Consider the following 55,520-nt stretch of genomic DNA (forward strand, 5'->3'; position numbering starts at 1 on the left):
TGCATCGGCCGCGCGGCGAACACGCCGTCGAGGGCGTGGCGCAGGATCGAACGTCCGTCGATGCCGACCAGGGCCTTCGGCCCGCCGGCGCGCAACCGCGTCCCCGATCCTGCGGCGACGACGATGACGGCGGTGTCGGGAACCGGGAGCAGAGTCATGCCCTCACGCTACCCGCGGTCGGTCCCGGACACGGAAAAGGCGGATGCCGAAGCATCCGCCTTTCCGGAATCCTGAATCAGGAGGCCAGCACCTCGTCGAGGAGCGACCCGGCCTTCTCCTCGTCGATCTTCTCGGCGAGCGCGAGCTCGGAGATGAGGATCTGACGGGCCTTGGCCAGCATGCGCTTCTCACCCGCGGAGAGTCCGCGGTCCTGGTCGCGGCGCCACAGGTCGCGGACGACCTCGCTGACCTTGATGACGTCACCGGAGGCGAGCTTCTCCAGGTTCGCCTTGTAGCGACGGGACCAGTTCGTGGGCTCCTCGGTGAAGGGGGCGCGCAGCACCTCGAACACGTGGTCGAGGCCCTCTTTGCCGATGACATCCCTGACCCCGACCAGGTCGACGTTCTCGGCCGGGACCTCGATGATCAGATCCCCCTGCGTGACGTTGAGCTTCAGATACTTCTTCGTCTCGCCCTTGATGATGCGGTCCTTGACCTCGATGATCGTCGCGGCCCCGTGGTGCGGATAGACGACCGTCTCGCCAACCTCAAAAAGCATAAAAGCGTGTCCTTTCGGCAAACTCCAGGATACCACAGGCGACATGCACTAAAGTTTGCCCCGCACTGTCCCGACGGGCCCTCCGGCGTACGCATAGAATGGACGTGCACTTCCCGCCGCATCTCAGGAGGACCCGTGAAATCGCGCCTTGCTGCGTCTGTCGTTCTCAGCGCTCTCGTGCTGACGGGTGCGACGGGGTGCACCTTCATCACCCCGCAGGCGAGCACCATCGCCTACTCCGCCTCGGACGGGGTGAACGTCTCCGACACCGCCGGCCCCGTCGTCGTGCGCAACGCCATGATCATCGCCGACGAGAACGGCGAGCTCGGCAACCTCGTCGCCGCGTTCGTGAACGGGTCGCAGGACGACGCCGTCGTCACCGTCGAGCTGCAGGGTCTGGAGCCCTTCGAGGTCGAGGTCGCCGCCGGCGAGACCGTCAGCCTCGGTGCGAACGAGGAGCCGCTGCTGCTGGACGCCGCGGCCTCCGGCGGGGAGCTGACCCTCGCCCCCGGTTCCACCGTCGAGGTGTACTTCCAGTCCGGTGACGGCACCGGGGCCGCCGCGAACGTCCCCGTCCTCGACGGCACGCTCCCCTACTACTCCGACCTCGTGCCGGAACCGGTCGAGGAGGTCATCATCATCGACGACGAGGTGGCCGTCCCGACGCAGACGCCGGTTCCCACCGACGCCCCCGACGCCGAGGAGTCCGAGGAGCACTGACCCTCGGACTCCTGACACGGAGAAGGCCGGTCGCCCCGCGGGGCGACCGGCCTTCTCCGTGCGGGCCTCAGCCTTCGAAGCGATAGCCCAGTCCCCGCACCGTGACGAGCATCGCGGGCTCGGACGGGTTCTCCTCGATGCGGGACCGGATGCGCTTGATGTGCACGTCGAGCGTCTTGGTGTCGCCGAAGTAGTCGCTGCCCCACACGCGATCGATCAGCTGGCCCCGGGTGAGCACGCGTCCGGCGTTGCGCATGAGGACCTCGAGCAGCTCGAACTCCTTCAGCGGCATGTTGATCTGCGACCCCGCCACCGTGACGGTGTGCCGGTCGATGTCCAGACTCACCCGTCCGCCGTCGAGCACCCGCTCGTCGAGCTCGCTCTCGGCCTGCACGACCCGACGCAGGACGGCCCGCATGCGGGCGAGCAGCTCGCGCGAGGAATAGGGCTTGGTGATGTAGTCGTCGGCGCCGAGCTCGAGCCCGACGACGATGTCCACCTCCGAGTCCTTCGCCGTCAGCATGATGATCGGCACGGCGGACGTGGAGCGGATCTGCCGGCACACCTCGGTTCCCGGCATGCCGGGCAGCATCAGGTCGAGCAGGACGATGTCGGCCCCCTGCTCGCGGAACGCGTTCAGCGCGCCGGGTCCGTCCTCGGCGATCTCGACCTCGTAGCCCTCCCGGCGCAGCAGGTAGGCCAGAGGGTCTGCGAGGTCCGGTTCGTCCTCGACGAGAAGGATGCGGGTCATACGCTCTCTCCGGTACGGGCGCGTGCCGCCTTGGCGGCCTTCTTCGCGCGCTTCTTCTTGGTCTTCTTCCCGGCGTCCTCGGGCGCAGGCGCCTCGATGCGCGGAAGGCGGATCGTGAACGTCGAGCCGCGTCCGGGACGCGACCAGACGCGCACTTCGCCGCCGTGGCGGTGCACGGCGTGCTTGACGATCGACAGGCCGAGCCCGGTCCCTCCGGTGCGCCGCGAGCGCGCCTCGTCGGCACGGTAGAAGCGCTCGAAGATGCGGTCCCGGTCGGCCTCGGAGATCCCGATGCCCTGATCGGAGACGGCGATCTCGACGACGTCGCCGTCCGCCTTCACTCCGACGCCCACGCGCGATCCGCGCGGCGAGTACACGATGGCGTTCGCGATGAGATTGCCGACCGCCTCGATGAGGATCTGCGCGTCTCCGCGCACCCAGATCTCGCGGTCGCCGCCGCGCGCGAGTTCGACTCCGGCGGAGTCGGCCTGGACGGAGTGCGCTTCGACCGAGGCCGCGATCACCTCGTCGATCGCGACGTTCGCGACATCCGACAGACCATCCGCGGCCTGCAGTCGGGACAGGCTCATGATGCGCCCCGTGAGCTGGCCGAGGCGCGCGGCCTCCGCCGAGATGCGGCTCGCGAACACGCGGACCTGCGCGGGGTCGTCCGCGGCGGACTCGATCGCCTCCGCGAGCAGGCTGACCGCGCCGACCGGGGTCTTCAGCTCGTGGCTGGTGTTCGCGACGAAGTCGCGCCGCACCTGGTCCAGACGCTCCTGCTCCGTGACGTCGCGGATCACCAGGAGCGTGAGCCGGGCTCCGACCGCGCTGGCGCGGGCGGAGACGAGCCGGGGATCCAGCGTCGTCCCCCCGCGGCTGATGCGCATGGTCTGGGTCTCGGACGCCCCCGTGGAGCGCACGGTGCGCACCAGCTGGCGCAGCTCCTGATTGTCGAGGATCGACCCGACGGTGATGCCGAACCGCTCGGCGGCGTGCGAAGTGGCGAGGACGAGACCGGACGCGTCGACGACGCACGCGGCATCCTCCATGCTCTCCAGGACGTCCGTCGTCCCGGCGGGGATCGCGGTGGAGGTCTCCGCCTCGGCCTGCGCCCTGGCGCGATAGGCGAGGTAGATGAGCCCGCAGATCCCGGCTCCGATCAGCACGCCGACAGCGAGGGCGAGCAGCGCGATCTGCGGCGTGGTCATACGACAAGCGTAGAGTGCGTTCACCGGCGCCTCGGCGGGTTTCCGCGCCAGAACGGGTGCCGGCGAACTACTATTCACGTTCTGGGCACCATTCGTTAACCTTCGACGAACACAATCGCCTCGGGCCCGCGCGCTGCGCTGCGCCCGCTGATCGGCCATCCGCGCCGCTGAGACCCGAAAGGTTGCGCCGCACATGCGCGAAGTCTTCCACCAGTCCCTTGAGGACCTGCAGTCCCGTCTCGTGGAGATCGCCGATCTCGTCACGGTCTCGATCGACAAGGCCACGCGCGCGTTCGCGACCAGCGACGTGGGCCTGGCCGAGGAGGTCATCAGCGACGACGCCAAGATCGACGAGCTCGCCGTCGCACTGGACGAGCAGGCGATCGAGATCCTCGCCCGCCAGCAGCCCGTCGCCCGCGACCTCCGGATCGTCGTGACCGCGCTGCGGGTGAGCGCGTCTCTCGAGCGCATGGGCGACATGAGCGAGCACATCGCGCAGCTCGCGCGGCTGCGCTTCCCCGAGCGCGCCATCCCGAAGGGCCTCAAGGGCACCTTCATCCGGATGGGCGAGCTGGACGTCGAGATCGCGCGGACCCTGGCCGAGCTGCTGCGCACACAGGACCTGCGCTTCGCGGATGCGATCCGCAATGCGGACGACGACGTCGACGAGCTGCACGCGAGCGTGTTCGAGAAGGTGCTCAGCGACAACTGGAAGGGCGAGGCCCACGCGACCGTCGACGCCACGCTCGCGAGTCGCTACCACGAGCGCTTCGCCGACCACGCCGTCGCCGTCGCGAAGAAGGTCGTCTACCTCTCCACCGGCGACTGGGCCGTGCAGGAGGAGGACATCGTGCTCGCCCTGGAGGCGCAGGAGGCTGAGCAGCAGGAGCTCGGACACGCCTGATCTCCGGCGCCACCCACGCGAGAGACCTCTCCCTGCCCGCCGGAGACCTCTCACCAGCAACGAGACCCCGTCGTATCCGCGTGGATACGACGGGGTCTCGTCACGGAGAAGAGGTCTCTCCGCTACTTCTTGCCCTGAGCAGCGACCGCGGCGGCACCGGCGGCGGCGGCCTCGGGGTCGAGGTAGCGGCCAGGACCGGTGGGCACGTTGTCCTCATCGAGCTCGTAGACCAGCGGGATGCCGGTCGGGATGTTGAGCTCGGCGATGTCCTCGTCGCTGATGCCGTCGAGGTGCTTGACCAGGCCGCGCAGCGAATTGCCGTGCGCCGTCACGAGGACCGTCTTGCCCGCCTCGAGGTCCGGGATGATCGCGCTCTCCCAGTAGGGCAGCAGTCGGTCGATCACGAGCTTGAGGGATTCGGTGCGCGGCACCTCGCCGTCGATGCCCGCGTAGCGCGGGTCATTCACCTGGCTGAACTCGCTGTCATCGTCCAGGGGCGGCGGCGGCACGTCGAACGACCGACGCCAGAGCTGGAACTGCTCGGGGCCGAACTTCTCGAGGGTCTCGGCCTTGTCCTTGCCCTGGAGCGCACCGTAGTGGCGCTCGTTCAGACGCCACGAGCGGGACACGGGGATCCACAGCCGGTCGGCGGCGTCGAGGGCGATGTCGGCGGTCTGGATGGCCCGGCTGAGCAGCGACGTGTGCAGCACGTCCGGCAGGATGCCCGCCTCGGCGAGCAGCTCGCCGCCACGACGGGCCTCGGCCTCGCCCTGCGCGTTCAGGCGGACGTCCACCCAGCCGGTGAAGAGGTTCAGTTCGTTCCACTCGCTCCGGCCATGGCGGAGCAGGATCAGGGTGCGCGTCATGGTTCCAGCTTATCGAGCGCCCTGCGAGGATTGACCCATGGCGTCATCTCCGCTCGGCAGGCCGACGCGCGGCACCACGGGCACGAATCGCCTCCGCCGCAACGACCGCTGGATCGCCGCGTCGGCGGCCTTCCGCCGGGCCGCTGACCCGCTCGTCGTCGACCTCGGCTACGGGGCGAGCGGGGTCACCGCCTTCGAGCTGGCGTCGCGGCTGACGCGCATACGCCCGGATGCCGAGGTCCTCGGCCTCGAGCTCGATCCGCAGCGCGTCGCCCAGGCACGTGCCCAGCTCGAGGAGCTCCGCGCCGGTCGGACGTCGTTCGATCCGGATCTGCGGGTCGCCTTCGACCGCGGCGGCTTCGAGGTCCCCGTCGCGAGCGGCCGCAGGCCCGCGGTCATCCGCGCCATGAACGTGCTGCGGCAGTACGACGAGGCGGATGTCGCCGAGGCGTGGCGCACGGTCGCGTCCCGGCTGGCTCCCGGCGGCCTGTTCGTCGAGGGGACGTGCGACGAGATCGGACGGATTGCGACCTGGGTGGACGTCACCGCGGATGCCGAGCCGGTGCGGTTCACGCTGTCGCTGCGGCTGACCGATCTCGCTCGGCCCGGCATCATCGCCGAACGGCTGCCGAAGGCGCTCATCCACCGCAACGTCCCCGGCGAGCGCGTGCACGACCTGCTCCGAGACCTCGACCGGGAGTGGGAACGCGCGGCACCGCTGTCGACCTTCGGCGCCACGCAGCGCTTCGTCGCCGCGGCATCCGCGCTCAAGGCCGCAGGATGGCCGGTGCTCGGGGGACGCAGCCGCTGGCGCCTCGGCGAGCTGACCGTCCCATGGGCGGCCGTCGCGCCCGCGCCGCCCTCGTCGGCTCGTTGAGCTGGCCTCCCACTTCCGCTCGTCGAGCGAGGAGCCTCCCCTCTCCCGCTCGTTGAGCGAGGAGCGCAGCGACGAGTCGAAACGCGGCGCCCACCCGCGCCGCTCGGTGAGGAAAGACGTCAGCGACGACGGGACAGCCGCGTCAGCCGGGGCACATCGACCGTCGCCCCGGCATCCGCCGGCACGATCACCTGCTGGGCCGCAGCGACGTCGATGCCGTCGGCGCGCACGACGAGGTCTCCGTCCGGAGCGCGGCGAGACAGGATCGCCAGCGCGATAGGCCCCTCCTCGTGGTGACGGGCGACCGACGTCACGTGCCCGACCTCGTTCTCGCCGGCGAACACGGGCGCTCCCGGTCCGGGCAGCACGTCCTCGCTGCCGTCCAGGTGCAGTGCCGCGAGGCGGCGCGGCGGATGCCCGAGGTTGTGCACCTTCGCGACCGTCTCCTGGCCGCGGTAGCACCCCTTGTTCAGGTGCACCGCACTGCGGATCCAGTCGGTCTCGTGCGGGAGGGAGCGCTCGTCGACCTCGGCGGCCCAGCGGGGACGCCACGCGGCGATCCGCAAGGCTTCGGCGGCCAGGAGCCCCGCGGCCTCGACGTGCCCGGCGAGGGCTGCTGCGGCATCCGCCTCGACGATCGCGACGCGCCACGCGTACCCGGCGGACGGATGCTCGGCCACGGTCGCGTACTGATGCCCGCCGCTCTGCACGTGCTCCCACGGATCCGCCCAGATCACGACTCGGGCGGGCAGCGCCTCCTCAGCGATCCCTCCGGCGAAGAACCCGAGCAGGGCGAGGTCGGGACGCAGCTCGACCGTCACCTGAGCGCGGAAGATCATGCGCTTCAGCCACGACACCAGCGCCTCGGCATCCTCCGCATCCGCGAGGAGCCAGGCCGAGGTCCCGTCGTCGACGATGCCCGCGGCGTGCTCGACGTGGCCCTGCGGGTCGAGGATCAGCAGTTCGCTGCTCTCCCCCGGTGCCATGCGGGTCGTGGCCTGCGAGGTGAACGAGTCCAGCCAGCTCAGCCGTTCCGGACCGGACACCTCGACGACGGCGCGATCCCCCAGCAGCGCGATCGCGTCGCCGGAGGCGAGCCGCCGCTGCTCCCGCATCGGCTCGCCGTAGTGGGCGATGACGCCGTCCTCCTGGACGGCACCGGGCAGATCCGCGAAACCGGTCATACCTTCGCCAGACGAGCGGATGCGTGCGACTTCAGCTCGGAGCCGAGCGCGGCGATGTCCCACGCCCACAGCAGATGCCCCTCGACGAGACCGTACATGCGGGTCGCGGCCGCATAGTCCTTGCCGCCGGCGCCGCGGACGATGGCGTCGGTGGCGATGTCGATCCGGGGGCCGGCGATCTCGCCCAGATACAACTCCAGCGCACCGTCCGAGTGCGCGATCGACACCTCCAGCGGGAACCCGCCGGAGGGCGCACGCAGCAGCTCGACGTCGTCGACCGTGCACGCGGGCGCATCCTCGAGAGGCGGAAGCAGTGCGGGTCCGGCATCTGCGGGACCCGCGGGGCGCGCGATGCGCCAGAACCCAGACTCCGCGACGAGTGGGACAGACGCTTCACCCTCGCCGCGCGGGACCCACCCGGTCGCGGCGTAGTTCAGGAACGGCCCGCCGTCGTGACTGAAGCTCACGCGGTGCGTGAACTCGCCCTCGAAGTGGTGGTCACCGGCGTGGTAGTCGATGACACCGGTCCCCTCCCAGACGCCCAGCAGCCAGGACAGCGGCGCGAGGTCGGCGGGGAGGTCGGTCGGCAGTTCGAGCACGGCTGTCAGCGCTGGCCGCGGAACAGGTTCCGCAGGACGACTCCGGAGACGAACACGATCGCGAGGCTCGCGAGTCCGAGCAGACCGATGAAGAAGAGCTCGAGCGCGAAAAGATCCATGCGGCCACTCTACCCCGCGGTCGCGATGGCGGCGAGGCCGAAGCCGACCGAGACGACTCCCATCAGCAGCAGCGCGCCCATGATGCTCGCCGACACCCGCACGACGAAGCCGTGCGTCCGGCCGTAGCCGAGCTGCACCGCGAACCCGAGCAGCACGACGCCGCCGAAGGAGACCAGCAGCGCCGGCATCCGCCAGGGCTCCGCGACGAAGATGCCGATCGCGACGGCCGCGAGCAGGGCGACCGACCACACGAGGATCATCCCGGTGAGGGCGTTGCGCGGAGCCAGGGCCGGTTCGGACATGGCTCCATTGTCCCCCAACGCCTCCGTCCTGCGAACCCCGCGGCACCGGCATCGGTATCATGGGCGCACGGCGTCGCACTCGATCGTCGTCAAGGGCGACGATCTCGACGCCCGAAAGGACGTTGCGTGGCCCTCCTTCTGATCCTGACATCCGCTCCCACCGCGGAGCCGGTCCTGCCCGCGCTGGATCTGCTCAGCCACCGGGTCCGCCAGATCCCCGCCGAGCCCGCGCAGCTCGTGTCGGCGCCGGAGAGCGACGTCGTGATCGTCGACGGACGTCACGATCTCGCCGGTGCGAAGTCCCTGTGCAAGCTGCTGCGCACCACGGGTCAGGATGCGCCACTGCTGCTGGTCGTCACGGAAGGCGGCATGAGCGCGGTGTCCGGGGACTGGGGCATCGACGATGTGCTGCTGGTCACCGCCGGGCCTGCCGAGGCCGACGCCCGCATCCGGCTCGCGATCGCCCGCAGCGAGGAATCGGCCGAGCCGTCACGGGTCCAGGCGTCCGGCGTCACGATCGACGAGCAGTCCTACTCCGCCAAACTGCACGGGCGTCCCCTGGACCTCACCTACAAGGAGTTCCAGCTCCTGCACTTCCTCGCGACGCACCCCTCCCGGGTGTTCACGCGCGAACAGCTGCTCAGCGAGGTGTGGGGATACGACTACTTCGGCGGCACCCGCACCGTCGACGTGCACGTCCGGCGTCTGCGCGCGAAGCTCGGCGACGCCGAGCAGATCATCGGCACGGTCCGCAACGTCGGCTATCGGTTCAACGTCTACGAGGACGACCAGCTCGCCGGAGCGCGCTGATCCCGTCGCAGTTCACACGCGCGTCACCTCCCGGTGCTTAGATGAATCCCATGATGGATCCCTCCCTCGCAGACGCCGGCCTCGGAGACGCCGAGGACGACGACTTCGACGCGCTCGCCTTCGAGGACGCGCAGCTGCCCGATCATCGCTATCTCGATCGCGAGCTGAGCTGGCTCGCGTTCAACCAGCGGGTGCTGGAGCTCGCCGAGGATCCGAGCCTGCCCGAGCTCGAACGGGCGAACTTCCTGGCCATCTTCGCCAGCAACCTCGACGAGTTCTTCATGGTCCGCGTCGCCGGACTCAAGCGCCGCATCCTCACCGGCCTCGCCGTCCCCACGAACGTGGGGCGCGCGCCCTCCGACGTCCTCTCCGACATCTCCCGGGAGGCGTACGCCCTGCAGCTGCGCCATTCCGAGGTCTGGACGAACGACGTCCGGCCGGCACTGGCCGACGCCGGCATCGAGATCTCCGAGTGGACCGACCTGACCGCGGCCGAGCGCGATGCGCTCGGCGAGTACTTCCAGGCGCAGGTGTTCCCCGTTCTCATGCCGCTGGCGGTCGATCCCGCGCACCCCTTCCCGTACATCTCGGGCCTCTCCCTGAACCTCGCGATCCGCATCCGCAACGCCCGGACGGGACGCCAGGAGTTCGCCCGCCTCAAGGTGCCGCCCATGCTGCCCCGATTCGTCGAGGTGCCCGGATCGAGCGAGATCAAGCGCTTCCTGCGGCTCGAGGAGCTCATCGCGAACCATCTGGGCGATCTCTTCCCCGGTATGGAGGTCCTGGACCACCATGCGTTCCGCCTCACCCGGAACGAGGACGTGGAGATCGAGGAGGACGAGAGCGAGAACCTCATCCAGGCGCTCGAGGCCGAGCTGCTGCGCCGGCGGTTCGGGCCGCCGATCCGGCTGGAGATCACGGACGACATGGACGAGCTCACGCTCGACCTGCTCGTGAAGGAGCTCGACATCACCGATCAGGAGGTCTACCGCCTGCCCGGTCCCCTCGACCTGCGCGGCCTGTTCGACCTCGGCCGCATCGAGCGCCCCGACCTGCGCTACCCGCCGCATCTGCCCACGACGGCGCTCGCGTTCCAGCCCGGGGACAACAACGAGCGCAGCGACGTCTTCTCCAGCATCCGCAAGCGCGACGTCCTCGTGCACCACCCGTACGAGTCCTTCGCGACGAGCGTCCAGGCGTTCCTCGAACAGGCCGCGCGCGACCCGCACGTGCTCGCCATCAAGCAGACGCTGTACCGCACCTCGGGCGACAGCCCCGTGGTCCAGGCCCTCATCGACGCCGCCGAGGCCGGCAAGCAGGTGCTGGCGCTGGTCGAGGTGAAGGCGCGCTTCGACGAGGCCAACAACATCGTCTGGGCCCGCAAGCTCGAGAAGGCCGGCGTGCACGTCGTCTACGGGCTGGTGGGCCTGAAGACGCACTGCAAGCTCGCGCTCGTCATCCGCGAGGAGGACGGGATGCTGCGGCACTACTCCCACATCGGCACGGGCAACTACAACCCGAAGACCAGCCGGATCTACGAGGACTTCGGCCTGTTCACCGCCGACCCGCAGGTCGGCAAGGACCTCACGCGGCTGTTCAACGAGCTCAGCGGCTACGCGATCGAGAAGAAGTTCAAGCGCCTCCTCGTCGCACCGCTGCACCTGCGCAAGGGGCTGCTGCGCCTGATCGAGCGCGAGCGGCAGAACGCGCTCGAGGGCAAGCCGGCGCACATCCGCATCAAGGTCAACTCGATGGTCGACGAGCAGATCATCGACGGCCTGTACCGTGCCAGCGCCGACGGCGTGAAGGTCGACGTGTGGGTGCGCGGCATCTGCAGCCTGCGCACCGATCTTCCCGGCATCAGCGACAACATCACCGTGCGCAGCATCCTGGGCCGGTATCTGGAGCACTCCCGGATCTTCGCGTTCCACAACGACGGGGACCCGCAGGTCCATATCGGCAGCGCCGACATGATGCACCGGAACCTCGACCGTCGCGTCGAAGCACTCGTGCGCGTGGTGGACCCCGCGCACATCGAGGAGCTCATCGCGCTGTTCGACCGTGCCATGGACGACGGCACGAACTCCTGGCACCTGGGTGCCGAGGGCGTCTGGGTGCGCCACACGGTGGATGCCGAGGGCAAGCCGCTCATCGACCTGCAGGACAGGACGATGAGCCAGATCCGCAGGCGGCGTCGCAGCCGCTCGGTGCGATGACGGTCCGGCAGGTTCAGGACGCTCCCGTGGAGGTGGTGCGCGACGACAAGGCGGTCTACGCCGCCGGGGCCGTCGTGTGGCGCCTGATCGACGGCAAGCTCCGCGTCCTGCTGATCCACCGCACGAAGTACCGGGACGTGACCCTCCCCAAGGGCAAGGTGGATCCCGGCGAGATGCTCGCCGAGACCGCCGTGCGCGAGGTTCATGAGGAGACCGGCATCCGCGTGTCGCTCGGCGTGCCGGTCGGCGTCAGCCGCTATTTCATGCGCCCGAAGCGCCAGAAGGTCGTGCACTACTGGGCGGCGGAGGCGACCGAGGAGGCCATCCGACGGTCCACCTTCGTGCCCAACAGCGAGATCGCCGCGATCGAATGGGTGAGCCTGAAGAAGGCCAGGGCGCAGCTGAGCTATCCGGTCGATGTCGAGATCCTGGACGCGTTCGCCACGCTCGTCGACGACGGCGTGCTGCACACGTTCCCCGTGATCGCTCTGCGCCACGCCAAAGCCGTGTCGCGCTCTGAGTGGGACGGCCCGGACGCCTCGCGCCCGCTCACCGAGCGGGGCCGGCGCCAGGCCAGGGCGATCGTCGAGCCGCTGCGCGCCTTCGGCGTCCGCCGGATCGTGACGAGCGACGCCGCACGGTGCGTGCAGACCGTCGCGCCTCTCGCGAAGGCGCTGGACCGCAAGCCGGTCGAGACGCCGCGGCTGAGCCAGGATGCCTGGGAGGACGGCTTCTCCGACGTCCGCGCCGTCATCGGCAAACGCGTGCGCGCCCGCAAGCCCGCCGTGGTCTGCAGCCACGGCCCCGTGCTGCCGGACGTCCTCACCGAGATCGCGCTCGCGACCGGTACGCTGCGCGGCTCATACGTGTCCAGCGCCTCAGCCCTTGAGGTCGGCGCGTTCTCGGTCGTGCACCTCTCGGCGACCAATCCCGGCTCCGGGATCATCTCGATCGAGACCCACGTCCCGAAGGTCTGAGGCTCTCGGGCGCCCACCAAGGGGACGCATCCCGTTCACCTCTCGTTTACCTGAGGGGGAGAGTCTCGTTAACCGTCCCGCTTAGCGTCACTGTGTGCCCTGCACCGGGCCTCACCCATCCACGATCGAAGGATCCACAGTGAAGATCTCCCGAATCGCACGTATCGGCGCCATCGGCGCCGTCGCCGCTCTCGCTCTCGCAGGCTGCGCCGCGAACGAGGCTCCGGCCGGCGGCTCGTCCGACGAGCCGTCCGAGTCGACGCTCTCCGGCACGCTGGACGCGACCGGCGCGTCCTCGCAGACCGCCGCGCAGGAGGCCTGGGTGGCCGCCTTCCAGACCGCGAACCCCGACGTCACGGTCAACTACGAGCCCACCGGCTCCGGCACCGGCCGCGAGAACTTCCTCGCCGGCGCCAGCAACTTCATCGGTTCGGACCGCGCGTTCAACGCCGAGGAGATCGCCGCGGGCGGCTTCGGCACCTGCGCCACCGACGACATCATCGAGATCCCCGTCTACATCTCGCCGGTCGCCGTCGCCTTCAACCTCGAGGGCATCGACACCCTGAACCTGGATGCCGCGACCATCGCGAGCATCTTCGCCGGCACGATCACCAACTGGAACGACTCGGCGATCGCGACGCTGAACCCGGACGTCACGCTCCCCGACCTCGCCATCTCCCCCGTGCACCGCTCCGACCCGTCGGGCACGCAGGAGACGTTCACCAACTACCTCGCCGCGACCGCGCCCGAGATCTGGACCTACGAGGTCTCCGACGAGTGGCCGATCCAGGGCGGCGAGGCCGCTCAGGGCACCTCGGGCGTCGTTCAGGCGATCACGTCCGGCAACGGCGCGATCGGCTTCGCCGACGCCTCGCAGGTCGGCGACCTCGGACAGGTGCACGTCGGCGTGGGCGGCGAGTTCGTCGCCTACTCGGCCGAGGCCGCCTCGCAGCTCGTCGAGGGCGCCGCTCTCGAAGAGGGCCGCGGCGAGGGCGACCTCGCGTTCGACGTCGACCCGGCCGCTGCCGCCGACGGCGCGTACCCGATCGCCCTGGTCAGCTACCTGATCGGCTGCGAGCAGTACGAGGACGCGAATGTCGCCGAGCTCGTCAAGGAGTACTTCACCTACGTCGCCAGCGCCGAGGGCCAGGACGCCGCCGCCGAGAACGCCGGCAACGCCCCCATCTCGGACGGCCTTCGCGAGAAGGTCAACGCCGCGATCGACCTCATCCAGGTCGGCTGACAGCAGCCTGATGGCTGAACGCTGACGCCGATGCCCTCGCGTCCCGATCGGACGCGAGGGCATCGGCGGGTCCAGCACCCGCTCTTCACCCACCCGCCCGAAACAGGGAGACCATGAGCACGACCGAGCAGGCCCCCGTCATCACCGCGACGGAGACGGAACCACCCGCCCCGATCAAGGCCAAACAGCGTCTCGGCGACCGGGTCTTCTCCGGCACCGCCCTCGGCGCGGGGATCATCATCCTCGTCGTCCTCGCCGCGGTCGCGACGTTCCTCATCATCCAGAGCCTGCCAGCCTTCGAGGCGGACACATCGGGCAACCACATCCTGCGCGGCGAGTCGTTCTGGGTGTACGTCTGGCCGCTCATCTTCGGCACGCTGTGGGCGTCGTTCATCGCGCTCCTCGTCGCCGCTCCCATCGCGATCGGCATCGCGCTGTTCATCTCGCACTACGCCCCGCGAGGCCTCGCGGCCGTGCTGGGCTACATCATCGACCTGCTCGCCGCGGTCCCCTCGGTCGTGTTCGGCCTCTGGGGCGGCCTCGTGCTCGCGCCGCTGCTGCAGCCGCTGTACGCCTGGCTCAACGCGAACGCGGGCTGGATCCCGTTCTTCGGCGGTCAGGTCTCCTCGACGGGCCGCACGATCCTCACCGCGGCGCTCGTGCTCGCCGTGATGATCATCCCGATCATGACCGCCATCTGCCGCGAGGTCTTCCTGCAGACCCCGAAGCTGCACGAGGAGGCCGCCCTCGCCCTCGGATCGACGCGCTGGGAGATGGTGCGGATGGCCGTCCTGCCGTTCGCCCGCGGCGGCATGGTCTCGGCGGCGATGCTCGCCCTCGGCCGAGCCCTGGGCGAGACCATGGCCGTGACGATGGTGCTGTCCCCGTCGGCCGTCGTGAGCTTCCTGCTGCTCACCGCCACGAACCCGACGCCCATCCCCGCCAACATCGCCCTGGCCTTCCCCGAGGCGCACGACACCGGTGTCAACACCCTCATCGCCACGGGTCTGATCCTGTTCATCGTGACCTTCGCGGTCAACGCCCTGGCGCGCTGGATCGTCGCGCGCCGCGCCGAGTTCTCGGGAGCGAACTGACATGACCGTCCTCACCGCCCCCGCCCCCAGCGCGGCTCTGACCTCCGGGAAGCTCCCTAAGTGGGCGCCCTGGGCACTGCTGGCCGGATGCTTCGTGATCTCGTTCGCGATATTCGGCGTCGCCTCGATCGGCGCCGACCTGGCGGATTTCAACATCGCCGGAGCCGTGATCGTCGGCATCCTGCTCTACATGGTGCTGATCACCGTCATCTCGGCCATCGCCGAGAGTCGGCGCAAGGCCGTCGACCGCCTCATGACGGCTCTCGTCGCCACCGCGTTCCTCATCGCGCTGCTCCCCCTGGTATCGCTGCTCTGGACGGTCGTCGCCAACGGCATCCAGCGCTTCGACGCCGAGTTCTTCTCGTACTCCATGCGCAACGTCGTCGGCGAGGGCGGAGGCATCGTCCACGCGATCTGGGGCACCGTGCTCATCACGCTCATGGCGGCGATCATCTCCGTGCCGATCGGACTCATGACCTCGATCTACCTGGTCGAGTACGGCCGGGGCAAGATCGCGAAGGGCATCACCTTCTTCGTCGACGTCATGACCGGCATCCCCTCGATCGTCGCCGGTCTGTTCATCTACGCCGTGTTCGCGCTGGTCCTGGGCCCCGGCGTCTCGATGGGCTTCATGGGCTCGCTCGCCCTGGCCGTGCTCATGACCCCGGTCGTCGTCCGAGGCAGCGAGGAGCTGCTGCGGATCGTGCCGAACGAGTTGCGCGAGGCGTCCTACGCGCTCGGCGTGCCGAAGTGGCTGACGATCCTCAAGGTCGTGCTGCCCACGTCGATCGCCGGCATCACGACGTCGATCATGCTCGCCATCTCCCGCGTGATCGGCGAGACCGCGCCGCTGCTGCTGACCGCCGGATTCACGCTGAGCATGAACACGAACCTGTTCAGCGGTCAGATGATGACCCTGCCGGTGTTCGCCTACAACCAGTACATGAACCAGGGCACGAACCCCGAAGCAGCGCTGGACCGCGCCTGGGCGTCCGCGCTCACCCTGATCCTGATCGTCATGGTCCTGAACCTGCTCGCGCGCCTGATCGCGAAGATGTTCGCCCCGAAGACCTCCGGCCGCTGAGCCGCAACCCGAAGGAACCCGAAGTGTCCAAGAGCATCGAAGTCAACGACCTCAACGTCTACTACAGCGACTTCCTCGCCGTCGAGGGCGTCTCCCTCGACATCCAGCCGCGCAGCGTCACCGCGTTCATCGGCCCCTCCGGCTGCGGCAAGTCCACGTTCCTGCGCACCCTCAACCGCATGCACGAGGTCATCCCCGGCGCGCGTGTGCAGGGCGAGGTGCTGCTCGACGGCAAGGACCTCTACGGCCCCGGCGTCGACCCCGTGCTCGTGCGCCGCCAGGTCGGCATGGTGTTCCAGCGTCCGAACCCGTTCCCCACGATGTCCATCAAGGAGAACGTGCTCGCCGGCGTCAAGCTGAACAACAAGCGCATCTCGAAGAGCGACGCGGACGACCTCGTGGAGAAGTCCCTGACCGGCGCGAACCTGTGGAACGAGGTCAAGGACCGTCTCGACCGTCCCGGTTCCGGCCTGTCCGGCGGTCAGCAGCAGCGTCTGTGCATCGCGCGCGCCATCGCGGTCTCCCCCGAGGTGCTGCTGATGGACGAGCCCTGCTCCGCGCTCGACCCGATCTCGACGTACGCGATCGAGGAGCTGATCGGCGAGCTGAAGAACGAGTTCACGATCGTCATCGTGACCCACAACATGCAGCAGGCCAGCCGCGTCTCGGACAAGACGGCGTTCTTCAACATCGCCGGCACGGGCAAGCCCGGCAAGCTCATCGAGTACGACGACACCACCACCATCTTCACCACGCCCAGCGTGCAGGCGACCGAGGACTACGTCTCCGGCCGCTTCGGGTGATCCGCACCCTGCCGGCTCGTCAGTCGCGCGGGGACAGCAGGTAGGCGTTCAGGGCGTCCGTGAACGCACGATCGGTCGCGACCGCATGACCGTCGATCGCCGTGATGGGGGCCGCCAGGCGCACGCTCGACACGAGCCATGCCGCATCGGCTTCCGTCAGGTCGGATGCCGGCACCTGCGCGTACTCGGTCGTGAAACCCCGACTCGCGAGGTGGTCGTACACGCTCAGCTGGGTCGTCCCGTGCAGGATGCCGCCATTCGGCGCGGGAGTGACGAACCGGTCGCCGAACCGGAGGATGAGCGAAGCGGTCGGCGCCTCCAGCACGAACCCGTCGCTCGAGACGAAGACGGCGTCGTCGGCGCCACGGCGTGCGGCCTCGCGGAGCGCGGCCATGTTCACGGCGTACGACAGCGTCTTGGCCCCCAGCAGCAGCCACGGCGCCCGCTCGGCCGCGCCCAGGTCGTAGCCCCGGTCGAGCGTGACGACGCGGATGCCCTCGGTGCGCACCCAGGAGAAGTCGGATGCCGGGGCCGCCGTCACCCACGCGGTCGGCGTCGGCCCGTGCTCCACTCCCCGGCTGAGGATCAGCTTGATCACGGCCTCCCCCGGCGGGCACTGCGTCGCGGCGACTCGCACGGCCTGCCGCCACTGCTCCACGTTCGGCACCGGAAGATCGCACAGCTGCGCCGAGTGCGCGAGCCGGTGCAGATGCGGCACCAGCTCCTGAGGATGCGAATCGATCACGCCGATCGACTCGAACACGCCGTCTCCGCGTTGCGTGCTCAGCTCCCCCACACTCAGGGCGGGAGCCGCGGCATCCACCTCGGTGAAAGTGTCCGAGTAGTCGGCGCGCTCCTCGGAGGCGGGCACGGGGTCGATGATCAGAGCGAAGCGCCGGGTCATGGCTCGACTCTACGGCCGTTCCCGTGCCGGGAATACCTGCCGCGCCTACGCGTTACACTGGAGTGGCCGGGCCGCATAACCCCGGGCTCCAACTTCTGCCGCTGCGAGCGGCCTTCCGCCGAGAGGCGTTCTTGCGGCCCGGCTCTTCTCTGCCCTCCGCTTTCGACCCCGATCCGCCGCCGTCAGGTCAGGATGCCGGCACGCCAGGCGTTCGCGCACGAGGCGAGGTCACGGGCGTAGGTGCTCAGCCGCAACGCCCGCGTGGTCAGCTCGCTCGCGCGCGCCGGCTCGGTGGCCTCGTAGTCATCCGCGACGTGCGTCGCTCCGGAGGCCTGCACCCGGCAGAACGCCGCCGCGCGCTCGAGGGCGACCGCGAAGTCGCCGCGGAAGGCGCCGCGGAGGATGGCATCGATCAGGACCACGAGTTCCTCGGGGCTCGCCGGAGCCGGGGCACCGGCCACCGCGGCATCCACGGTCGGCAGCTCGACGCGACCGCGCTCGTAGAGGAGCGCCGCGGTCTGCGCGTCGCGGTGGATCGCCAGCTGCAGCAGATACAGGCGCCAGAGGGCTCCCGGCAGGGAGACGGCGGGCGCGCCCGACCAGAGTTCGGCGATCTCGTCGATCCCGTGCTCGTCCGTGAACGCGATCAGCCGCTCTGTGCTCGTCCCGCTCTCATCCGCCCGGGCACGCGAGACCAGCGCTGCCGCCGTCGCGTGCGCGACCCGCGACCTCTCGGCCGCGCTCACAGAACCGGCGAGGTTGTCGAAAGAAGCCGAGGGTCGGCGAACCGGTCGATGGAACTCGGACATCTCTCCAGGCTAGTCGCGGTCACGCGGTGGGGATCACGATGATCGGATCGGTCGTGGGAGCACCCGTCGGCGACCCGCCGGCCTGCTCCACCGTGACCGCGATCGCGTCCCCGGGCTGCATCTCTCCTTCGAGCACGGCGGTGCCGGCGGAATCCTCGACGTCGAACACGCCGGCTGAGACCGGCGCGTCACCGCGCACGTACCAGAGCTCGTAGGTCCGGTCCTCCGCCAGCGGCTCCAGGCCGTCCGTCACGAGGACGGCGCTTCCGACGGACTCCGACCAGTGCGCCGTCGCGGTGCCGCCCGTCTCGAGCTCGACCGAGGCCTCCTGCGCATCGGGGGCGTTCTCGATGCGCTCCAGCGCCACGACAGCCGCCGGTCGTTGGAGCTGACCGATGAGGACAGCGGCCCCGGCGCCGATGCCCACGACCAGGACGAGACATGCGGCGAGCGCGAACAGCAGCCGGCTCCGCCGCCGCGGCGACGACCGCGGCACGACCGCGTCGCCCTGCGGAACGGGACCGTCGATGCCCGCGCCGGGTGTCTCGGCATCCTGCGAGGTGCTCGCGATCCGGCGGAGCAGGTCGTCCCGGATAGCGGGTGGAGGCGTGCGCGACGGCGGCGTCTCGGCGAGCACGGCGACGGTCTCCGCATCCGCCGCTGCGATGCTCTGCCATTCCGGGTGCTCTCGCAGGACGTCGGCATAGCGGCGTTCCTCTTCGGGAGACAGGGCGTTCAGCGCATGCCCGGCGGACAGCTCTGCGAAGTCCTTCTCGTTCATGCGATCACCCCCATCTCGCTCCTCAGGCGCGTTAGTCCGTCCCTCATCCGTGTCTTGATCGTCCCCAGCGGAGCTCCGGTGAGCACCGCGATCTCGCTCTGACTGTATCCGCCGTAGTAGGACAGGACGAGCGCCTCGCGCTGCGGTTCCGAGAGCGCGTCCAGCGCAGCGACGACCCGCTCCCCCTCGAGGCTCAACTCGACCTGCTCGGCCACGCTGTCGTGCGCGACGCCGAGATCACGGATTCCCGCCTTGACGTCGCGGTCGGCGCTGGACTGCGACGCACGGACGCGGTCGACCGCGCGACGATGAGCGATGGTGAGGATCCAGGTTCTCCCCTGTCCCTTGTTCGGAGCGAAGCGGGAAGCGGATTGCCACACTTCCAGAAAGACCTCCTGGAGCACCTCCTCGCTCTGCGCGCGATTCACGAGGACGCGGAGGATGAGTCCGAACACGCGGGACGAGAGCAGGTCGTAGAGCTCCGCGAACGCGCGCTGGTCTCCCCCGGCGACGCGAACGAGGAGATCGGCGGCGAGGTCCCCCGCCGAGCCGTCCTCCGGCACGTCCACGCCATCGATGACCATCTCCACAAGCATGCCGCATCCACCTCCTGTCTCCCGCATCCGGCGCACCGCCTCACCCGAAGGTGAAGGAGTACACCTCGACTCCTTCCGGCACGTCGACCGTGAGGATGCCGTGTCCGTCGTCACCCTTCACCACCTCGTAGGAGCGAGGAGTGCCCTCGACGGTGACGACCCGCCGGTTCCCCTGACCGTCCCGCACCACGACCTCCCCCGCGCCCGCGAGCACCATCCGGACCTCCGATGCGCGGTAGTCGAGTCTGATCGTCCCGCCCCGCCCGCTCGGCGTGGCGTACTGGGTGGCGATGTCCCAGGTGCCACGTAGCGCGAAACTGTCCTTCGGCTGCTCATCGGGGAGGTCGAACGTCGTGGTCCCCGCTCCGTACGGTCCCTCGCCGCCGTAGTTGACGTCCTTGGAGGACCCCAGGAACGTCTCGCGCGTGGTGGAGCCGAGCTCGGGGGTCGTGTCGTCGACGTCCGTCGGCGGGGGCAGCACGACTCCGGGATCGGCCGCGTCGAGCAGCTCCCGGATGAGCTTCTCCGTCGCCGCGTAGTGGCCCTCGCCGAACGAGATATGACGCACGACGCCCTCCGCGTCGATCAGATAGTGCGCCGGCCAGTACCGGTTGCGATAGTTCGTCCACGTCGAGAGATCGTTGTCGAGCGCGACGGGGTAGTCGATTCCGAAGTCGGCGATGCCGGCGGCGACGTTGGCCGGGTCCTTCTCGAAGGCGTATTCGGGAGAATGGATGCCGATCACCTGCAGGCCGGCGTCCGCGTACGCCTGATCCCACGCGACCACATGCGGGATGGAGCGCTGGCAGTTGATGCAGGAGTACGCCCAGAAGTCGATCAGGACGACCTGGCCGCGAAGGTCCTCGAGATCGACGGCGGCGCCGCCGGGCGTGTTCATCCACTCCTGGATGCCGCGGATGGACGGCGCCGCACCGCACGACTCCAGCTCCTGCGCGCCGTTCGTGCAGTTGTCGAGTTCCCGGTTCTCGTCCGTGACGAGACCGCCGAGACCGAGCGCGTCCTCCTGCTCCTCGGCGAGCCCCTGCTGCAGCTCCGCGGTGTAATCGGGCACCAGTCGCTGCAGCAGTTGGGGCACCTCGAACACGAGGCCGACAGCGAGGGCGATCATCGCGACGCCGGCTGCGATCCGCAAACCGCGTTCGCGCATGCGGAAGGCCCGGATCCGCTCGACGAGCCCTCGACCGGCAAGCGCGAAGACGAGCAGCGGAACGGCGACGCCCACGGCGAACGAGACGGTCAGCAGCACGGTGCCGATGCCGATCTGCCCTGTGGCTCCGGCGACGATGATGGCCGCGAGCACCGGTCCGGCGCAAGGCACGAAGACCGCGCCGAGCGCCAGTCCGACGCCGAATCCGCTGCCGCGGTTCTGGACCTGCTTGCGCGGCAGCCACTGGAACGGCTTCTCCAGCAGCTGCTCGAACCGCGGGACGAGCAGGCCGACGCCGATGACGAGCAGGACGACGATCCCGGCCCACCGGATGACGTCCTGCGGCAGGCCGAGCGCACCGAGCACGAGCGATCCCGTGAGCGTCACGAGGGTGAAGCTCAGCACGAGTCCCGCGATGACCAGGTACGGACGGCTGCGCCGCGCGGGGATGATGCCGTCGGCGCTCTCGTATCGCGCGGACTGCGCCCCGCCGGTGAGGAAGATGACCGGAAGCACCGGCAGGATGCACGGCGATATCCCCGTGATGAGGCCGCCGAGCAGCCCGATGATGATGAGATCCATGTCCCCGCCTTCCGTCATGAGTGCTTCGGCTCGGACGCCCGGATCGGATTGCCGCGACTGCGAGGAGGTCGGATTCCCATCCGATCGCGCGAAGGCTCCGAAGAGAGGATGACGCCGCGGGAAGGCCGTGGCTCGGATCTACGGAGGTAGAGATGTTCAGCACCAAGAAGAAGATGGCCGCGGCACTGGCGCTCGGGTTCGCCGGCGTTCTCGTGCTGGCGGGCTGTTCGATGGGGACGGACACGGCCGAGGAGCCCACCGAGCCCAGCGCTCCGGAGACATCGGAGGAGGCGCCCGAGACGATGGATCCGGCCGCGAACCTCGTCGGTCCCGGGTGCGAGGCCTACGCCGAGGCCGTTCCGGACGGCGACGGCTCCATCCAGGGCATGTCCCAGGACCCGGTGGCGGTCGCGGCATCCAACAACCCGCTGCTGACGACCCTCGTGTCGGCGGTGAGCGGCGAGCTCAACCCGGACGTGAACCTGGTGGACACGCTGAACGGTGACGAGTTCACCGTCTTCGCGCCGGTGGACGATGCCTTCGCCGCCATCGACCCCGCGACCATCGAGGGCCTCAAGAGCGATTCCGAGACCCTCTCGTCGATCCTGACCTACCACGTGGTCCCCGGTCAGATCGAACCCGCCGACATCGCCGGGACGCACACCACCGTGCAGGGCGGCGACCTCGAGGTCACGGGAAGCGGAGACATGTGGATGGTCAACGACGCCAACATCGTCTGCGGCGGAGTGCAGACCGCGAACGCGACCGTGTACCTGATCGACGCGGTCCTCATGCCCCCGGCCGCGTGAGCCGGGAAGCGCCGTCTCGGGGAGGAACGGCGCAGCCTCAGGCTCATGGGGATGAGCTGAGATGATCGGGCCGTCGGCGGGCTGTGTCGCCGACGGCCCTTTCCGCGCGCCCTAGACTGGAAGGACGGGCCTCTAGCTCAGTTGGCAGAGCATCGGACTTTTAATCCGCGGGTCGTGGGTTCGAGCCCCACGGGGCCCACCGTTATCACTCTCGACCATCCAGCGCGACCCCCTGCACGCGCGCGCCGATCGGAGAGATCGTGGAGTCGTCCGCACCGGACCTCCCTCCTCCCCGAAAGGATGCAGCCATGACCCATCTCACCGACGCCTCGGTGGCGTTCCTCGCGACGAACGGTTTCGAGGACAGCGAACTGACGAGTCCCTGGCAGGCGGTGACCGGTGCCGGGGCCGCGGCGACGATGGTGTCTCCTGAGCAGGACGACATCACCGGGAAGAACGGGCATGTGCAGGCCGTGGACCTGGCCGCGGCGGATGCCGCAGCCGACGACTTCGACGCACTGGTCCTGCCCGGCGGCGTCATGAACGCGGATCACCTCCGTCTGGATCAGGACTCGATCGCGTTCGCCCGTGCGTTCTTCGAACAGCAGAAGCCGGTGGGCGTCATCTGCCATGGCGCCTGGATCCTGATCGAGGCCGGAGTCGTGGACGGACGGACCCTGACGAGCTACCCCAGCCTGGCCACCGACCTGCGCAACGCCGGAGCCGCCTGGGTCGACCGGGAGGTCGTGGTCGACCAGGGCCTCGTCTCCAGCCGGACCCCGGACGACCTGCCGGCTTTCAACGCCAAGGTGATCGAGGAGATCGGCGAGGGCGTCCACCGGCGCCAGCACGCGTGATCCCTATCCCTCGGTGCGCGCCCTGTGCCGGCGCACGGCGGCCCGGTTCGCGCAGCGCACGGAGCAGAACCGCTGGCGTCCGTTGCGCGTGACATCGACAACGACGTTCGTGCACGGGGCCGCCTCGCAGCGCCCGAGGCGATGCATGCCGCGGGTGACCAGGTGCAGCGCGGTGCCCAGGTTGATGATGGCGCGCAGCACGAACGGCAGCGACGGCACGTCATCGCGATAGTGCAGGTGCCATCCCTCCCCGTCGTGGTTGGTGAGTCGCGGATAGGCGGCCGCCTCGGCCAACCGCGTGTTGAGCAGCGCCGCGCGCCGATCGGGGTCCCCCTCGTCCACGATCTCCAGCCACTCGTCGATGACCGCACGGACGGCGGCGTGATCGTCGGGCGCCGGCGGGAAGACCATCGTCATGCCGCCGTCGAGCGTGCGCTCCTCGATCGCGGCGCGATCCGCCGGCCAGTCGTTCGCCAGGGATGCCGCGAGGAGCACCGCATATTCGCCGTAAGGGTTGAGATGCACAAGACCATTACAGCACGATGAACGCATGGCTTCGCTGCACACTCGGCCCGTCCCCACCCCGATCCGCCCCGCGCACGAACACGGCTGGATCACGGAATCACGCCACGCGACGAGCGAGGGACGGATCGTGTACGTCCGCTGCACCGGATGCGGTGCGCGACGGGTCGACCTCGAATCCGCGGGAACGGTCCCGCCGCAGGCCCTGAGCGGCATCGTGCCGCAGAGCACGGCGATGCCCTAGCGTGGAGCGATGATCCCCGATCCGTGCTCGCGCTCCTCGGTCGCCCGCTTCGTCGACGGCGTGGGAGGCGGCGTCGTCGCCACGGTCACATCGGACGGGTCGCCCGAGGCGGCGTTCGTCGGGCTTGCGGCGCTCGACGACGGCACCCTGATCTTCAACGCCTCGGCGTCCGCGCGGAAGGTCGGCAACGTCCGCGTGCGCCCGCGCGTCGCGATCGTGGTGACGGATGAGCAAGAGGTCAGCGTGCAGCTCGAGGGCGAGGCGCGGATCTCGGAAGGAGACGACCGCGAACAGCACGGTCGTGCGTATCAGCGTCGATTCCCCGGGTCCCGCGCGCTCGACGACGGATTCCTGGTGATCGCGGTGCGCCTCGACTGGGTGCGCGTCTACGACGCCTCCCGGCGGCCGGCGGCCGTCCGCGAAGCACGGTGGTGACGCGTCTCACCGCGCCACGTCGGCCACGCGGGACAGACCCGTGCTCGTGACGCGCAGCGCGCCCGAGGACCATGCCGACAGCTCCTCCTCGAGAGCGGTCATCGCCGGCTCAGGCATCCACACCTCGAACTCCGCCTGCGCCCCGTAGCGCGTCTCGCCGAGCGCTGCCGCGCCGCGTGCGACCCACTCGCGCAGCAGATTGTCGATGCGGCCGGCGTCTGCGTGCGGAACGGGGATCCGGGCCTGAACGAGCAGCGTCCGCTCCAGGATCGTGGCCAGATCCAGCGCTTCGGACACCGCGGACGAGTACGCGCGCACGAGCCCGCCGGCTCCGAGCTTCACGCCGCCGAAGTAGCGCGTCACGACCGCGACGACATCCGTCAGCTCCCGTCGGCGCAGCACTTCGAGCATCGGCACTCCCGCTGTCCCGGAGGGCTCCCCGTCGTCGGATGACCGGGCTCGGTCGCCGCGCAGCCCGGAGATCTGCGCCGAGCAGTTGTGCCGGGCGTCCCAGTGCTTCTTCCGGATGCCCGCGATGACGGCATCCGCCTCTTCCGTCGACCCGACCGGCGCGACGTGCGCGAGGAAGCGGGACTTCTTGATCACCAGCTCGTGCTCGACGGGGGCGCCGATCGTCGACGGATACGACGTCATGCGGTCAGGTCGGCGAGTCTGCGCACCGTGCGGAGGTTTCGTCCGGTGCCGGCGACCCCGAGCGCCCGGTCGAACACGGACGTCGTGAGTCTGGTGTTCTGCACCCCCGAGGCGTAGTCGATCCACAGGTCTCGTCCGATCAGGGCGATCCGCTCCCCCGGCACGAGCCTTCCCTCGAGCGCCTCGACCGTACCGTCGGCGGGCTCGGCGGCCAGGAACATCGCGTGCACGTACTTCTCGTCCCCGTCGCCGAACGGCAGTGCATCCAGTGCGGTCGTCAGTTCCTCGTGGGTTCGGGCGATGACCGGCGTGTCGACATCGAACGCGTCCGCGATCACCTTCCGGACCCGCTCGCAGGCCGCTGCGGCATCCGCCGGCGCATCGCAGATGATGTTGCCGCTGGCGATGTACGTGCTCACGTCCTGCAGGTCGGTCTTGGCAGCCAGTGCCTCGCGCAGCTCGGCCATCGGCACGCGGTTGCGCCCGGACACGTTCACGGCGCGCAGCAGGAGGACGCTGCGCATCACGGGACCAGTTCGGCGCCGGCGTGAGCCAGCTCGGCGAGAGCGGCCGCGCTGGAGTCCTCCCCGACGCCCGCCACGAGCCCGGTGAGGATCCGGATGTGCACGCCGTGCGCGATCGCATCCAGCGCCGAGGCCCTCACGCAGTGGTCGGTCGCGATGCCGACGACGTCGGCGGTGAGCACGCCGTGGGCGCTCAGGACGTCGGCGACGGTCTCGCCGTCTTCCGTGACCCCCTCGAACATCGAGTACGCGGGCCTGCCCTGCCCCTTGCGGACATGATGGGTCACGGCATCCGTCGCGAACAGCGGGTCGTACTCCGCCCCCTCCGTGCCGGCCACGCAGTGCACCGGCCAGGTGTCGACGAAGTCCGGCTCGTCCGCGAAATGGCCGCCGTTGTCGCCTTCGGCGTCGTGCCAGTCGCGCGAGGCGATGACGACGTCGTACTCGGCCGCATGCTCGGCGAGGTGCTCCGAGACCGCCGCGGCCACGGCGTCCCCGCCGTCGACGGCGAGAGCCCCGCGCTCGGTGAAGTCGTTCTGCACGTCCACGATGAGAAGAGCCCTGGTCATACTCCGAGCGTACGCCGACGGCCCCGGTCCCGCACAGGGCGCCGGGGCCGTCGAGGAGATCACTCGTACGAGTAGAAGCCCTCGCCCGACGCGATGCCGAGCTTGCCCTTGTCGATGTAGTTCTCCTTCAGCCACGCGGCGATCTGCTGCTGGTGCTCGTCCCCGTGGACCGCGATGTTGTACGGGGTGGTGAGGCCGATGATGTCCAGGATCTGGAACGGGCCCTTGGGCGCTCCCGTCGCGATGCGCCAGACCTTGTCGATGTCGGCGGGCTCTGCGTAGCCGCCGAAGGCGAGGTCCTGCGCGGCGCTCAAGAAGGGCACGAGGAGCGAGTTCAGGAGCCAGCCCGGCTTCTCCTTGCGGATCGGGATCGGGACCATGCCGATCTCGGCTGCGAATTCGAGCAGGGTGTCGAAGACGGCCGGATCCGTGTCGGCCGTGGCCATGACCTCTCCGGTGTTGAACTTCCAGACCTGGTTCGCGAAGTGCAGGCCGACGAACCGGGCGGGGCGTCCGGTGTGCTCCTTGAGCGCGCTCAGGGGCAGCGTCGACGAGTTCGACGCGAAGATCGTCTTCTCCGGCGCGACGGCTGCGAGCTTCTCATAGGTCTGCTGCTTGATCTCGAGCACCTCGGGGACCGCCTCGATGACGAGGTCAGCATCCTTCACGGCGTCCGCGAGGTCGGCGGAGCGGCGGATGCGCCCGAGCGCCTCGTCTGCCTTGCCCTCGGCTGCGCCCTCGACGCCGTCGGCGCGATACGTGTCGGCGAGGCCGCGGAATCGCTCCTCGGCCTGTGCGAGGGCTTCCTCGCTGATGTCGTATGCGGTCACCTCGAATCCGCTGAAGGCGGTCTGGTACGCGATCTGCGATCCCAGGACGCCGGTTCCGAGCACGGTGACATTCGTGATGTCGGTCATCGCCCTTCCTTCCCTTATTGTTCCGCGCGGGGTTCGGCGCGGAAACCTGTGATGATCTGGCCGATCTGACGCCGCAGCAGCGCGGCGTCCTCGGCGGTGCGCGGACGGTGCGCCAGCCGCGCGATCGCGAGATGCACGACGGCGAAGACCGCGCCGGCAGCCGCGGCTGCGGCCGGATCGCGGCCCGCAGAGCCGGCGAGAAGCTCTGCGATCCTGTCCTCGAAATCCGCGACCAGCGACAGTCCTTCGGCGCGGAACCGCTCGGTGGGCGCGCCGAACATCAGCTCCCGCTGGTACGCCGTGCTGTTCTCCGGATGCCCGGCCGCCCACTCGATCACCGGCCCCACGAAGGAGAGCACGGCCTGCTCGGGATCCGATGCGGATGCCGCGTGCAGCGCGCCCTCGTCGATGACGGCGCGGTACCGCTCGTTGTAGACCATGAGCAGCAGCTCCCCCTTGGAGGACGCATAGCGGAACAGCGTGCCCGCGGCGACATCCGCTCGGTCGGAGATCTGCTGAGTGGTGACCGCAGCGAACCCGCGCTCTTCGAAGAGCGCCGCCGCCGCTTCGAGGATCCGCGTCCGCTTCTCCCGCATGTTGCGGTCGCGCCGGCCGGTCATCTCGCCTCCTCACTACTGAGCTTGCTCATTAATGAGCTTACTCCTTTTTTTCGATCGGGGCGCGAACGCAAAAGAAGAGGGACCCGGTTGAACCGGGTCCCTCTTCGATCTGGAGCCGCCTGTCAGAATCGAACTGACGACCTTTTCATTACGAGTGAAATGCTCTGCCGACTGAGCTAAGGCGGCGTGCGCTGCGAACAGCGGCACGATCAACGATCTTACCCTGTCGGAGCGCCTACTGCGAAATCACTCGCATCGCAGGCCGTCCTCGGGGACGGTGTCGTCGAGGAGGAACGCCTCGACCGCTTCGTCCACGCAGCGGTTGCCCTTGTTGTAGCCGGTGTGCCCCTCGCCCACGCGGGTGACGAGCACGCCCTCGTCGAGCTGCTCAGCGAGCGCCTCGGACCACGCGTACGGCGTCGCGGGATCGTTCGTGGTCCCCACCACGACGATGGGTCCGGCCCCCTCCGCGTGGACCTCCTCCCGCGTGCCGGTCGGCGGGTACGGCCAGACGGAGCAGGAGTCCGGGCCCGACCAGTACGGCGCGACGGTCGGGGCCTTCTCGGCCAGGAGCTTCTCGGCGGCGGCCTCGGCATCCGGATCGTCCTCGACCGGGTAGTCCATGCAGTTGTAGGCCCGGAACGCCTCGGTCGAGTTGTCGAGATAGACGCCGTCCTCACGGCCGTTGTAGAAGTCCGCGAGCACGAACATCGTGTACGGGTCCCCCTGCAGCGCTTCGGTGAGGCCCTGGGTGAGGTAGGTCCAGCTGTCCTGCGAGTACAGCGCCGCGATGATCCCGGTCATCATCGAGTCGGCGCCCATCCGACGGCCGTCGCCGTTGTCGAGCGGGCTGCGGTCGACGGAGGCGAGGAGGGCGCCGAGATCGGCCATCGCTTCGTCCACGGAACCGTTGAACGGGCACTCCCCGGAGTCGAGGCACGACTGCATATAGGCGCGCAGCGCCGACTCGAACCCGACGCCCTGCGTCGTGCTGACCTCGAGTCCGGGCGTCGAGGGGTCGATCGCGCCGTCCAGGACGAGCCGGCCGGCCTTCTCGGGATACAGCTCCGCGTAGGTGGCACCGAGGAACGTGCCGTACGAGAAGCCGAGGTAGTTGAGCTGCTGGTCTCCGAGCACCGCGCGCAGGAGGTCCAGGTCGCGCGCCGAGTTCACCGTCGTGATGTGGGGCAGGATGCCGCCGCTGTTCGCCTCGCACGCGTCGGCGAAGGCCTGGTGCGCACCCAGCAGTTCGTTCTCCCACTCCTCGGTTCCCCGCGGAGCCGCCGGGATGTCGTAGAGGTACTTGTCCATGTTCGCGGCGTCGAAGCACGACACGGCGGTGGAATCCCCCACTCCGCGCGGATCGAAGCCGATCACGTCGTAGCTCTCGATCAGATCCTCGCCCACCGCGTAGGTCAGGTTGTCGCGGATGAAGTCGACACCGCTAGCACCCGGTCCGCCGGGGTTGGTCAGCAGCGACCCGAGCGGGGTGCCGGTGGCCTGGTGGCGGAGGACCGACAGCTCGATCGTCTCGCCGGAGGACGGGTTCTCCCAGTCCAGCGGCGCCGTTACATACGTGCAGTCGAACCCGTCGCCGCACTGCTCCCATGTCAGGGGCTGGCTGTAGAACGGCATCAGCTCCTCGGAGACGCCCTCGGTGTCCGGAGCGTTCGTCGTGGACGGGCGCGGGGCCTGCCCCTCGGGGATCGCGGCGTACAGGCATCCGGACAGGACGAGGGATGCCGCCACGAGGGCTGCGGCCGCTGCGGCGACACGACGCAGGCGAGAAGTCTTTCGGGTGTTCACGGTTTCCTCCCGCTCGCGACGGTCACGAGCAAGCTCTCCAAGGCCAGCAGCGCGGCGACGTTGCGCTCCAGCGATTCCCTGGTCTCGGTCAGGTGGTCCAGCACGACCAGCGTACGTGCCACCGGCCAATCCGCGGCGAGCGCGCCCAGCTCGGACGCCAGTTCGCGGTTGATCAGATCGTCCCCGCGTCCGTACTGCAGCATCACGACGTCGCGGTACAGCGACTGCAGGTCGGTGAGCATCCGGTCGATGCCGTCGCGCAGACTGCGGGTCGCACGCTTGCGCTGCTCGTCCTCGAGCGCGGAGATCTGTGCCCGCAGCGCCGGAGGCACGGCCTGCCCCTCCGCCACGCCGACGGTGCGCAGGAGGGAGGCGCGCTCGGCCTCGTCGCGTTCGGCCGTGAGCGCCTTGGCGTCATCCGTGGCCGCCTGGATGATCGTCCCGGCGACCTCCACCGCGTCGCGGACGCCGCGCACGCCCAGGACGGAGCGCAGGGTGTCCTCCCGGCGACGACGGGTCGCGTCGTCCGTGGCGAGGCGCTGCGCCATGCCGATGTGGCGCTGAGCATGCCTGGCCGCCTGCTCGGCGGTGGCGGCATCGACCCCCGTGCGCTGGGTGATGAGCCGTGCCACATCGTCGACGTCCGGCTCACGCAGGCGCAGGGCGCGCACGCGGGATCGGATGGTCGGCAGCAGGTCGGCCTCACTCGGCGCGCAGAGGACCCAGACCGTGCGCTCCGGCGGCTCCTCCAGCGCCTTGAGCAGAACGTTCGAGGTGCGCTCGACCATGCGGTCGGCATCCTCGACGACGATCACCCGGTATCGGCCGGTGGAGGGCGCGAAGTACGAGCGCTCGACGAGAGCCCTGGCTTCGGCGATCGTGATGATGACCTTGTCGGTGCGCAGGGCCGTAACGTCCGGATGGGTGCCCGCCAGGACCTGACGCATGGTGTGCTCGTCGTCGGCGCCGTTCGCGATGAGGGCCGCGGCGAACGCGTAGGCGAGGGTCGACCGTCCGGAACCCGGCGGACCGGTGATGAGCCAGGCGTGCGAGAGCGAAGCCGGGTCGGATGCCGCGGCACGCAGCGTCTCGACGGCGTCCTCCTGCCCCCACACCTCCGCCCACGGGAACGGGGCGACGGGGGCGGCGGTCATGGCTCCAGCCTAACCGGCGCCACCGACGTGACCCCGTCCGGCGGGTCCGCGCTGTCCCGCCGGTTCTGCGCCACCTTTCGGCATCCGCCACAGGAACTTACTGGCGCATACGTCGAGAAGTGGCGCAGAACGCGAGGAGGACGCGTCGCGGGAGGGATGCGTCGCGGGAGGGATGCGTCAGAGGAAGAACGCGTCAGAGGAGGGACGAGACCCGAGCGCGGACCGCGTCCGCGATCTCGGACGGGGATGCCGCGGCATCCAGCACGAGGAAGCGCTCGGGTTCGGCATCCGCCAGCGCGAGATACGACTCGCGGACGCGGATGTGGAAATCGGCCTTCTCGGCCTCCAGCCTGTCGAACGGCTTGTCGTCCGCGTCGAGGCGTGCCCGGGCAGCGGTCGGATCGAGATCGAGCAGCACCGTGAGATCGGGGAGCGCTCCTTCGGTCGCCCACAGCGACAGTTCGCGGATCTCGGCGGCATCCAGCACCCGCCCCGCCCCCTGATACGCGACCGAGGAATCCAGGTAGCGGTCCTGGATCACGACGTCTCCGCGCTCCAGCGCGGGGCGGACGACCGTGGCGACATGGTGCGCGCGGTCCGCGGCGTACAGCAGCGCCTCCGCTCGTGGTGCGATGTCACCGCGATGGTGCAGCACGATGGCCCGGATGAGCTGACCGACGTCGCTGCCGCCGGGTTCGCGCGTGCGCAGCACCCGACGTCCGGCGTCCGCGAGCCAGGCCTCGAGGAGGTTCGCCTGCGTCGTCTTGCCGGAGCCGTCCCCGCCCTCGAGGGTGATCCAGACGCCGGTGCTCCCGGTCACGCCTTGGCCTTCGCGGCGGCGTTGGCCGCGCGGGTCGCGGCGGCCTTCTTCGCCGCTGCCGACCGTGCGGCCGCCTTCTCGGCATCCGTCTTCGCCGGCGCCTTCTTGGCCGGAGCCTTCTTCGTCGCGGACTTCGCCGCCGCCGTCTTCTTCGCCGCCGGGGCCTTCTTCGCGGCGGTCTTCTTCGCCGTGCCGCGCTTGGGGGCCGGCCCCTTGGCACGTTTGTCGGCGAGCATCTGCACCGCGATCTCGAACGTGATGTCCTGCACCTGCTGGCCGCGCGGGATCGTGACGTTCGTCTCGCCGTCGGTGACGTACGCGCCGAAGCGTCCGTCGCGGATGCGGATCGGCTTGCCGCTGACCGGGTCCGCGTCGAACTCAGCCAGGGCGCTCGACGCGCGACGGGATCCCGCGCCGTACTTCGGCCGGGCGTAGATCTCGAGCGCCTGCTCGAGGGTGACGTCGAAGATCTGCGACTCGCTCTCCAGCGAGCGCGAGTCCGTGCCCTTCTTCAGGTAGGGGCCGAACCGGCCATTCTGCGCGGTGATCTCCTCCCCGGATTCGGGGTCCGCCCCGACGATGCGGGGCAGGCTCAGCAGCTTCAGCGCGGTGTCGAGGTCGATCGTGTCGACGGACATGGAGCGGAACAGCGAAGCGGTACGCGGCTTGGGAGCAGCCTCCTTCTTCGCGCCTCTCTTCTTCTTCGGCTGCTCGACGACCTCGCCGGTGGCCTCGTCGACCGCGGCGTCCTCGGAGACCGGATCGTTCTCCTGCACGTACGGACCGAACCGGCCGTCCTTGACGACGACCACCTTGCCGTTCTCCGGGTTCTCGCCGAGGACGCGGTCTCCCGCGACGGGAGCGTCGATGAGCTCCTGCGCCTTCTCGGCCGTCAGCTCGTCGGGGGCGAGATCCTCCGGGACGTTGACGATGCGCGGCTTCTCGTCCGGATGCGCGGGATCGGCGACCTCGAGATACGGTCCGTACTTGCCGAAGCGCAGGGTCGCGGTGTCGGTGATGCGCGTCGAGTTCAGTGCACGCGCATCGATCTCGCCGAGGTTGTCGACGACCTGGCGCAGCCCGACCTGGGCCTCGGAGCCGAAGTAGAACTCCTTGAGCCACTCGACCCGGTTCTGCTCTCCCCGGGCGATCGCGTCGAGGTCGTCCTCGAGGGCCGCCGTGAAGTCGTAGTCGATGAGGTCGGCGAAGTGCTCCTCGAGCAGACGGACCACGCTGAACGCGAGCCAGGTGGGGACGAGCGCCTGACCGCGCTTGGTCGCGTAACCGCGATCGATCACCGTTCCGATGATGCTGGCGAAGGTCGAGGGACGGCCGATGCCGTGCTCCTCGAGCGCCTTGACGAGCGAGGCCTCGGTGTAACGGGGCTTCGGAGTCGTCCGGTGCCCCTTCGCCTCGGCATCCGACATCCCGAGTTCGTCGCCGACGGCGACGGCGGGGAGGGACTGGTTCTCGGCGGCGTCCTGCGAGTTGCGCTTCTCGTCGCGCCCCTCTTCGTACGCCTCCAGGAAGCCCTTGAAGGTGTAGACCGTGCCGGAGGCGGTGAACTCAGCGATCTGGCCGGCCGCCTGGACGGACAGCGTCACGGTCGTGGTCTCGTACTTGGCGTCGGCCATCTGGCTGGCGACGGTGCGCTTCCAGATCAGGTCGTAGAGGCGCAGCTCTTCGCGGTCGAGCTGCGAGGACACGGATGCCGGAGTGCGGAACGTCTCCCCGGAGGGGCGGATCGCCTCGTGCGCCTCCTGTGCGTTCTTGCTCTTGGACTTGTACACGCGCGGCTTGAGGGGCACGGCGCTGTCGCCGTAGAGGGACACGGCCTGACTCCGCGCCGCCTGCACCGCCTGGGTGCTCAGCGCCGTGGAGTCGGTGCGCATATAGGTGATGTACCCCTTCTCATAGAGGCGCTGGGCGACGCTCATCGCCTGCTTCGCGCTCATCGAGAGCTTGCGCCCCGCTTCCTGCTGCAGGGTCGACGTCGTGAAGGGAGCGTACGGGCTGCGCGTGCCGGGCTTCGCCTCGACCTTGGTGACGGTGCCGGTGCCGGCGGCGTCGACGGCACGGGCGAGCGCCTGCGCCTTCTCCTCGCTGAGGACGACGACGGCCTTCTTCAGCTTTCCGGTGTCGTCGAAGTCCGTGCCGCGGGCGAGCTGGCCGCCGTCGACGCGGACCAGGCGCACGCGGAACGCACTGCCTGCGGACGCTGCGGCCTCGACATCCCAGTAGTCGGCCGAGACGAACGCCATGCGCTCGCGCTCGCGGTCGACGATCATGCGGGTCGCCGCGGACTGCACGCGACCGGCCGACAGCCCCGACTTCACCTTGTACCAGAGCACGGGCGAGACGTCCCAGCCGTAGAGCCGGTCGAGGATGCGCCGGGTCTCCTGCGCGTCGACGAGCGCCAGGTCGAGCTCGCGCGTGTTGCCGACGGCGGCCTGGATCGCGTCCTTGGTGATCTCGTGGAAGACCATCCGCTTGACGGGGACCTTGGGCTTGAGGGTCTCCAGCAGGTGCCAGGCGATCGCCTCGCCCTCGCGGTCCTCATCCGTGGCGAGCAGCAGTTCGTCGGCGGACTTCAGGGCGCGCTTGAGCTCGGCGACGGTCTTGGACTTGCGGTCCGAGACGACGTAGTACGGGTCGAAGCCGTTGTCGATGTCGATGGAGTACTTCCCGTACGCCTTCTTGTCGGCGGCCGGGATGTCCTTCTTGTCGGCGAGGTCGCGGATGTGCCCGACGGAGCTGAGCACCTCGTACCCATCGCCGAGATAGCCCTGGATCGACCGCATCTTCGTCGGCGACTCGACGATGACGAGCTTCTTGCCTTCAGCCAAGGGTGCGTCCTTTCTTCGAAGCACACCATACACACCGCTGTTCGGATGTCTTCTCAGCGGCTGTGTGGAATCGACCGTCAGAATCCCTCGGGTGGCCCGGCGCGGGCTCGGGAGACGGCGTCGAGTCCAGCGTACTTCGCCTGGACGGTGACGGTCGCCACGAGACCGGCGAGATCGCACTGCGCGAGCTGCGCCCCGGATGCCGCGGCGACCCGCGCGGCGAGCGCGCACGGACCGTCCGCGGCCGGAACGGCTCCGGATGCCGCGTCGGCGGCGGCGAGAGCCGCGGCGTCGGCCGCACCGGCCACCCGCTGCGCGGTCACGGCCGCTCCCCCGACCGCGGCGAGCCCCAGGGAGAGGGTCGCCGCGATCGCGAGCACGCCGGCGGAGATGCTGGTGCCCGCCATCACAGGCCTCCGGCCAGGGCGCAGCTGGACGCCTGCAGCGGAACGGAGACGATGCGGCCGATCCTGACCTCGGCGCGCGCGGTCACGCAGGCGAGGTCGTCCTGGATCTGCGTGCTGACACGCGCACCGTCCACGGCGCGCGCCACGGCGGCTGCGGCAGCGGACGCCGGCTCGCCTCGACCGAGCAGTCGCGCGGCGTCGGCGGCGGCGTCCTGCAGAGTCACCTGCTGCGCCGCCGCTCCCAGCGCCGAGACACCGAGGAGGAGGACGACGAGGACCGCGGGAACGGCGACGGCCAGTTCGGCGGCCACCGTTCCCTCCTCGTCCCGGCGACGCACGCGCATCACGACACCGTGAGAGCCCGGCGCACCAGGTCGGTCAGGATGCCGCGCACCTCATCGGACCGCATGATCACCACCAGCAGTCCGGCGAACGCGACAGCCGCCATCGTCGTGATCGCATACTCGGCCGTCGCGGCACCGGACTCGTCGGCGAAGAGCCGGGCGGCCCTGCCCCTGGTCAGGGCGGGGAGCTTCTCGTTCCTGTTCATCATGTACCTCTTTCTTTCCTTCTTCTCTGGGTGGATCGCAGACGATCCGGGGCTCACAGGGGCGGCAAGGGCGTCGAGGCCAGCACGCTCAGCAGCAGCGGCGCGACGCCGAGCAGCAGGAACGACGGCAGCGTGCACACGCCGAGCGGGATGAGCAGCCGGCTGGACAGCCGCGCGGCCCGCAGCCGGCCGGCGATGCGGGCGTCCTGGCGCTCCTGCGCCGACGACGCTCGCAGCAGCTCGATGGCCGGCACACCGGCGGCACGGGACAGTTCCAGCACCCCGCCGGTCCGCGTCGAGGCCGCACTCCCGCCCGACGGGCTGTCCGCGACGAGGCGCAGCGCGCGTTCGATCGAGACGCCGCCGGCGAGCGCGACGGCGACGAGCTCGGTGTGCATGCCCGGAGTGCGTGCGTCCGGCTGCGCGGAGCGCACCAGCTTCGCCGTCCACAGTCGCGCCGCCAGGACGAGCAGCAGGCCCCCGACGACGCACGCGATCCCGATCGGATGCGTCGTGATCACCGTGAGGGTGTCGAATCCCAGCGCGAACCCGAGCAGCAGACCGAACGGCGGCATCCACAGCAGCAGTCGCGCGGTGCCGGCGGGTTCGGCCAGGGCGATGCGCACGTCGTCGGCGGCGGCCGCGGCATCCTGCAGCGTTTCGGCGAGCGAACGGAGGACGTCGGCCAGAGGCGCGCCGACGTGTGCCGCGATCTCCCACGCCGACGCGACGTCGCGCCATGCACCGCCTTCGGACTCGATGGCGACGGCGAGCGGTTGCCCGGCCTCGCAGCGAGCGACGACCCGTGCGGCACGGGCGTCGCCGGTGGCGGCGAGATGCCGCCAGGCGGCCAGCGGTGCCGCGCCCGCCTGCAACAGCACGGCGAGCATGCGCACCGTGACCGCTGCGTCGACGGCGGTGTCGGCATCCGGTGCCGTGCGGCGGGTCAGCGTCACCATGGTGCCGCCTCCTCGATGCCGAGCCGGTCTCCGCGCAGGACGAATCGGCCGGCGCTCTCGATCCGCCGTATACCGTCGGCATCCCGCGCCAGGTGCAGCACGATCGTGAAGGCGCTGACGACCTGTCGCGCGAGCGCCGTCGCGTCCATGCCGGCGAGGGCTCCCAGCGCCTCCAACCGCGCAGGGACGTCGGCGAGCCCGGAGGCGTGCAGAGTGCCCGCGCCGCCGTCGTGCCCGGTGTTCAGCGCGGTCAGCAGCTCGCGCACCTCTTCTCCTCGGCATTCGCCCACGACGAGCCGGTCGGGGCGCATTCGCAGCGATTCGCGCACGAGACGGGCGAGCGTGATCCCGCCGGCGCCCTCGAGATTCGCCTGCCGCGCCTCGAGCGCCACATGGTGCGGGTGACGCGGCCGGAGCTCGGCCACGTCCTCGATCGTGACGATGCGATCCCGAGCGGGGGCAGCGGACAGCAGCGCGCTCAGCAGCGTGGTCTTCCCCGTTCCCGTGCCCCCGGTGATGAGGATGTTCGCCCTCCGAGCGACGAGGTCCTCCAGCCAGAGGCGGCGGCGTTCGTCGAAGCATCCGAGATCGCGGAGCCCGGACAGATCGCCGGCGTGCACGCGCGGGATGCGCACCGACAGCGCCGTGCCGGTGGCGGATACCGGGGCGAGCACGGCGTGCACCCGGATGCCGTGCGCCAGGCGGACATCGACGCAGGGCGAGCGGTCGTCGAGGTGACGACCCCCGAGACCCACGAGCGCGACGGCCAGGTCGCGCACCTCGCGCTCGGAGGCGCACCATCCCGCCACCGGCTCGGCACCACGGCCCCTGTCCACGAAGAGCCCGTCGGAGCCGTTGACGAACACGTCGGTGACCGCCTCGTCCGCGCAGTGCACGGCCAGCGGACCGAAGGCGGGATCGATCGCGACGGCCTCGGATCCTCCTCCGGGGCCGAGCGGGGCGATGACGAACGGCGTGGGCATGCGTCGACGCTAGAAGGCGGCGCGGCGCTGCGGAGGGGCGGAATCCGCGATCTGTGCAGAAGAGATCGGGAGCAGGATCTCGTGCAGAACGAGTGACTTCCCGTGCCGCAGGGAAGCGGCCGAGAACGGAATGGGCGGCACCTCACGGGGGGAATGAGATGCCGCCCACGACGCGCCCCGATCGGGGGAAAGGGGACACGCCAAGGCCGGAATGAGAATTCGGCTGTCGTCGAGTGTACGTGTCGACACCGTCCTGACAAAACCCGCGCCGTTACCGACTTTCGGCAGTACTCGACGTCGGGGGTGCACACTAGATTCACCGTGTCACGGTCGTGTGCCCTGCACGACCTCGTCCGCTGCAAAGGAGCGCGTGCATGAGCAGCCAGATCGATCATCTCCTCGACGAGACCCGCCGGTTCCCGCCGTCGCCGGAGTTCGCCGCGGGTGCCGTCGCGAAGCCGGAGCTCTACGAGCGCGCCGCCGCCGACCGCGAGGGCTTTTGGGCCGATCAGGCACGCGAGCTGCTGCACTGGCACACCCCCTTCACCCGCGTGCTGGACTGGTCGAACCCGCCGTTCGCGAAGTGGTTCGACGACGGCGCGCTGAACGTCGCCTACAACTGCCTTGACCGGCACGTCGAAGCAGGAAACGGCGACCGCGTGGCGCTGCTGTGGGAGGGCGAGCCCGGTGATTCGCGCCGGATCACCTACGCCGAGCTGACCGAGGAGGTCAAGCGCACGGCGAACGTGCTCGCGGACCTCGGCATCGGACACGGCGACCGCGTCGCCATCTACCTGCCGATGATCCCCGAGGCCGTGGTGTCGATGCTCGCGATCGCCCGGCTCGGCGCGATCCACTCCGTCGTGTTCGGCGGCTTCAGCGCCGACAGTCTGCGTTCGCGCATCGACGACGCGGGCGCCAAGCTCGTCATCACCGCGGACGGCGGCTACCGGAAGGGTCGCGTCTCGGCACTCAAGCCCGCCGTCGACCAGGCCCTCTCCGATCGCGGGGACGGCGAGCAGAAGACCGTCGAGCACGTGCTCGTGGTGCGCCGCGGCGAGAACGAGGTCGACTGGGTCGACGATCGCGACATCTGGTGGCACGACGTGGTGCCCGCGGCATCCGCGGATCACGAGGCCGAGGCCTTTCCGGCCGAGAATCCGCTGTTCATCCTGTACACCTCGGGCACGACGGGCAAGCCGAAGGGCATCCTGCACACGTCGGGTGGCTATCTCGCCCAGGCCGCCTACACGCACCGCAACGTGTTCGACCTGCACCCTGAGACCGACGTGTACTGGTGCACCGCCGACATCGGATGGATCACCGGTCACAGCTACGTCGCCTACGGGCCGCTGGCCAACGGCGCGACCCAGGTGCTCTACGAGGGCACGCCGGACACCCCGCACCCTGGGCGCTGGTGGGAGATCATCGAGAAGTACGGCGTGACGATCTTCTACACCGCGCCGACCGCGATCCGCTCCTTCATGAAGACCGGCCGCAGCATCCCGAAGAAGTTCGACCTGTCCAGCCTGCGCCTGCTCGGATCCGTGGGCGAGCCGATCAACCCGGAGGCGTGGATCTGGTACCGCGACGTGATCGGCGCCGGGAAGACGCCGATCGTCGACACCTGGTGGCAGACCGAGACCGGCGCCATCATGGTCTCTCCCCTGCCCGGCATCACGGCCACCAAACCCGGATCGGCGCAGGTGCCGCTGCCGGGCATATCGATCGACGTCGTGGACGAGGCGGGCGCGGAAGTCGGCAACGGCAACGGCGGGCTCCTCGTCATCACCGAGCCGTGGCCCAGCATGCTCCGCGGCATCTGGGGGGACCCGGAGCGCTACGTCGAGACGTATTGGGAGAAGTTCGCCGATCAGGGCTATTACTTCGCCGGAGACGGGGCCCGCCTCGACGAGGACGGCGACCTGTGGCTGCTGGGCCGGGTGGACGACGTGATGAACGTGTCCGGACACCGCCTGTCGACCGCCGAGATCGAGTCCTCGCTCGTCGCACACGAAGCGACCGCCGAAGCCGCCGTCGTCGGCGCCGCCGACGAGACGACCGGTCAGGCGGTGGTGGCGTTCGTGATCCTCAAGGAGAGCTTCCTCGCGGAGCACACCCCCGAGGGACTGGCGCAGCAGTTGCGGCTCTGGGTCGGCGAGCAGATCGGCGCGATCGCCCGTCCCCGCGACGTCTACATCGTGGGCGAATTGCCCAAGACCCGCTCCGGCAAGATCATGCGGCGGCTGCTGCGGGACGTCGCCGAGGGACGCGAGGTCGGCGACACCACCACGCTCGCCGACACCGCGGTGATGAGCATCATCTCGGCGCAGGTCCGGTAGGGCAGACCTCTCCTGATTGACGAGACCCCGCCCTGTCCACGCGAACAGGGCGGGGTCTCGTCATATAGACGGGGTCTGTCGCTGAGTGCGCCGGGTATCGGTCGACACGGATGCCGGACGACACCCGGCCCGAGCGGGCTCACGCCAGGAGGAACACGACCTCGACCTCGACGGGGCTGTCCAGCGGCAGCACCGGCACGCCGACCGCCGCGCGGGCGTGCCGTCCGGCATCCCCGAAGATCTCACCGAGCACCTCGCTCGCGCCGTTGATGACACCCGGCTGACCGGTGAACGCCGGATCCGACGCCACGAAGCCGCCGACCCGCAGGACTCCCCCGATCTTCTCGAGGCCGCCCGCGGCATCCGCGGCCGCCGCCAGCGCGTTCAGCGCGCACGTGCGGGCGTACCCCTTGGCGTCCTCGGGGTCGACACCGGCGCCGACCTTGCCGGTCGCGGGGAGCGCGCCGTCAACGAAGGGCAGCTGACCGGAGGTGTGGACGAGACCGGAGTGCACCACGGCGGGCACATAGGCTGCGACCGGGGCGGCGACCGCGGGCAGTTCGATGCCGAGCTCGGACAGGCGGTCGGCGAGGCTCATGCCGCGCCGCCCTCGAACTGGCGCGCGGCCTGCTCCGCGGCGGCGAGGCCGGCGTCGTTCGCGCCGTCACCGGCGGCGGGCCGCTTGAAGTAGGCGACGAGGCCGCCTTCCGGCCCCTGGACGATCTGCACGAGCTCCCAGCCCTGCTTGCCCCAGTTGTTGAGGATGGCTGCGGTGTTGTGGATCAGCAGCGGCGTGGTGAGGTATTCCCACGTGGTCATGGCACTCCTGCGGGTCGGTGACGCTGCGGGCGCAGGCCCGGCATCGAGGTGGTTTTTCAGGGAACTCCCCTACGATCTAGCGTATGCCTCAGAACAATCGCACGCTGAAGGGCGTGCTCGGCGGTCTCGTCGGGCTCGTCGGCCTCAGCGCCGTCGCCGGTGTCCTCGTCACGGCGACCGTGACCCCCGCGATCGCGATGACGGGCCTCGCGGGTTCCGCAGCAATCAACCTCTTCGAAGAGCTGCCGAACGACCTCAAGCCGGACGCCCCGATGGAGCCGACGACGATCTGGGCCACGCGCGGCGACGGCTCCAACGTCAAGCTCGCGTCGTTCTACGACCAGAACCGCATCCCCGTGACCTACGAGCAGGTCGCGCCGGTGCTGTACGACGCGATCCTGTCCAGTGAGGACAAGACGTTCTACGAGCACGGCGGCATCAACATCGGCGCCACGGCGAAGGCCCTCATCGACTACGCCAAGGGGACGTCCAGCCGAGGCGCGTCGACCATCAGCCAGCAGTACGTGAAGAACGTGCTCGTGCAGCGGTGCGAGAAGCAGGCGTCCCCCTCCGAGGAGGGCTACGCCGAGGAGCTGGCGAAGTGCTGGACCGACGCCACCAACGCGTCCGGCGCCGAGGGCATGGAGCGCAAGCTCCAGGAGATGCGCTACGCGCTCCAGATCGAGAAGGAGTACTCGAAGAACGACATCCTCCTCGGGTACCTGAACCTCGCGAACTTCGGCGGCACCACCTACGGCATCGAGGCCGCGGCCCAGTACTACTACGGAGTGTCGGCAGCAAAGCTGAATCTGAACCAGGCCGCGACGCTGGCCGGCATGGTGCAGAACCCGAACTCGTTCCGCATCGACATCAAGGCCGGGTCGATGACGGATGCGGACGGCAACCCCATCAACAGCGAAGCGGACGGGTACGCCAAGACCCTCGACCGACGCGACTACGTGTTGGGGCGTCTGCTCGCCGACGGCAAGATCACGCAGGAGCAGTACGACACCGTCATCGCGGAGCCGATCACGCCGAGCATCCACCCGGCGACGCAGGGGTGCGCCGCGGCCGGCAAGAACGCCTACTTCTGCCAGTACGTGAAGTCGGTCATCCAGTCCGATGAAGCGTTCGGCGAGACCGACCAGGACCGGCGCGACACGCTGCAGCGCGGCGGCCTCGACATCTACACGACGCTGAACCTGGACCTCCAGCAGACCGCGATCGAGACCATGGCGGAAAACGTGCCGGCCCGCATGGACGGCATCAACGTCGGAGCGGTGGGCGTGCAGCTCGAAGCGAGCACCGGCCGGATCCTCTCGATGTCGCAGAACACGGACTTCAGTGAGTCCGCGAGCGCCACCCCGGGATCGGGGCTGTCCGCGCAGGTGTACGCCGCGGACAGCGCGCACGGCAGCGCCAACGGCTTCAACGTCGGATCGACGTACAAGCTGTTCACGCTGCTGGACTGGCTCGAGCAGGGACACTCGGTCAACGAGGTGCTGGACGGCCGCGTGCGGACCATCACCCCGTTCACGATCTGCGGCGAGTCCGTGCCGAACAGCACCAAGATCGAGAACTCCGGCAACGTCGGAGGGTACACGGGCACCCCGATGCGCTTCACGTCCGCGTCGCTCAACACGGGCTATCTGGCCATGGCACAGCAGCTCGACCTCTGCGACATCAACAAGATGGCGGAGCGCCTGGGCGTCAAGCTCGGCAACGGCGGATCCGTGACCGAGCAGAACTTCCCCAACAACGTGATCGGCGACAAGGCGATCGCGCCTCTCGACATGGCGGGGGCCTACGCGACGGTCGCGAACAAGGGCATCTACTGCACCCCTCGCGCGATCGACAAGATCGTGAAGCAGGACGGCACCGAGATGGAGTTGCCGGCTTCGTCATGCGAGCAGGTGATCTCGCCCGAGGTCGCCGCCACTGCGGCCTTCGCCCTCCGCGGCGTGATGAACGGCGGCACGGGGTCGTCGGCGAACCCGTACGACGGCACGCCGCTGATCGGCAAGACGGGTACGCACGAGAAGACCCAGACCATGATGATCGAGTCGAGCACGAAGGTCACCACGGCCGTCTGGGTCGGCAACGCCAGCGGCAACGCGTCCCTGCGCGCACACGGCCTGAACAACAAGCGCTTCGCCATCGCGGAGGACATGCAGCGCACCGCCAACCGCGCCTTCGGGGGCGAGTCGTTCCCCGAGCCGGACAAGAACCTGACCCGTCAGGTCCTCAAGGACCTGCCGAACGTGGTCGGCATGAAGGTCGACGAGGCGACCTCGACCCTCGAGAAGGCCGGCTTCACGGTCACGGTCGGCGCTCCCGTCGACAGCGACCAGCCGACCGACGTCATCGCCGCGCAGTCGCCCGGCGCCGGAAAGGTCGCCGGAGGCGCGACGGTCACCATCTCGCCGAGCAACGGACAGGGCACGACGGTGCCCGACGTGACGGGGCAGAAGGCGAACCAGGCGCAGGCGTCGCTCGCGGGCGCGGGACTCAGCAACCTGAGCTGGGATGCGTCCTGCGCGGTGCCGGGGGCCGAGGTCTCCGGGACGAACCCGGCCGCGAACACCGCGGTGAACAAGAGCGCCAGCATCGCGATCACCTGCGCCAACGGCAACGGCAACGGCAACGGCAACGGCGACGACGACTGATGACGAGGTCATCCTCGACGCACCCGGCCCTCATCGCGCTCGGCGCGGTGGGGGCCGCCGGCGTCGCCGCCGCGGTGTGGGGCATCGGCATCGAGCGATACCTGTTCACACTCCGTGAGGTCTCCGCTCCCGCCCTCCCGCCGGGCTCCCCGCCGATCCGCGTGCTGCACCTCTCGGACGCCCACATGGCGCCCTGGCAGCATCGCAAGCAGGGCTGGCTGGCGTCGCTCGCGGCGCTCGAGCCCGACCTGATCGTCAATACCGGAGACAACCTCGGCCACCGCGACGGTCTCGCCGGCATCCGCCGCGCGTTCGCCCCGTTCGTCGGCATCCCCGGGGTCTTCGTGCACGGATCCAACGACGTGCACGCCCCCTCGCCTCGCAACCCCGTGAAGTACTTCACCGGCCCGTCCCAGCGGCACAGCACCCCCGAACTGCTCGACACCGAGGCCATGGACGCGTACTTCACGGACGAACTGGGCTGGACGGATCTGAACAACACAGCCGCTCGCCTTCGTGTCGCTGGCGCCGACCTCGACCTCGTCGGGGTGAGCGACGCGCACCGGGACTGGGATCGACTGGACCTGCTGCCGGACGCCCTGGCGGCGATCGGCGCCGGAGACGGCACTCCCCTGCTCGGTGTCACGCATGCCCCCTACCAGCGCGTGCTGAACGCGTACGTCGATCTCGGCGCGGACGCGATCTTCGGCGGGCACACCCACGGCGGCCAGGTGTGCCTGCCCGGATTCGGAGCGATCGTGGCGAACTGCGACATCCCGCTGAAGCAGGCCAAGGGGCTGAGCACCTGGACGCACGGCGGACGCGCGGTGCCCCTGAACGTCAGCGCCGGGTGCGGCCATTCCATCTACGCGCCCGTCCGATTCGCCTGCCGCCCCGAGGCGACGCTGCTGACCCTCACGGCACGCGGATGAGGCGGCGCCGATTCGGTCTCAGCGGAGATTCGTTGTAGACTCGAACGGTTGTCGACGGGGTGTGGCGCAGCTTGGTAGCGCGCTTCGTTCGGGACGAAGAGGCCGCAGGTTCAAATCCTGTCACCCCGACAAACGAGAGGGCCCGCCGCAAGGTGGGCCCTCTCGCGTATCAGGACACGCTGGAGATCCGATGACCCCTACTCGCCTCGTCGCCTTCGACCTCGACGACACGCTCGCGCCCTCCAAGGGAGCCATCGACCCCCGGATCGCGCGGCTGCTGCGCGCCCTGCTGCAGACTGTCGAGGTCGCCATCATCTCGGGGGGCAACGAGGACCAGTTCCGCCGCCAGGTCATCGCGCAGCTGGGCGACGCGGACGCCGCCGAGCTCGGACGCCTCCATCTGCTTCCCACGTGCGGCACCCGGTACCTCCGGCACGACGGCACGGACTTCGCCGCGGTCTACGCGCATGACCTCTCCCCTGAGGAGAAGGATGCCGCGTTGACCGCGCTGCGCGAGGAGGCCGAGCGCCTGGGCCTGTGGGAGCCGGAGCCGTGGGGTCCGATCCTGGAGGACCGCGGTTCGCAGATCACCTTCTCCGCCCTCGGACAGCAGGCGCCGCGGGAGGCCAAGCACGCGTGGGATCCCGACGGCACCAAGCGGGGCGCACTGCGGGATGCCGTGGCGGCACGCCTCCCCGGGCTCGAGGTGCGCTCCGGCGGCTCCACGTCGATCGACATCACCCGCGCGGGTATCGACAAGGCCTACGGCATGTCCGCTCTCACGGAGCACACCGGCATCCCCCTGGCGGACATGCTCTTCTACGGCGACCGCCTCGACGTGGGCGGGAACGACTACCCGGTCCTGGCTCTCGGTGTGCGCTCGATCGCCGTGGAGGGCTGGGAGGACACGGCCGACAAGCTGGACGAGCTTCTCACGACGCTGTAACCGGCGATGGGGCGGCGGACGCCCTAGCATGGCGGCATGGAACCGCTCACCCTCGTCATCATCGTGGCCGCCGTCGCCAGCGCCGCCTGCTGGGTGCTGTCCCTCCTCACGCGCGACACCTCGTGGGTGGATCGCGCGTGGTCGATCGTGCCGGTGATCTATGTCTGGATCTTCGCCGTCGACGCGCTGGCGTCAGGGGCCGACGCGACCCGGCTCGTGGTCATGGCCGTGCTCGTGACCGCGTGGGGCGTGCGGCTCACCTTCAACTTCGCCCGGAAGGGCGGCTACACCGGCACCGAGGACTACCGCTGGGCGATCCTGCGTGCGCGCCTGTCCTCGTGGCAGTTCCAGGTCTTCAACCTGCTCTTCATCGTCGGGTTCCAGATGACGCTCCTGGTGCTCATCACGCTCCCGGCGGACGTCGCTCTGCATCACCCCGCGCCGTTCACCGGGTGGGATGCCGCGTTCACCGTGCTGTTCGTCGCGCTGCTGGTCGGCGAGACGATCGCCGACCAGCAGCAGTGGGAGTTCCATCAGCGCAAGGCCGCCGCGGGCGGCGTCCTCGCCGACGGCTTCCTCACCACGGGCCTCTTCCGATACAGCCGGCACCCGAACTTCTTCTTCGAGCAGGCCCAGTGGTGGGTGTTCTACGCCCTCGGGGCCACCGCGGCCGCGGCATCCGGTGCCGGCTTCGTCGGCGGTGTCCTGAACGCATCGCTCATCGGCCCCGTCCTGCTGACCGCGCTGTTCGTCGGATCGACCATCTTCACCGAGTCGATCTCGGCCTCCCGGTACCCCGCGTACGCCGATTACCGTCGGCGCACGTCGATGATCGTGCCGTGGCCGCCGCGGGAGCGAGTGCCCGCTCGCTGAGCGAGGACGGCGGAGCCGACCGCACCGGAACGCGGTGACGGCCGCCGAGCCGTCGCGGCGTTTCGACTCGCTTCGCTCGCTCAACGAGCGAGATGGGGTGACGCTCGCTCAACGAGCGAGGTGGGGGCGCTCGCTCCACGAGCGAGGTGAGAGTGGCGCTCGCTCAACGGGACGAGGGGCCCGCCCCAGCTCAGCGAGCGGAAGAGTACGCCTCTGCGCCCACCCCGCCCACCGGGGCCAGCCGTTGCAGCTGCGTGACGTGGCGGGGCTCGAGCTCGGCCAGCGAGGAGACCCCGAGCAGGCGCATCGTGCGCTCGATCTCGGTGCGCAGGATGGCGATCGCCCGGTCGACGCCCTGCCGCCCGCCGGCCATCAGTCCGTACAGGTAGGCGCGACCGATCAGCGTGAAGTCCGCACCGAGCGCGACGGAGGCGACGATGTCCGCACCGTTCATGATGCCGGTGTCGATCATCACGGTGAACTCCTCGCCCACGGCCTCGCGCACCTTCGGCAGCAGGTGGAACGGGATCGGCGCGCGATCCAGCTGGCGCCCCCCGTGGTTGGAGAGCACGATGCCGTCGACTCCGGCATCCTTCAGCCTGACCGAGTCCTCGACGTTCTGCACGCCCTTGATGACGATCTTCCCGGGCCACAGGTCGCGGATCACGGCGAGGTCGTCGTAGCTGATCGTCGGGTCCATGGCGGCGTCGAGGAGCTCGCCTACGGTGCCACCCGTGGAGCTGAGCGACGCGAACTCGAGCTTCGGAGTGGTGAGGAAGTCGTACCACCACCACGGCCGCGGGATCGCGTTGATGATGGTGCCGAGCGTCAGCTGCGGCGGGATCGAGAATCCGTTGCGCTTGTCGCGCAGGCGGGCGCCGGCGACCGGAGTGTCGACCGTGAAGTGGAGGGTGTCGAAGCCGGCCGCGGCTGCGCGGCGCGTGAGCTCGTAGGAGATCTCCCGGTCGCGCATGACGTACAGCTGGAACCAGTTGCGCCCGTGCGGGTTGGCCGCCTTCACGCCCTCGATCGACGTGGTGCCGAGCGTGGACAGCGTGAACGGGATGCCGGCCGCTGCGGCGGCCCCCGCACCGGCCTCCTCGCCCTCGGTCTGCATCAGCCGGGTGAAGCCGGTCGGTGCGATGCCGAACGGCAGGGACGACGGTCCGGCGAGGATGTCCACGGTGGTGTCCACCTGCGGGGCGGGCTTCAGGATGCCGGGGTGGAACTCGACGTCCTCGAACGCCTGACGCGCGCGGGAGAGCGACAGCTCGCCCTCGGCAGCGCCGTCGGTGTAGTCGAACGCGGCCTTCGGCGTGCGCCGCTTCGCGATCTTCCGCAGGTCGTAGATCGTCAGAGCCGCATCGAGGCGACGCTTGCGACCGTCGAACTCCGGCTTCTTGAAGGACATCAGCTCGAGGATCTCGGCCGGGTTCGGGAGCTGGCGCTTGACCATGGTCTTCCTTTCGATGGCGGGGTTCAGGGTCGGTCGGACGGCGCGCGGGTGAGACCCGCCGCGGTGTAGTAGCCGGTGATGTGGGTCCTCACGAGCTCGCGGGCGCTCTCGACGTCTCCGGCGTCGATCGCCGCGACGAGGGCGCGGTGCTCGGCGCGCAGGCGCGCGGCCATGACACTCCAATCGGCGATGGCTTCGGCGCCTGCCTGCACGTAGGACTCGATGGCGGTCCTCAGCCCAGCCATCATCGCCGCGATCACGGCGTTGCCGGATGCTTCGGCCAGCGCGAGGTGCAGCTGGGCGTCGAGGGCGAGGAACTCACCCGAGGTCAGCGCCTCGGAGTCCATGGCGGCGAGGATCCGATGCGCCTCGCCGGTGTCGCGATCGGGATCGGCGGCGAGCGCGGCGGCAACGGCATCCTCGAGGACCAGGCGCGTCTTGACGACATCCGCCAGCGGGAAGCCCTGTGCGGCGACCTGGAGGCGCAGCAGCGCCGACAGGCCCCCGGTGGGAGTCGCGATGACGATCGCGCCCGCCTGCGGCCCTGAGCCGGTCGCCGTGCGGATCAGCCCCATGACCTCCAGCACGCGCAGCGCCTCGCGGACGCTGGAGCGGCCGACCCCGAGGTCGGCGGACAGGTCGCGCTCCGAGGGGAGGCGGTCGCCGGGCCCCAGACGCCCCTCGAGGAGATCGGTCTCGATGTGCTCGAGCACGGTGCGCCAGGCGCGCGTCGTGGACTCCGGCATCCGATCCTCCTGTGGTCTGACCACAGATTAGCCGACTGTGGTCAGACCACGCAAGCGAGCCGGATGCGATCCCGTCGCAGTTCGCGCCGGTAAGCCTCTCGCTCCCCTGGTTCCGGTCGCAGTCGACGTCGGTCACCGCGCGTCGGAGCGGCACGAACTGCGACCGGGACGACCCGGAGACGGCGCGAAGCGACGCGGACGGCGACAGACCCAGGAGTCGGCGACCCGGACTCAGCCCAGCCGCCCGCCCGACTCCTCGAGATAGCAGTGGCCGCACAGCGACTCGTACGTGACGACGTCGACGGGTGCCCCGCCGGCCGCGCCCTCGTCGATCGCCACCTGGTCGCCGTCGAACACGAAGCGTCCGCCGATCACACGGCCGTTGAACACCGCCTTCCGGCCGCATCGGCAGATCGTCTTCAACTCCTCCAGCGAGTGCGCGATCGCCAGCAGCCGCGCCGATCCGGGGAACGCGTGGGTGAGGAAGTCGTTGCGGATGCCGTAGGCCATCACCGGGATGCCGTCGACCACGGCGATGCGGAACAGGTCGTCGACCTGCTCGGGTGTGAGGAACTGCGCCTCGTCCACGAGAAGGCAGGCGACCTCGGTCGGCCGCTCGGACGGGATGAGTCCTTCGGCGTCGAGCTGCCGCATCCGCTCGCGTTCCTGCAGGAACAGCTCACGAGCATCGTCCTGCGGGCCGATGAGGAAGTCGACCTCGCGCGTGACACCCAGGCGGCTCTCGATCTGCGACGCGCCCTTGGTGTCGATCTCGGGCTTCGCCAGCAGCACTCGCTGCCCGCGCTCCTCGTAGTTGTACGCGGCCTGGAGCAGGGCCGTGGACTTGCCCGAGTTCATCGCGCCGTAGCGGAAGTAGAGCTTCGCCACGGTCGCCTGCTACCGGGAGATGCCGAGCGTGGCCGCTGTGGATGCCATCGACGCCTCTGCGATCGCGGCGTCCGCGTTGAGCTTCTCGCCGTAGGTGGGGATCAGCTCGCGCAGCGTCGGCTCCCACCCCGGGAAATCGTCGGGGAAGCACGTCTTCAGCAGCTGCAGCATGATCGGCACCGCCGTGGAGGCACCCGGCGACGCTCCGAGGAGGCCGGCGATGGAGCCGTCGGCGGAGGAGACGACCTCCGTGCCGAACTGCAGGATGCCGCCCTTCTCGGGGTCCTTCTTCATGACCTGGGCGCGCTGACCGGCCTGGATGAGAGTCCAGTCCTCGTCCTTCGCCGTCGGCATGAAGACGCGCAGGCTGTCGACCTTCTTGCGGTGGTTCTTGGCCAGCTCGCCGATCAGGTACGTGATGAGGTCCGGGTTGGCGAACGCGACTCGGAGCATGGGCCAGAGGTTGTGCGTCCGCACCTGACCGACGATGTCGAACCAGGATCCGTTCTTCAGGAACTTCGGGCTGAACGTCGCGAACGGGCCGAACAGCAGCGACTCCTCGCCGTCGACGACACGGGTGTCGAGGTGCGGCACGGACATCGGCGGTGCACCGACGGACGCCTGCGAGTACACCTTCGCCTTGTGCTGTGCGACGACCTTCGGATTCGTGGTCTTGAGGAACTGACCACCGATCGGGAAGACGCCGTAGCCCTTGATCTCGGGGATCCCGGAGCGCTGCAGGAGCTTCAGGGCCCAGCCTCCGGCCCCGACGAACACGAATCGCGCCTTGATCTCGCCCGGCGTGCGGCCGAGGGTCGTGCGGTACTTGACCAGCCAGGTGCCGTCCTTCTGGCGCTTGAGGCTGTGCACCTCCTGGTTGGTGCGCAAGGCGACGCCTTTGGCGGTGAGGTGGTCGAACAACTGGTGCGTCAGCGCTCCGAAATCGACATCAGTGCCCGCCGGGACCCGCGTCGCAGCGAACGGCTCGCCCTTGCGACGGCGCTGCATGAGCAGCGGCGCCCACTGGTTGATGACCCGGGAGTCCTCGCTGTACTCGATGCCCTCGAACAGCGGCTGCTGCTTGAGGACCTCGTAGCGCTCCTTGAGGTAGGCGACGTCCTTCTCGCCGCGGACGAACGTCATGTGCGGCGTGGCGTTGATGAAGGTCGACGGCGCGTCCAGCACACCCTTGTCCACGAGCGACGACCAGAACTGGCGGCTCTGCTGGAACTGCTCGTTGATCGACACCGCCTTCGCCGGGTCGAGCGGGCCGTTCGGGTTCTTCGGCATGTAGTTGAGCTCGCAGAGCGCGGCGTGCCCGGTGCCCGCGTTGTTCCACGGGTTGGAGCTCTCCTGCGCCACGTCGCTCAACCGCTCGAAGGCGACGATCTTCCAGTCGGGCTGCAGTTCGTGAAGCAGCGTTCCGAGGGTGGCGCTCATGATGCCGCCACCGATGAGGACGACGTCGACGGATTCAGTCACTCGACCAGTCTAGTTCGCCCCGGCGCGTGCCCCGACCGGCCGGCGATCCGCCCGGCCAGACGCGATCAGGGTACGGATGTCGGGAGATCCCCCGGATGCCGGGCCGGACGATGCCGGATCGCCCGACATCCGAGCACGGCCCTGACATCCGTACCGCGGGGCGTGCGGCGGATCAGGCCGGGACGCGGAGGCGCTCGGCGACGATCTCGGCGATCTGGACGGCGTTCAGCGCGGCCCCCTTGCGCAGGTTGTCGTTGCTGATGAACAGCACGAGCCCCTTGCCTTCGGGCGCGGACTGGTCGGCCCGGATGCGCCCGACGAAGCTGGGGTCCTTGCCCGCCGCGTGCAGCGGCGTCGGCACCTCTTCGAGGGCGACCCCGGGCGCCGCCTCCAGGACCTGGCGCGCTCGCTCGGGCGAGATGTCCCGCGCGAACTCGGCATGGATCGACAGCGAGTGGCCGGTGAAGACCGGGACGCGCACGCACGTGCCGCCGACGCGGAGGTCGGGCAGTTCGAGGATCTTGCGGCTCTCGTTGCGGAGCTTCTTCTCCTCGTCGGTCTCGTTCAGGCCGTCATCGACCAGGTTTCCGGCGAGCGGGATGACGTCGAACGCGATCGGGGCGACGTACTTCTCCGGCTGCGGGAAGTCGAGCGCGGAGCCGTCGTGCACGAGGCGCAGCGTGTCTCCCTGCGCCAGCACGCCCTCGACCTGCCCGAGCAGCTCCTGCGCGCCGGCGAGCCCCGAGCCGGAGACCGCCTGGTAGGTCGACACGATGAGGCGTTCGAGGCCTGCCTCGGCATCCAGAGCCTTGAGCGCCGGCATGGCCGCCATCGTCGTGCAGTTCGGGTTCGCGATGATCCCCTTGGGTCGATCGTCGATGGCGTGCGGGTTGACCTCGCTGACGACCAGCGGGACCTCCGGGTCGTTCCGCCACGCGCTGGAATTGTCGATCACGATGGCGCCGGCCTCGGCGAAGCGCGGAGCGTAGGCGCGGCTGGCCGTCGCCCCGGCGGAGAACAGTGCGATCTCGATGCCCGCGGGGTCGGCGGTCTCGACGTCCTCGGCGATCACCGTCACTCCCCCGAACTCGATCGCGATGCCTGCCGACCGTGCCGAGGAGAACAACCGCAGCTCCCGGATCGGGAACGACCGCTCGCTGAGAATCTCGCGCATGACGGTGCCCACCTGTCCGGTGGCGCCGACGATGGCGACGGAGAATCCTGAGTCGGAGATGCGGGTCATGGGCTTTCCTCGAGCGTGGTGCAGAACTGCAGGCGAGGCGCCCGGCGCGGCGTCGGAGTGCGGATGCCGCGCCTGGCGCCGATGTCAGGGTTTCGGCGAGTCTACCGTGCTCCCGGAGCGTCGGCGTCCACGGCAACCGCACGGGAGTCCCCCGGTCGAAGTGCGGGGTCGTGACGGCGCGATGCACCGGCGCCCTCGGCATCCCGGAACTCCGACACTGCAGACGGGCGTCGCGGGGATCCGGAGCAAGGCACGAGATCCGGAGGAACAGAGCGCGGTTCTCCGTCTCTCGTGCGTCCTTCCGGCTCCCGGCACGACGCCGAGCAGGATCCGCGCGCGGCAGTGATCCGCTGGAGTCGCTGCGCAGTCCCCTAGCGCCCGGTGCCGGCGTGGACCGTGGCCTCGATCTCGTTGTCCAGGCCGTAGGCCGTGTGGACGGCGCGCGCGGCGTCCGCGAGCTCGTCGCCGCGCAGTACCACCGAGATGCGGATCTCCGAGGTCGAGATCATCTCGATGTTCACGCCGGCGATCGACAGCGCCTCGAACAGCTTCGCGGAGACGCCGGAGTGCGTCCTCATGCCGGCGCCGACGACGGAGAGCTTGCCGATCTGGTCGTCGTGGACGAGACTCTCGAACCCGATGTCCTCCTGCTCGCCGGCGAGCGCCTTGAGCGCGGTCGCGGCGTCCGCCTTCGGAAGCGTGAAGGAGATGTCGGTGCGCCCGGTCGCGGCCGCCGACACGTTCTGCACGATCATGTCGACGTTCGCACCCGACTTCGCGACGAGCTGGAAGATCTCTGCGGCCTTGCCAGGCACGTCGGGAACGCCGATGATCGTGATCTTGGCCTGGCTGAGGTCGGTGGCGACACCGGCGACGATCGGTTCTTCCATGACTTCTCCCTCGGATTCGCGGGGGTTGAGCATCCCCCGACCAAGAACGTAGGTGCCCTCCGCCGCGGAGAACGACGAGCGGGCGTGGATGAGGACGCCGTGGCGGCGCGCGTACTCGACGGCGCGGATGTAGAGGACCTTCGCGCCGTTCGCGGCGAGTTCCAGCATCTCCTCGCTGGAGACGTGGTCGAGCTTGCGGGCCCTCGGGATGACCCGCGGGTCGGCGGTGAAGATCCCGTCGACATCGCTGTAGATCTCGCACACATCCGCATCCAGCGCCGCGGCGAGCGCGACCGCCGTCGTGTCGGACCCGCCGCGCCCCAGGGTCGTGATGTCCTGGGTGTCGTCGTTGAGGCCCTGGAAGCCTGCGACGATGACGATCGCGCCCTCGTCCAGCGCCTCGCGCACGCGCGTCGGATTCACCTCGACGATGCGCGCGGAGCCGTACTTGTCGTCGGTGCGCATACCCGCCTGCGGGCCGGTGAAGGAGCGCGCCTCGAAGCCCATCGAATGGATGGCCATCGCCAGAAGCGCCATCGAGATGCGCTCACCGCTGGACAGGAGCATGTCCATCTCGCGCGGCGCGGGGATGGGCGCGACCTCGGCGGCGAGGTCCAGCAGCTCATCGGTCGTGTCGCCCATGGCGCTGACCGCGACGACGACGTCGTGTCCGGCGCGGCGGGTGTCGACGATGCGCTTGGCGACGCGCTTGATGCTCTCTGCGTCGGCGACAGACGAGCCGCCGTACTTCTGCACGATGAGGGCCACGAATCACTCCCAGGGATGACGGGCGGATCCGCCCACCGCACATTCTACTTTCGTGCCATATGCCCCGTTGCGCATGTGACGGCGCCGGGATCGGGCGCCTCAGAGCGTCTGCGGCGGTGCGGGCGTGACGGGTGCTGCGGGGCGCAGGCGTCCGCCGGTCGCGGCGAACCAGCATCCGACGATCACGAGCGGGAAGCCGATCAGCAGACCGGGCGTGATCGGCTCGGAGAGCACGATCGCCCCCAGGATGATCGCCACCACCGGGTTGACGTAGGTGAACAGCGGTGCGCGTACCGGACCGACCTCGCGGATGAGGGCGAAGAAGGCGAGGAAGGCGACCGCGGTGCACACGACGGCCAGCACGAGCAGCGCGCCGGTGGCTTCGAGCGTGGGCACCTCGTGCTGCGTCGCGAAGGCCATCGGCAGGTAGATGATGCCGATCGCGAGAAGGGCGAGGGTGATGGTCCCGAGGGAGGGCACGTCGGCCAGCTTGCGCGCGACGATGAACGGCGCGATCGCGTACAGGACGGCGACGAGCAGGACCTCCCCCGCCGCGAGCAGGTCCCCGGAGGCGAGTCCTGGACCGGCGACCACGATCGCCACGCCGGCGAACCCGACTAGCAGGCCCGCCAGGCGCAGCGGCCTGAGCACGGTCCGGTCTCCTCCGCCGAGCGCGATGAGCGCGGCGAACAGCGGCACCGTGGCGACCAGCAGTCCCGTCGGCCCGGAGTGCAGCGTCTGCTCGGCGTGGCCGAGCAGCACGAAGGGTCCGCCCATCTCGACGAGTCCGAAGGCGAGGACCCACGGCCACTTCTTCAGGGCCGGCCGCAGCGCCCCGCTGCGGAGCGCGAACGGCAGCAGCAGCAGTGCCGCGATGAGCGTGCGCCCCGCGACGATCGCCGGCGGGGAGTAGGACTCCACCGCGATGCGGATGAACAGGTACGGCACTCCCCACAGCAGCGCCATGGCGCCGAACAGCAGCCAGCCGCGCCGGGTGACCGCGGAATGCGCGTTCACGCGGGCACGCCGATCGCGTCGCGGACCGTCACAGCGTGCGCCGGCCTTCGAAGGCCCGGCCGAGCGTCACCTCGTCGGCGTACTCGAGGTCGCCGCCCACGGGAAGGCCCGAGGCGAGACGCGACACCGTGATCTGCATGGTCGTGAGCAGGCGGCTGAGATAACTCGCGGTGGCCTCGCCCTCCAGGTTCGGGTTGGTGGCGAGGATGACCTCCTGCACCGTCCCGTCGGCGAGGCGCGTCATGAGCTGAGCGATGCGCAGGTCATCCGGACCGACGCCGGCGATCGGACTGATCGCGCCGCCGAGCACGTGGTAGAGACCGCGGAACTCGCGGGTGCGCTCGATGGCGGCGACGTCCTTCGCGTCCTCGACGACGCAGATCAGCGCGGCGTTGCGGCGGGGGTCGCGGCAGATCGCGCAGCGGTCCTGCTCGGACACATTGCCGCAGATCTCGCAGAACCGCACGCGCGCACGCACCTCGGTGAGCAGCTCCGCGAGACGCGCGACGTCGAAGGACGGCGTCTGGAGGATGTGGAACGCGATGCGCTGAGCCGACTTCGGACCGATCCCCGGGAGACGGCCGAACTCGTCGATGAGCTCTTGGACGATGCCGTCGTACATCAGCTGAACCTCGTCGCCGTCGGGGGCTCGAACGGCTCCTCGCGCACGAACGTCGCGCCGAGCACCTGGCGCACGACGGCCTCGCCGTAGCGCTGGATGCCGTCGGGGGCCGCGGAGCGCGCGGTGACGACGGGCGCCTGCGGCGCGGGACCTGCCGGCGCGTTCACGACCGCGGCGGATGAGGCCGCCGCGGGCATCGCAGCCGGCCGGGAGGCAACGGCGGGAGCGGCCGGAGCCGGTCCACCGGCGGGAACGCTCGGCCCCGCGTCATAGGGAGGCTCGTACGGCGGCTCGTCCTCGTCGGGAGCCTCGTCGTCGCCGGGCAGCGGCGGCTCCTCGTCCGAGATGCCTCCATCGACGGGGGGCTGCGGCGCGGAGGACGCCGACTCGGCATCCGCCGGCTCTTCGTCCACCGGCAGGGGGGTCTGGGCGGGCTCGTTGCCCTTCGGGATCGGCGCGACGGCCCACTCGGTCACGGGCGCCGAGGACAACGCACTCGGCCGCGGGGCAGGATCGGATGCCGGCGCGGACGGCGGAGACGAGGCGGAGGCGGCCGTCGAGCCGCCAGCGGGCAGCGGAGCGGGCTTGTACTTCACCTTCACCCCGAGCTCCTGCTCGATCGCGGTGCGGAGGTGATCGGGCGTGCCGGTGCCGGGCGTCGTCCCCTTGAACCGCGCGACGTCCTGCGGGCTCGTGAAGCCGAGCGTCAGCACCTCGGAGTCGGTGTCGTAGGCCAGCGGCTGGATCGCCGTCACCATCAGCCAGGCCGAGCGGCTGATCGTCTCGAGCCGGGTCAGGACGGCCGGCCAGGCGGCACGGATGCGGTCGAAGTCGA

58 protein-coding genes and 3 tRNA genes (2 of these 61 only partly in view) are annotated in these 55,520 nt (G+C 69.7%); 21 read left to right on the forward strand and 40 right to left on the reverse strand.

Annotation, left to right across the window (positions count from 1 at the left end):
- Positions 1–158: the start of a 2-C-methyl-D-erythritol 4-phosphate cytidylyltransferase gene (ispD, locus tag AC3RXZ_RS06110; protein WP_491493436.1), read on the reverse strand. It extends 1,042 nt beyond the left edge of the window; 158 of the gene's 1,200 nt are visible here — the first part of the coding sequence; it begins with the start codon at positions 156–158; its stop codon lies off the left edge, out of view.
- A gap of 77 nt (positions 159–235) precedes the next feature.
- The gene (locus tag AC3RXZ_RS06115) at positions 236–718 is read right to left on the reverse strand and encodes a CarD family transcriptional regulator (RefSeq protein ID WP_243224619.1); all 483 of its coding nucleotides are present in this window, start codon (positions 716–718) and stop codon (positions 236–238) included.
- 135 nt (positions 719–853) lie between these two features.
- Here AC3RXZ_RS06115 and AC3RXZ_RS06120 point away from each other — a divergent pair, with 135 nt between their 5' ends.
- The gene (locus AC3RXZ_RS06120) at positions 854–1,438 is read left to right on the forward strand and encodes a DNA modification methylase (RefSeq protein WP_243224618.1); all 585 of its coding nucleotides are present in this window, start codon (positions 854–856) and stop codon (positions 1,436–1,438) included.
- A gap of 67 nt (positions 1,439–1,505) precedes the next feature.
- Here AC3RXZ_RS06120 and AC3RXZ_RS06125 read toward each other — a convergent pair whose 3' ends face one another.
- Complete coding sequence (locus tag AC3RXZ_RS06125) at positions 1,506–2,189, reverse strand: response regulator (RefSeq protein WP_243224617.1); 684 nt, start codon at positions 2,187–2,189, stop codon at positions 1,506–1,508.
- A complete protein-coding gene (locus AC3RXZ_RS06130) occupies positions 2,186–3,400 on the reverse strand; it encodes a sensor histidine kinase (RefSeq protein WP_491493437.1) in 1,215 nt (404 codons plus the stop codon). Before AC3RXZ_RS06130 ends, AC3RXZ_RS06125 begins: the two co-directional genes overlap by 4 nt.
- A gap of 193 nt (positions 3,401–3,593) precedes the next feature.
- Here AC3RXZ_RS06130 and phoU point away from each other — a divergent pair, with 193 nt between their 5' ends.
- The gene (phoU, locus tag AC3RXZ_RS06135) at positions 3,594–4,304 is read left to right on the forward strand and encodes a phosphate signaling complex protein PhoU (RefSeq protein ID WP_243224615.1); all 711 of its coding nucleotides are present in this window, start codon (positions 3,594–3,596) and stop codon (positions 4,302–4,304) included.
- A 122-nt stretch (positions 4,305–4,426) separates the two neighbouring features.
- Here phoU and AC3RXZ_RS06140 read toward each other — a convergent pair whose 3' ends face one another.
- Positions 4,427–5,170, reverse strand: coding sequence for a phosphoglyceromutase (locus AC3RXZ_RS06140; RefSeq protein ID WP_243224614.1), 744 nt, complete (start codon positions 5,168–5,170; stop codon positions 4,427–4,429).
- A gap of 37 nt (positions 5,171–5,207) precedes the next feature.
- Between AC3RXZ_RS06140 and AC3RXZ_RS06145 the strand changes: the two genes are divergently transcribed.
- Positions 5,208–6,047 carry a class I SAM-dependent methyltransferase gene (locus AC3RXZ_RS06145; protein WP_243224613.1) on the forward strand — a complete coding sequence of 280 codons (840 nt, stop codon included), beginning with the start codon at positions 5,208–5,210 and terminating at the stop codon, positions 6,045–6,047.
- A 119-nt stretch (positions 6,048–6,166) separates the two neighbouring features.
- On the opposite strand, the gene ygfZ is transcribed toward AC3RXZ_RS06145, so the two are convergent.
- The 3 genes from ygfZ to AC3RXZ_RS06160 form a co-directional block, all read right to left on the reverse strand.
- Positions 6,167–7,231 (reverse strand): CAF17-like 4Fe-4S cluster assembly/insertion protein YgfZ, encoded by a 1,065-nt coding sequence (gene ygfZ, locus AC3RXZ_RS06150; RefSeq protein WP_491493438.1) that lies wholly within the window; start codon positions 7,229–7,231, stop codon positions 6,167–6,169.
- Positions 7,228–7,830 (reverse strand): nitrobindin family protein, encoded by a 603-nt coding sequence (locus AC3RXZ_RS06155; protein WP_491493439.1) that lies wholly within the window; start codon positions 7,828–7,830, stop codon positions 7,228–7,230. Before AC3RXZ_RS06155 ends, ygfZ begins: the two co-directional genes overlap by 4 nt.
- A 128-nt stretch (positions 7,831–7,958) precedes the next feature.
- Positions 7,959–8,252: a hypothetical protein gene (locus AC3RXZ_RS06160; protein ID WP_243224610.1), complete on the reverse strand. Its 294-nt coding sequence runs from the start codon at positions 8,250–8,252 to the stop codon at positions 7,959–7,961.
- A gap of 126 nt (positions 8,253–8,378) precedes the next feature.
- Here AC3RXZ_RS06160 and AC3RXZ_RS06165 point away from each other — a divergent pair, with 126 nt between their 5' ends.
- From AC3RXZ_RS06165 to pstB, 7 genes are all read left to right on the forward strand, one after another.
- Entirely contained in the window at positions 8,379–9,062 is a 684-nt protein-coding gene (locus AC3RXZ_RS06165) for a winged helix-turn-helix transcriptional regulator (RefSeq protein ID WP_491493440.1), read from the forward strand.
- Positions 9,063–9,112: 50 nt separating this feature from the next.
- Positions 9,113–11,278, forward strand: a complete 2,166-nt coding sequence (locus AC3RXZ_RS06170; protein ID WP_243224608.1) for an RNA degradosome polyphosphate kinase — start codon at positions 9,113–9,115, stop codon at positions 11,276–11,278.
- On the forward strand, positions 11,275–12,255 hold the full coding sequence (locus tag AC3RXZ_RS06175; protein WP_491493441.1) for an NUDIX hydrolase: 981 nt from the start codon (positions 11,275–11,277) through the stop codon (positions 12,253–12,255). The genes AC3RXZ_RS06170 and AC3RXZ_RS06175 overlap by 4 nt, the downstream gene beginning before the upstream one ends.
- A 139-nt stretch (positions 12,256–12,394) precedes the next feature.
- A complete protein-coding gene (locus tag AC3RXZ_RS06180) occupies positions 12,395–13,498 on the forward strand; it encodes a phosphate ABC transporter substrate-binding protein PstS (RefSeq protein ID WP_491493442.1) in 1,104 nt (367 codons plus the stop codon).
- A gap of 113 nt (positions 13,499–13,611) precedes the next feature.
- Positions 13,612–14,592 (forward strand): phosphate ABC transporter permease subunit PstC, encoded by a 981-nt coding sequence (pstC, locus tag AC3RXZ_RS06185; protein WP_243224605.1) that lies wholly within the window; start codon positions 13,612–13,614, stop codon positions 14,590–14,592.
- Between the two features lies 1 nt (position 14,593).
- Positions 14,594–15,676, forward strand: coding sequence for a phosphate ABC transporter permease PstA (gene pstA, locus AC3RXZ_RS06190; RefSeq protein ID WP_491493443.1), 1,083 nt, complete (start codon positions 14,594–14,596; stop codon positions 15,674–15,676).
- A 23-nt stretch (positions 15,677–15,699) separates the two neighbouring features.
- Positions 15,700–16,479, forward strand: coding sequence for a phosphate ABC transporter ATP-binding protein PstB (pstB, locus tag AC3RXZ_RS06195; RefSeq protein WP_243224603.1), 780 nt, complete (start codon positions 15,700–15,702; stop codon positions 16,477–16,479).
- Between the two features lie 19 nt (positions 16,480–16,498).
- Here the strand turns inward: pstB and AC3RXZ_RS06200 are convergent, their stop codons facing one another.
- From AC3RXZ_RS06200 to AC3RXZ_RS06220, 5 genes are all read right to left on the reverse strand, one after another.
- On the reverse strand, positions 16,499–17,383 hold the full coding sequence (locus AC3RXZ_RS06200; protein WP_491493444.1) for an aminodeoxychorismate lyase: 885 nt from the start codon (positions 17,381–17,383) through the stop codon (positions 16,499–16,501).
- 182 nt (positions 17,384–17,565) lie between these two features.
- Positions 17,566–18,192, reverse strand: a complete 627-nt coding sequence (locus AC3RXZ_RS06205; RefSeq protein ID WP_491493445.1) for a DNA-directed RNA polymerase subunit beta — start codon at positions 18,190–18,192, stop codon at positions 17,566–17,568.
- Positions 18,193–18,211: 19 nt separating this feature from the next.
- The gene (locus tag AC3RXZ_RS06210) at positions 18,212–18,973 is read right to left on the reverse strand and encodes an anti-sigma factor (protein ID WP_491493446.1); all 762 of its coding nucleotides are present in this window, start codon (positions 18,971–18,973) and stop codon (positions 18,212–18,214) included.
- The gene (gene sigK, locus AC3RXZ_RS06215) at positions 18,970–19,569 is read right to left on the reverse strand and encodes an ECF RNA polymerase sigma factor SigK (RefSeq protein WP_243224599.1); all 600 of its coding nucleotides are present in this window, start codon (positions 19,567–19,569) and stop codon (positions 18,970–18,972) included. Before sigK ends, AC3RXZ_RS06210 begins: the two co-directional genes overlap by 4 nt.
- Before the next feature lie 40 nt (positions 19,570–19,609).
- Complete coding sequence (locus tag AC3RXZ_RS06220; RefSeq protein WP_491493447.1) at positions 19,610–21,319, reverse strand: cytochrome c biogenesis protein DipZ; 1,710 nt, start codon at positions 21,317–21,319, stop codon at positions 19,610–19,612.
- A 152-nt stretch (positions 21,320–21,471) separates the two neighbouring features.
- Here AC3RXZ_RS06220 and AC3RXZ_RS06225 point away from each other — a divergent pair, with 152 nt between their 5' ends.
- From AC3RXZ_RS06225 to AC3RXZ_RS06235, 3 genes are all read left to right on the forward strand, one after another.
- Positions 21,472–22,128: a fasciclin domain-containing protein gene (locus tag AC3RXZ_RS06225; protein ID WP_491493448.1), complete on the forward strand. Its 657-nt coding sequence runs from the start codon at positions 21,472–21,474 to the stop codon at positions 22,126–22,128.
- A gap of 126 nt (positions 22,129–22,254) precedes the next feature.
- A tRNA-Lys gene (locus AC3RXZ_RS06230) sits at positions 22,255–22,327 on the forward strand.
- A gap of 109 nt (positions 22,328–22,436) precedes the next feature.
- Entirely contained in the window at positions 22,437–22,985 is a 549-nt protein-coding gene (locus AC3RXZ_RS06235) for a type 1 glutamine amidotransferase domain-containing protein (RefSeq protein ID WP_491493449.1), read from the forward strand.
- 3 nt (positions 22,986–22,988) lie between these two features.
- Here the strand turns inward: AC3RXZ_RS06235 and AC3RXZ_RS06240 are convergent, their stop codons facing one another.
- On the reverse strand, positions 22,989–23,510 hold the full coding sequence (locus AC3RXZ_RS06240) for a CGNR zinc finger domain-containing protein (RefSeq protein WP_243224595.1): 522 nt from the start codon (positions 23,508–23,510) through the stop codon (positions 22,989–22,991).
- 25 nt (positions 23,511–23,535) lie between these two features.
- Between AC3RXZ_RS06240 and AC3RXZ_RS06245 the strand changes: the two genes are divergently transcribed.
- Positions 23,536–23,751, forward strand: coding sequence for a hypothetical protein (locus AC3RXZ_RS06245; RefSeq protein WP_243224594.1), 216 nt, complete (start codon positions 23,536–23,538; stop codon positions 23,749–23,751).
- Positions 23,752–23,760: 9 nt separating this feature from the next.
- The gene (locus tag AC3RXZ_RS06250) at positions 23,761–24,186 is read left to right on the forward strand and encodes a pyridoxamine 5'-phosphate oxidase family protein (RefSeq protein WP_491493450.1); all 426 of its coding nucleotides are present in this window, start codon (positions 23,761–23,763) and stop codon (positions 24,184–24,186) included.
- Between the two features lie 6 nt (positions 24,187–24,192).
- On the opposite strand, the gene AC3RXZ_RS06255 is transcribed toward AC3RXZ_RS06250, so the two are convergent.
- From AC3RXZ_RS06255 to AC3RXZ_RS06325, 15 genes are all read right to left on the reverse strand, one after another.
- The gene (locus tag AC3RXZ_RS06255) at positions 24,193–24,840 is read right to left on the reverse strand and encodes a YigZ family protein (protein WP_491493451.1); all 648 of its coding nucleotides are present in this window, start codon (positions 24,838–24,840) and stop codon (positions 24,193–24,195) included.
- Positions 24,837–25,364 carry a DUF1697 domain-containing protein gene (locus AC3RXZ_RS06260; protein ID WP_491493506.1) on the reverse strand — a complete coding sequence of 176 codons (528 nt, stop codon included), beginning with the start codon at positions 25,362–25,364 and terminating at the stop codon, positions 24,837–24,839. The genes AC3RXZ_RS06255 and AC3RXZ_RS06260 overlap by 4 nt, the downstream gene beginning before the upstream one ends.
- The gene (locus AC3RXZ_RS06265) at positions 25,364–25,933 is read right to left on the reverse strand and encodes an isochorismatase family protein (RefSeq protein WP_243224590.1); all 570 of its coding nucleotides are present in this window, start codon (positions 25,931–25,933) and stop codon (positions 25,364–25,366) included. Before AC3RXZ_RS06265 ends, AC3RXZ_RS06260 begins: the two co-directional genes overlap by 1 nt.
- Positions 25,934–25,992: 59 nt before the next feature.
- Positions 25,993–26,850 carry a 3-hydroxyacyl-CoA dehydrogenase gene (locus AC3RXZ_RS06270; RefSeq protein WP_491493452.1) on the reverse strand — a complete coding sequence of 286 codons (858 nt, stop codon included), beginning with the start codon at positions 26,848–26,850 and terminating at the stop codon, positions 25,993–25,995.
- Positions 26,851–26,864: 14 nt separating this feature from the next.
- Entirely contained in the window at positions 26,865–27,470 is a 606-nt protein-coding gene (locus AC3RXZ_RS06275; protein WP_491493453.1) for a TetR/AcrR family transcriptional regulator, read from the reverse strand.
- Positions 27,471–27,580: 110 nt separating this feature from the next.
- Positions 27,581–27,656, reverse strand: a tRNA-Thr gene (locus AC3RXZ_RS06280).
- Between the two features lie 60 nt (positions 27,657–27,716).
- Entirely contained in the window at positions 27,717–29,276 is a 1,560-nt protein-coding gene (locus AC3RXZ_RS06285; RefSeq protein ID WP_491493454.1) for an alpha/beta hydrolase, read from the reverse strand.
- Positions 29,273–30,430: a DNA polymerase III subunit delta' gene (locus AC3RXZ_RS06290; protein ID WP_491493455.1), complete on the reverse strand. Its 1,158-nt coding sequence runs from the start codon at positions 30,428–30,430 to the stop codon at positions 29,273–29,275. Before AC3RXZ_RS06290 ends, AC3RXZ_RS06285 begins: the two co-directional genes overlap by 4 nt.
- A gap of 193 nt (positions 30,431–30,623) precedes the next feature.
- Complete coding sequence (gene tmk, locus AC3RXZ_RS06295) at positions 30,624–31,250, reverse strand: dTMP kinase (protein ID WP_491493456.1); 627 nt, start codon at positions 31,248–31,250, stop codon at positions 30,624–30,626.
- Positions 31,247–34,096 (reverse strand): type I DNA topoisomerase, encoded by a 2,850-nt coding sequence (topA, locus tag AC3RXZ_RS06300; protein ID WP_491493457.1) that lies wholly within the window; start codon positions 34,094–34,096, stop codon positions 31,247–31,249. Before topA ends, tmk begins: the two co-directional genes overlap by 4 nt.
- A gap of 77 nt (positions 34,097–34,173) precedes the next feature.
- Entirely contained in the window at positions 34,174–34,503 is a 330-nt protein-coding gene (locus AC3RXZ_RS06305; protein WP_243224583.1) for an Rv3654c family TadE-like protein, read from the reverse strand.
- Positions 34,503–34,814 (reverse strand): TadE family type IV pilus minor pilin, encoded by a 312-nt coding sequence (locus AC3RXZ_RS06310; RefSeq protein ID WP_243224582.1) that lies wholly within the window; start codon positions 34,812–34,814, stop codon positions 34,503–34,505. The genes AC3RXZ_RS06305 and AC3RXZ_RS06310 overlap by 1 nt, the downstream gene beginning before the upstream one ends.
- A gap of 32 nt (positions 34,815–34,846) precedes the next feature.
- Positions 34,847–35,056 (reverse strand): DUF4244 domain-containing protein, encoded by a 210-nt coding sequence (locus tag AC3RXZ_RS06315; protein ID WP_243224581.1) that lies wholly within the window; start codon positions 35,054–35,056, stop codon positions 34,847–34,849.
- Positions 35,057–35,106: 50 nt separating this feature from the next.
- Positions 35,107–36,012: a type II secretion system F family protein gene (locus AC3RXZ_RS06320; protein ID WP_243224580.1), complete on the reverse strand. Its 906-nt coding sequence runs from the start codon at positions 36,010–36,012 to the stop codon at positions 35,107–35,109.
- A complete protein-coding gene (locus tag AC3RXZ_RS06325) occupies positions 36,006–36,995 on the reverse strand; it encodes a TadA family conjugal transfer-associated ATPase (protein ID WP_491493458.1) in 990 nt (329 codons plus the stop codon). The genes AC3RXZ_RS06320 and AC3RXZ_RS06325 overlap by 7 nt, the downstream gene beginning before the upstream one ends.
- Before the next feature lie 374 nt (positions 36,996–37,369).
- Between AC3RXZ_RS06325 and acs the strand changes: the two genes are divergently transcribed.
- Positions 37,370–39,337 (forward strand): acetate--CoA ligase, encoded by a 1,968-nt coding sequence (gene acs, locus AC3RXZ_RS06330; RefSeq protein WP_491493459.1) that lies wholly within the window; start codon positions 37,370–37,372, stop codon positions 39,335–39,337.
- Between the two features lie 139 nt (positions 39,338–39,476).
- Here the strand turns inward: acs and AC3RXZ_RS06335 are convergent, their stop codons facing one another.
- Positions 39,477–39,935, reverse strand: coding sequence for a RidA family protein (locus tag AC3RXZ_RS06335; protein WP_491493460.1), 459 nt, complete (start codon positions 39,933–39,935; stop codon positions 39,477–39,479).
- Positions 39,932–40,156: a Sp36 family protein gene (sp36, locus tag AC3RXZ_RS06340; protein ID WP_491493461.1), complete on the reverse strand. Its 225-nt coding sequence runs from the start codon at positions 40,154–40,156 to the stop codon at positions 39,932–39,934. Before sp36 ends, AC3RXZ_RS06335 begins: the two co-directional genes overlap by 4 nt.
- Positions 40,157–40,239: 83 nt before the next feature.
- Here sp36 and AC3RXZ_RS06345 point away from each other — a divergent pair, with 83 nt between their 5' ends.
- From AC3RXZ_RS06345 to AC3RXZ_RS06365, 5 genes are all read left to right on the forward strand, one after another.
- Positions 40,240–42,822 (forward strand): transglycosylase domain-containing protein, encoded by a 2,583-nt coding sequence (locus AC3RXZ_RS06345; RefSeq protein ID WP_491493462.1) that lies wholly within the window; start codon positions 40,240–40,242, stop codon positions 42,820–42,822.
- Positions 42,822–43,754 (forward strand): metallophosphoesterase, encoded by a 933-nt coding sequence (locus AC3RXZ_RS06350; protein ID WP_491493463.1) that lies wholly within the window; start codon positions 42,822–42,824, stop codon positions 43,752–43,754. Before AC3RXZ_RS06345 ends, AC3RXZ_RS06350 begins: the two co-directional genes overlap by 1 nt.
- Positions 43,755–43,809: 55 nt before the next feature.
- Positions 43,810–43,883, forward strand: a tRNA-Pro gene (locus AC3RXZ_RS06355).
- 61 nt (positions 43,884–43,944) lie between these two features.
- Positions 43,945–44,700: an HAD-IIB family hydrolase gene (locus AC3RXZ_RS06360; RefSeq protein WP_491493464.1), complete on the forward strand. Its 756-nt coding sequence runs from the start codon at positions 43,945–43,947 to the stop codon at positions 44,698–44,700.
- A 36-nt stretch (positions 44,701–44,736) separates the two neighbouring features.
- Positions 44,737–45,573, forward strand: a complete 837-nt coding sequence (locus AC3RXZ_RS06365) for a DUF1295 domain-containing protein (RefSeq protein ID WP_491493465.1) — start codon at positions 44,737–44,739, stop codon at positions 45,571–45,573.
- A gap of 190 nt (positions 45,574–45,763) precedes the next feature.
- On the opposite strand, the gene AC3RXZ_RS06370 is transcribed toward AC3RXZ_RS06365, so the two are convergent.
- The 9 genes from AC3RXZ_RS06370 to AC3RXZ_RS06410 all read right to left on the reverse strand — a co-directional run.
- Positions 45,764–47,029 carry an alpha-hydroxy acid oxidase gene (locus tag AC3RXZ_RS06370; RefSeq protein ID WP_491493466.1) on the reverse strand — a complete coding sequence of 422 codons (1,266 nt, stop codon included), beginning with the start codon at positions 47,027–47,029 and terminating at the stop codon, positions 45,764–45,766.
- 23 nt (positions 47,030–47,052) lie between these two features.
- Positions 47,053–47,775, reverse strand: coding sequence for a FadR/GntR family transcriptional regulator (locus tag AC3RXZ_RS06375; protein ID WP_243224541.1), 723 nt, complete (start codon positions 47,773–47,775; stop codon positions 47,053–47,055).
- A 231-nt stretch (positions 47,776–48,006) separates the two neighbouring features.
- On the reverse strand, positions 48,007–48,663 hold the full coding sequence (locus AC3RXZ_RS06380; RefSeq protein ID WP_243224540.1) for a thymidine kinase: 657 nt from the start codon (positions 48,661–48,663) through the stop codon (positions 48,007–48,009).
- A gap of 9 nt (positions 48,664–48,672) precedes the next feature.
- Positions 48,673–50,103: a malate dehydrogenase (quinone) gene (gene mqo / locus AC3RXZ_RS06385; protein WP_491493507.1), complete on the reverse strand. Its 1,431-nt coding sequence runs from the start codon at positions 50,101–50,103 to the stop codon at positions 48,673–48,675.
- Between the two features lie 214 nt (positions 50,104–50,317).
- Positions 50,318–51,388 carry an aspartate-semialdehyde dehydrogenase gene (locus tag AC3RXZ_RS06390; RefSeq protein ID WP_491493467.1) on the reverse strand — a complete coding sequence of 357 codons (1,071 nt, stop codon included), beginning with the start codon at positions 51,386–51,388 and terminating at the stop codon, positions 50,318–50,320.
- 371 nt (positions 51,389–51,759) lie between these two features.
- Positions 51,760–53,046, reverse strand: a complete 1,287-nt coding sequence (locus AC3RXZ_RS06395) for an aspartate kinase (RefSeq protein ID WP_243224538.1) — start codon at positions 53,044–53,046, stop codon at positions 51,760–51,762.
- Between the two features lie 99 nt (positions 53,047–53,145).
- Positions 53,146–54,063 carry a DMT family transporter gene (locus AC3RXZ_RS06400; RefSeq protein ID WP_243224537.1) on the reverse strand — a complete coding sequence of 306 codons (918 nt, stop codon included), beginning with the start codon at positions 54,061–54,063 and terminating at the stop codon, positions 53,146–53,148.
- Between the two features lie 28 nt (positions 54,064–54,091).
- Positions 54,092–54,685, reverse strand: coding sequence for a recombination mediator RecR (gene recR, locus AC3RXZ_RS06405; protein WP_243224536.1), 594 nt, complete (start codon positions 54,683–54,685; stop codon positions 54,092–54,094).
- On the reverse strand, positions 54,685–55,520 hold the 3' end of the coding sequence (locus AC3RXZ_RS06410; RefSeq protein WP_491493468.1) for a DNA polymerase III subunit gamma and tau. Its footprint extends 1,495 nt past the window's final position; 836 of the gene's 2,331 nt are visible here — the last part of the coding sequence; its start codon lies off the right edge, out of view; it ends in the stop codon at positions 54,685–54,687. Before AC3RXZ_RS06410 ends, recR begins: the two co-directional genes overlap by 1 nt.

The sequence above is a fragment of the Microbacterium cucumeris genome (assembly GCF_058349845.2).

Coding starts and splice junctions, on each gene's coding strand:
- AC3RXZ_RS06115 (WP_243224619.1), bottom strand. CDS start 718: ATGCTTTTTGAGGTTGGCGAGACGGTCGTCTATCCGCACCACGGGGCC.
- AC3RXZ_RS06125 (WP_243224617.1), bottom strand. CDS start 2,189: ATGACCCGCATCCTTCTCGTCGAGGACGAACCGGACCTCGCAGACCCT.
- AC3RXZ_RS06130 (WP_491493437.1), bottom strand. CDS start 3,400: ATGACCACGCCGCAGATCGCGCTGCTCGCCCTCGCTGTCGGCGTGCTG.
- phoU (WP_243224615.1), top strand. CDS start 3,594: ATGCGCGAAGTCTTCCACCAGTCCCTTGAGGACCTGCAGTCCCGTCTC.
- AC3RXZ_RS06140 (WP_243224614.1), bottom strand. CDS start 5,170: ATGACGCGCACCCTGATCCTGCTCCGCCATGGCCGGAGCGAGTGGAAC.
- AC3RXZ_RS06145 (WP_243224613.1), top strand. CDS start 5,208: ATGGCGTCATCTCCGCTCGGCAGGCCGACGCGCGGCACCACGGGCACG.
- ygfZ (WP_491493438.1), bottom strand. CDS start 7,231: ATGACCGGTTTCGCGGATCTGCCCGGTGCCGTCCAGGAGGACGGCGTC.
- AC3RXZ_RS06160 (WP_243224610.1), bottom strand. CDS start 8,252: ATGTCCGAACCGGCCCTGGCTCCGCGCAACGCCCTCACCGGGATGATC.
- AC3RXZ_RS06170 (WP_243224608.1), top strand. CDS start 9,113: ATGATGGATCCCTCCCTCGCAGACGCCGGCCTCGGAGACGCCGAGGAC.
- AC3RXZ_RS06175 (WP_491493441.1), top strand. CDS start 11,275: ATGACGGTCCGGCAGGTTCAGGACGCTCCCGTGGAGGTGGTGCGCGAC.
- pstC (WP_243224605.1), top strand. CDS start 13,612: ATGAGCACGACCGAGCAGGCCCCCGTCATCACCGCGACGGAGACGGAA.
- pstA (WP_491493443.1), top strand. CDS start 14,594: ATGACCGTCCTCACCGCCCCCGCCCCCAGCGCGGCTCTGACCTCCGGG.
- AC3RXZ_RS06200 (WP_491493444.1), bottom strand. CDS start 17,383: ATGACCCGGCGCTTCGCTCTGATCATCGACCCCGTGCCCGCCTCCGAG.
- AC3RXZ_RS06205 (WP_491493445.1), bottom strand. CDS start 18,192: ATGTCCGAGTTCCATCGACCGGTTCGCCGACCCTCGGCTTCTTTCGAC.
- AC3RXZ_RS06210 (WP_491493446.1), bottom strand. CDS start 18,973: ATGAACGAGAAGGACTTCGCAGAGCTGTCCGCCGGGCATGCGCTGAAC.
- sigK (WP_243224599.1), bottom strand. CDS start 19,569: ATGCTTGTGGAGATGGTCATCGATGGCGTGGACGTGCCGGAGGACGGC.
- AC3RXZ_RS06220 (WP_491493447.1), bottom strand. CDS start 21,319: ATGGATCTCATCATCATCGGGCTGCTCGGCGGCCTCATCACGGGGATA.
- AC3RXZ_RS06225 (WP_491493448.1), top strand. CDS start 21,472: ATGTTCAGCACCAAGAAGAAGATGGCCGCGGCACTGGCGCTCGGGTTC.
- AC3RXZ_RS06235 (WP_491493449.1), top strand. CDS start 22,437: ATGACCCATCTCACCGACGCCTCGGTGGCGTTCCTCGCGACGAACGGT.
- AC3RXZ_RS06245 (WP_243224594.1), top strand. CDS start 23,536: ATGGCTTCGCTGCACACTCGGCCCGTCCCCACCCCGATCCGCCCCGCG.
- AC3RXZ_RS06250 (WP_491493450.1), top strand. CDS start 23,761: ATGATCCCCGATCCGTGCTCGCGCTCCTCGGTCGCCCGCTTCGTCGAC.
- AC3RXZ_RS06255 (WP_491493451.1), bottom strand. CDS start 24,840: ATGACGTCGTATCCGTCGACGATCGGCGCCCCCGTCGAGCACGAGCTG.
- AC3RXZ_RS06260 (WP_491493506.1), bottom strand. CDS start 25,364: ATGCGCAGCGTCCTCCTGCTGCGCGCCGTGAACGTGTCCGGGCGCAAC.
- AC3RXZ_RS06265 (WP_243224590.1), bottom strand. CDS start 25,933: ATGACCAGGGCTCTTCTCATCGTGGACGTGCAGAACGACTTCACCGAG.
- AC3RXZ_RS06270 (WP_491493452.1), bottom strand. CDS start 26,850: ATGACCGACATCACGAATGTCACCGTGCTCGGAACCGGCGTCCTGGGA.
- AC3RXZ_RS06275 (WP_491493453.1), bottom strand. CDS start 27,470: ATGACCGGCCGGCGCGACCGCAACATGCGGGAGAAGCGGACGCGGATC.
- AC3RXZ_RS06290 (WP_491493455.1), bottom strand. CDS start 30,430: ATGACCGCCGCCCCCGTCGCCCCGTTCCCGTGGGCGGAGGTGTGGGGG.
- AC3RXZ_RS06305 (WP_243224583.1), bottom strand. CDS start 34,503: ATGGCGGGCACCAGCATCTCCGCCGGCGTGCTCGCGATCGCGGCGACC.
- AC3RXZ_RS06315 (WP_243224581.1), bottom strand. CDS start 35,056: ATGATGAACAGGAACGAGAAGCTCCCCGCCCTGACCAGGGGCAGGGCC.
- AC3RXZ_RS06320 (WP_243224580.1), bottom strand. CDS start 36,012: ATGGTGACGCTGACCCGCCGCACGGCACCGGATGCCGACACCGCCGTC.
- AC3RXZ_RS06325 (WP_491493458.1), bottom strand. CDS start 36,995: ATGCCCACGCCGTTCGTCATCGCCCCGCTCGGCCCCGGAGGAGGATCC.
- acs (WP_491493459.1), top strand. CDS start 37,370: ATGAGCAGCCAGATCGATCATCTCCTCGACGAGACCCGCCGGTTCCCG.
- AC3RXZ_RS06335 (WP_491493460.1), bottom strand. CDS start 39,935: ATGAGCCTCGCCGACCGCCTGTCCGAGCTCGGCATCGAACTGCCCGCG.
- sp36 (WP_491493461.1), bottom strand. CDS start 40,156: ATGACCACGTGGGAATACCTCACCACGCCGCTGCTGATCCACAACACC.
- AC3RXZ_RS06345 (WP_491493462.1), top strand. CDS start 40,240: ATGCCTCAGAACAATCGCACGCTGAAGGGCGTGCTCGGCGGTCTCGTC.
- AC3RXZ_RS06350 (WP_491493463.1), top strand. CDS start 42,822: ATGACGAGGTCATCCTCGACGCACCCGGCCCTCATCGCGCTCGGCGCG.
- AC3RXZ_RS06360 (WP_491493464.1), top strand. CDS start 43,945: ATGACCCCTACTCGCCTCGTCGCCTTCGACCTCGACGACACGCTCGCG.
- AC3RXZ_RS06365 (WP_491493465.1), top strand. CDS start 44,737: ATGGAACCGCTCACCCTCGTCATCATCGTGGCCGCCGTCGCCAGCGCC.
- AC3RXZ_RS06370 (WP_491493466.1), bottom strand. CDS start 47,029: ATGGTCAAGCGCCAGCTCCCGAACCCGGCCGAGATCCTCGAGCTGATG.
- AC3RXZ_RS06375 (WP_243224541.1), bottom strand. CDS start 47,775: ATGCCGGAGTCCACGACGCGCGCCTGGCGCACCGTGCTCGAGCACATC.
- mqo (WP_491493507.1), bottom strand. CDS start 50,103: ATGAGCGCCACCCTCGGAACGCTGCTTCACGAACTGCAGCCCGACTGG.
- AC3RXZ_RS06390 (WP_491493467.1), bottom strand. CDS start 51,388: ATGACCCGCATCTCCGACTCAGGATTCTCCGTCGCCATCGTCGGCGCC.
- recR (WP_243224536.1), bottom strand. CDS start 54,685: ATGTACGACGGCATCGTCCAAGAGCTCATCGACGAGTTCGGCCGTCTC.